Annotated in this window: 49 protein-coding genes, 1 tRNA gene and 4 pseudogenes (2 of these 54 running past the window's edge); 16 read left to right on the top strand and 38 right to left on the bottom strand. The window is 42.9% G+C overall.

Annotated elements, in window-relative coordinates:
- On the top strand, positions 1-489 hold the 3' portion of the coding sequence (phnF, locus tag AC6IZ0_RS05785; RefSeq protein WP_497725401.1) for a phosphonate metabolism transcriptional regulator PhnF. The gene continues 252 nt to the left of window position 1, outside the view; 489 of the gene's 741 nt are visible here — the last part of the coding sequence; the start codon falls outside the window, past its left edge; its stop codon occupies positions 487-489.
- Here phnF and phnE read toward each other — a convergent pair.
- The 8 genes and pseudogenes from phnE to AC6IZ0_RS05745 all read right to left on the bottom strand — a co-directional run.
- The gene (phnE, locus tag AC6IZ0_RS05780) at positions 486-1,307 is read right to left on the bottom strand and encodes a phosphonate ABC transporter, permease protein PhnE (protein ID WP_271733560.1); all 822 of its coding nucleotides are present in this window, start codon (positions 1,305-1,307) and stop codon (positions 486-488) included. The two genes, phnF and phnE, sit on opposite strands and share 4 nt — an antisense overlap.
- 33 nt (positions 1,308-1,340) lie before the next feature.
- Complete coding sequence (phnD, locus tag AC6IZ0_RS05775; RefSeq protein ID WP_497725400.1) at positions 1,341-2,342, bottom strand: phosphonate ABC transporter substrate-binding protein; 1,002 nt, start codon at positions 2,340-2,342, stop codon at positions 1,341-1,343.
- Between the two features lie 146 nt (positions 2,343-2,488).
- On the bottom strand, positions 2,489-3,496 hold the full coding sequence (phnD, locus tag AC6IZ0_RS05770) for a phosphonate ABC transporter substrate-binding protein (RefSeq protein WP_280793864.1): 1,008 nt from the start codon (positions 3,494-3,496) through the stop codon (positions 2,489-2,491).
- A 52-nt stretch (positions 3,497-3,548) separates the two neighbouring features.
- Complete coding sequence (phnC, locus tag AC6IZ0_RS05765; protein ID WP_271733579.1) at positions 3,549-4,346, bottom strand: phosphonate ABC transporter ATP-binding protein; 798 nt, start codon at positions 4,344-4,346, stop codon at positions 3,549-3,551.
- A gap of 254 nt (positions 4,347-4,600) precedes the next feature.
- Positions 4,601-7,477: a calcium-binding protein gene (locus AC6IZ0_RS05760; RefSeq protein WP_497725399.1), complete on the bottom strand. Its 2,877-nt coding sequence runs from the start codon at positions 7,475-7,477 to the stop codon at positions 4,601-4,603.
- Between the two features lie 117 nt (positions 7,478-7,594).
- A complete protein-coding gene (locus AC6IZ0_RS05755) occupies positions 7,595-10,114 on the bottom strand; it encodes a metallophosphoesterase (protein ID WP_497725398.1) in 2,520 nt (839 codons plus the stop codon).
- Between the two features lie 111 nt (positions 10,115-10,225).
- Complete coding sequence (locus AC6IZ0_RS05750; protein ID WP_497725397.1) at positions 10,226-13,849, bottom strand: choice-of-anchor I domain-containing protein; 3,624 nt, start codon at positions 13,847-13,849, stop codon at positions 10,226-10,228.
- 212 nt (positions 13,850-14,061) lie between these two features.
- Positions 14,062-14,310, bottom strand: a pseudogene (locus AC6IZ0_RS05745) (arginase family protein); the annotation flags it as partial.
- Positions 14,311-14,365: 55 nt separating this feature from the next.
- Here AC6IZ0_RS05745 and AC6IZ0_RS05740 point away from each other — a divergent pair.
- Complete coding sequence (locus AC6IZ0_RS05740) at positions 14,366-14,569, top strand: hypothetical protein (RefSeq protein ID WP_497725396.1); 204 nt, start codon at positions 14,366-14,368, stop codon at positions 14,567-14,569.
- A 269-nt stretch (positions 14,570-14,838) separates the two neighbouring features.
- On the opposite strand, the gene AC6IZ0_RS05735 is transcribed toward AC6IZ0_RS05740, so the two are convergent.
- A complete protein-coding gene (locus tag AC6IZ0_RS05735; RefSeq protein WP_497726005.1) occupies positions 14,839-15,864 on the bottom strand; it encodes an agmatinase family protein in 1,026 nt (341 codons plus the stop codon).
- A gap of 111 nt (positions 15,865-15,975) precedes the next feature.
- Positions 15,976-17,121, bottom strand: coding sequence for a carboxylate-amine ligase (locus AC6IZ0_RS05730; protein WP_497725395.1), 1,146 nt, complete (start codon positions 17,119-17,121; stop codon positions 15,976-15,978).
- Positions 17,122-17,523: 402 nt separating this feature from the next.
- Between AC6IZ0_RS05730 and AC6IZ0_RS05725 the strand changes: the two genes are divergently transcribed.
- Positions 17,524-18,480 carry a ribonuclease Z gene (locus tag AC6IZ0_RS05725; protein ID WP_497725394.1) on the top strand — a complete coding sequence of 319 codons (957 nt, stop codon included), beginning with the start codon at positions 17,524-17,526 and terminating at the stop codon, positions 18,478-18,480.
- A 213-nt stretch (positions 18,481-18,693) separates the two neighbouring features.
- On the opposite strand, the gene AC6IZ0_RS05720 is transcribed toward AC6IZ0_RS05725, so the two are convergent.
- From AC6IZ0_RS05720 to psbD, 6 genes are all read right to left on the bottom strand, one after another.
- The gene (locus AC6IZ0_RS05720; protein WP_497725393.1) at positions 18,694-19,386 is read right to left on the bottom strand and encodes a J domain-containing protein; all 693 of its coding nucleotides are present in this window, start codon (positions 19,384-19,386) and stop codon (positions 18,694-18,696) included.
- A 16-nt stretch (positions 19,387-19,402) separates the two neighbouring features.
- Positions 19,403-20,365 carry a cysteine synthase A gene (cysK, locus tag AC6IZ0_RS05715; RefSeq protein ID WP_497725392.1) on the bottom strand — a complete coding sequence of 321 codons (963 nt, stop codon included), beginning with the start codon at positions 20,363-20,365 and terminating at the stop codon, positions 19,403-19,405.
- A 38-nt stretch (positions 20,366-20,403) separates the two neighbouring features.
- Positions 20,404-20,841: an RrF2 family transcriptional regulator gene (locus AC6IZ0_RS05710; RefSeq protein WP_271733573.1), complete on the bottom strand. Its 438-nt coding sequence runs from the start codon at positions 20,839-20,841 to the stop codon at positions 20,404-20,406.
- A gap of 182 nt (positions 20,842-21,023) precedes the next feature.
- A complete protein-coding gene (locus AC6IZ0_RS05705; protein ID WP_497725390.1) occupies positions 21,024-22,796 on the bottom strand; it encodes an iron uptake porin in 1,773 nt (590 codons plus the stop codon).
- A 359-nt stretch (positions 22,797-23,155) separates the two neighbouring features.
- Positions 23,156-23,437, bottom strand: a complete 282-nt coding sequence (locus AC6IZ0_RS05700) for a 4a-hydroxytetrahydrobiopterin dehydratase (protein ID WP_271733575.1) — start codon at positions 23,435-23,437, stop codon at positions 23,156-23,158.
- A 591-nt stretch (positions 23,438-24,028) separates the two neighbouring features.
- Positions 24,029-25,087 carry a photosystem II D2 protein (photosystem q(a) protein) gene (gene psbD, locus AC6IZ0_RS05695; RefSeq protein WP_497723984.1) on the bottom strand — a complete coding sequence of 353 codons (1,059 nt, stop codon included), beginning with the start codon at positions 25,085-25,087 and terminating at the stop codon, positions 24,029-24,031.
- 295 nt (positions 25,088-25,382) lie between these two features.
- On the opposite strand from psbD, the gene AC6IZ0_RS05690 reads away from it, so the two are divergent.
- From AC6IZ0_RS05690 to AC6IZ0_RS05675, 4 genes are all read left to right on the top strand, one after another.
- Positions 25,383-25,658: a UPF0367 protein family gene (locus tag AC6IZ0_RS05690; RefSeq protein ID WP_271730456.1), complete on the top strand. Its 276-nt coding sequence runs from the start codon at positions 25,383-25,385 to the stop codon at positions 25,656-25,658.
- A gap of 13 nt (positions 25,659-25,671) precedes the next feature.
- Positions 25,672-26,349 carry an ABC transporter ATP-binding protein gene (locus AC6IZ0_RS05685; protein ID WP_497725389.1) on the top strand — a complete coding sequence of 226 codons (678 nt, stop codon included), beginning with the start codon at positions 25,672-25,674 and terminating at the stop codon, positions 26,347-26,349.
- Positions 26,350-26,567: 218 nt separating this feature from the next.
- Positions 26,568-27,116, top strand: a complete 549-nt coding sequence (locus tag AC6IZ0_RS05680; RefSeq protein ID WP_497725388.1) for an NYN domain-containing protein — start codon at positions 26,568-26,570, stop codon at positions 27,114-27,116.
- A gap of 148 nt (positions 27,117-27,264) precedes the next feature.
- Positions 27,265-27,336 (top strand) — tRNA-Asn (locus AC6IZ0_RS05675).
- A 142-nt stretch (positions 27,337-27,478) separates the two neighbouring features.
- Here AC6IZ0_RS05675 and AC6IZ0_RS05670 read toward each other — a convergent pair.
- Complete coding sequence (locus AC6IZ0_RS05670; RefSeq protein ID WP_271730461.1) at positions 27,479-27,706, bottom strand: hypothetical protein; 228 nt, start codon at positions 27,704-27,706, stop codon at positions 27,479-27,481.
- Between the two features lie 65 nt (positions 27,707-27,771).
- On the opposite strand from AC6IZ0_RS05670, the pseudogene AC6IZ0_RS05665 reads away from it, so the two are divergent.
- Positions 27,772-29,323 (top strand): annotated as a pseudogene (locus AC6IZ0_RS05665) (ATP-binding protein).
- On the opposite strand, the gene AC6IZ0_RS05660 reads toward AC6IZ0_RS05665, so the two are convergent.
- From AC6IZ0_RS05660 to AC6IZ0_RS05645, 4 genes are all read right to left on the bottom strand, one after another.
- A complete protein-coding gene (locus AC6IZ0_RS05660; RefSeq protein WP_497725386.1) occupies positions 29,310-29,441 on the bottom strand; it encodes a hypothetical protein in 132 nt (43 codons plus the stop codon). The pseudogene AC6IZ0_RS05665 and the gene AC6IZ0_RS05660 sit on opposite strands and share 14 nt — an antisense overlap.
- A gap of 314 nt (positions 29,442-29,755) precedes the next feature.
- Entirely contained in the window at positions 29,756-31,828 is a 2,073-nt protein-coding gene (locus AC6IZ0_RS05655; RefSeq protein ID WP_497725385.1) for a peptidylprolyl isomerase, read from the bottom strand.
- Between the two features lie 305 nt (positions 31,829-32,133).
- On the bottom strand, positions 32,134-32,973 hold the full coding sequence (locus tag AC6IZ0_RS05650) for a M56 family metallopeptidase (protein ID WP_497725384.1): 840 nt from the start codon (positions 32,971-32,973) through the stop codon (positions 32,134-32,136).
- Positions 32,974-32,975: 2 nt separating this feature from the next.
- On the bottom strand, positions 32,976-33,395 hold the full coding sequence (locus AC6IZ0_RS05645) for a BlaI/MecI/CopY family transcriptional regulator (RefSeq protein WP_271734328.1): 420 nt from the start codon (positions 33,393-33,395) through the stop codon (positions 32,976-32,978).
- Positions 33,396-33,654: 259 nt separating this feature from the next.
- Here AC6IZ0_RS05645 and AC6IZ0_RS05640 point away from each other — a divergent pair.
- A pseudogene (locus AC6IZ0_RS05640) lies at positions 33,655-34,390 on the top strand (2-phosphosulfolactate phosphatase family protein).
- Between the two features lie 144 nt (positions 34,391-34,534).
- Here the strand turns inward: AC6IZ0_RS05640 and AC6IZ0_RS05635 are convergent.
- The 3 genes and pseudogenes from AC6IZ0_RS05635 to AC6IZ0_RS05625 form a co-directional block, all read right to left on the bottom strand.
- Positions 34,535-35,293 carry a DUF3226 domain-containing protein gene (locus AC6IZ0_RS05635; RefSeq protein WP_497725383.1) on the bottom strand — a complete coding sequence of 253 codons (759 nt, stop codon included), beginning with the start codon at positions 35,291-35,293 and terminating at the stop codon, positions 34,535-34,537.
- A complete protein-coding gene (locus AC6IZ0_RS05630) occupies positions 35,290-36,432 on the bottom strand; it encodes an AAA family ATPase (protein WP_280802085.1) in 1,143 nt (380 codons plus the stop codon). The genes AC6IZ0_RS05635 and AC6IZ0_RS05630 overlap by 4 nt, the downstream gene beginning before the upstream one ends.
- 155 nt (positions 36,433-36,587) lie before the next feature.
- Positions 36,588-39,042, bottom strand: a pseudogene (locus AC6IZ0_RS05625) (ATP-dependent Clp protease ATP-binding subunit).
- A 233-nt stretch (positions 39,043-39,275) separates the two neighbouring features.
- On the opposite strand from AC6IZ0_RS05625, the gene AC6IZ0_RS05620 reads away from it, so the two are divergent.
- Positions 39,276-39,572: a DUF3288 family protein gene (locus tag AC6IZ0_RS05620; RefSeq protein WP_497725382.1), complete on the top strand. Its 297-nt coding sequence runs from the start codon at positions 39,276-39,278 to the stop codon at positions 39,570-39,572.
- Here AC6IZ0_RS05620 and AC6IZ0_RS05615 read toward each other — a convergent pair.
- The 5 genes from AC6IZ0_RS05615 to AC6IZ0_RS05595 all read right to left on the bottom strand — a co-directional run bounded on the left by AC6IZ0_RS05615 (position 39,569) and on the right by AC6IZ0_RS05595 (position 42,963).
- Positions 39,569-40,921: an MlaD family protein gene (locus tag AC6IZ0_RS05615; protein WP_497725381.1), complete on the bottom strand. Its 1,353-nt coding sequence runs from the start codon at positions 40,919-40,921 to the stop codon at positions 39,569-39,571. The two genes, AC6IZ0_RS05620 and AC6IZ0_RS05615, sit on opposite strands and share 4 nt — an antisense overlap.
- A gap of 17 nt (positions 40,922-40,938) precedes the next feature.
- Positions 40,939-41,721, bottom strand: a complete 783-nt coding sequence (locus AC6IZ0_RS05610; RefSeq protein ID WP_271734320.1) for an ABC transporter ATP-binding protein — start codon at positions 41,719-41,721, stop codon at positions 40,939-40,941.
- A gap of 159 nt (positions 41,722-41,880) precedes the next feature.
- Positions 41,881-42,045 carry a hypothetical protein gene (locus AC6IZ0_RS05605; protein ID WP_497725380.1) on the bottom strand — a complete coding sequence of 55 codons (165 nt, stop codon included), beginning with the start codon at positions 42,043-42,045 and terminating at the stop codon, positions 41,881-41,883.
- Between the two features lie 329 nt (positions 42,046-42,374).
- On the bottom strand, positions 42,375-42,812 hold the full coding sequence (locus AC6IZ0_RS05600) for a DUF3611 family protein (protein WP_497725379.1): 438 nt from the start codon (positions 42,810-42,812) through the stop codon (positions 42,375-42,377).
- On the bottom strand, positions 42,793-42,963 hold the full coding sequence (locus AC6IZ0_RS05595; RefSeq protein ID WP_497725378.1) for a DUF3611 family protein: 171 nt from the start codon (positions 42,961-42,963) through the stop codon (positions 42,793-42,795). Before AC6IZ0_RS05595 ends, AC6IZ0_RS05600 begins: the two co-directional genes overlap by 20 nt.
- A gap of 117 nt (positions 42,964-43,080) precedes the next feature.
- On the opposite strand from AC6IZ0_RS05595, the gene AC6IZ0_RS05590 reads away from it, so the two are divergent.
- Positions 43,081-43,554 carry a TspO/MBR family protein gene (locus AC6IZ0_RS05590; protein WP_271734317.1) on the top strand — a complete coding sequence of 158 codons (474 nt, stop codon included), beginning with the start codon at positions 43,081-43,083 and terminating at the stop codon, positions 43,552-43,554.
- Here the strand turns inward: AC6IZ0_RS05590 and AC6IZ0_RS05585 are convergent.
- Positions 43,535-44,176 (bottom strand): PAP/fibrillin family protein, encoded by a 642-nt coding sequence (locus tag AC6IZ0_RS05585; RefSeq protein ID WP_497725377.1) that lies wholly within the window; start codon positions 44,174-44,176, stop codon positions 43,535-43,537. The two genes, AC6IZ0_RS05590 and AC6IZ0_RS05585, sit on opposite strands and share 20 nt — an antisense overlap.
- Positions 44,173-44,889, bottom strand: coding sequence for a M15 family metallopeptidase (locus tag AC6IZ0_RS05580; RefSeq protein ID WP_497725376.1), 717 nt, complete (start codon positions 44,887-44,889; stop codon positions 44,173-44,175). The genes AC6IZ0_RS05585 and AC6IZ0_RS05580 overlap by 4 nt, the downstream gene beginning before the upstream one ends.
- 55 nt (positions 44,890-44,944) lie before the next feature.
- Here AC6IZ0_RS05580 and AC6IZ0_RS05575 point away from each other — a divergent pair, with 55 nt between their 5' ends.
- From AC6IZ0_RS05575 to AC6IZ0_RS05565, 3 genes are all read left to right on the top strand, one after another.
- Positions 44,945-45,121: a DUF2887 domain-containing protein gene (locus tag AC6IZ0_RS05575; protein WP_497725375.1), complete on the top strand. Its 177-nt coding sequence runs from the start codon at positions 44,945-44,947 to the stop codon at positions 45,119-45,121.
- A 246-nt stretch (positions 45,122-45,367) separates the two neighbouring features.
- Entirely contained in the window at positions 45,368-46,189 is an 822-nt protein-coding gene (locus tag AC6IZ0_RS05570; protein ID WP_497725373.1) for an Rpn family recombination-promoting nuclease/putative transposase, read from the top strand.
- 118 nt (positions 46,190-46,307) lie between these two features.
- The gene (locus tag AC6IZ0_RS05565) at positions 46,308-46,490 is read left to right on the top strand and encodes a hypothetical protein (RefSeq protein WP_497725371.1); all 183 of its coding nucleotides are present in this window, start codon (positions 46,308-46,310) and stop codon (positions 46,488-46,490) included.
- On the opposite strand, the gene AC6IZ0_RS05560 is transcribed toward AC6IZ0_RS05565, so the two are convergent.
- The 5 genes from AC6IZ0_RS05560 to AC6IZ0_RS05540 form a co-directional block, all read right to left on the bottom strand.
- The gene (locus AC6IZ0_RS05560) at positions 46,483-47,784 is read right to left on the bottom strand and encodes a DNA cytosine methyltransferase (RefSeq protein ID WP_497725370.1); all 1,302 of its coding nucleotides are present in this window, start codon (positions 47,782-47,784) and stop codon (positions 46,483-46,485) included. The two genes, AC6IZ0_RS05565 and AC6IZ0_RS05560, sit on opposite strands and share 8 nt — an antisense overlap.
- A 50-nt stretch (positions 47,785-47,834) precedes the next feature.
- Positions 47,835-48,278: a hypothetical protein gene (locus AC6IZ0_RS05555; RefSeq protein ID WP_497726004.1), complete on the bottom strand. Its 444-nt coding sequence runs from the start codon at positions 48,276-48,278 to the stop codon at positions 47,835-47,837.
- Between the two features lie 90 nt (positions 48,279-48,368).
- Positions 48,369-48,905, bottom strand: coding sequence for a hypothetical protein (locus tag AC6IZ0_RS05550; RefSeq protein ID WP_497725368.1), 537 nt, complete (start codon positions 48,903-48,905; stop codon positions 48,369-48,371).
- Between the two features lie 319 nt (positions 48,906-49,224).
- Positions 49,225-52,752, bottom strand: a complete 3,528-nt coding sequence (gene metH, locus AC6IZ0_RS05545; protein ID WP_497725367.1) for a methionine synthase — start codon at positions 52,750-52,752, stop codon at positions 49,225-49,227.
- A 150-nt stretch (positions 52,753-52,902) separates the two neighbouring features.
- Entirely contained in the window at positions 52,903-54,222 is a 1,320-nt protein-coding gene (locus AC6IZ0_RS05540; protein WP_497725365.1) for an ABC transporter substrate-binding protein, read from the bottom strand.
- A gap of 112 nt (positions 54,223-54,334) precedes the next feature.
- Here AC6IZ0_RS05540 and AC6IZ0_RS05535 point away from each other — a divergent pair, with 112 nt between their 5' ends.
- Positions 54,335-55,093: a YebC/PmpR family DNA-binding transcriptional regulator gene (locus tag AC6IZ0_RS05535; protein ID WP_497725363.1), complete on the top strand. Its 759-nt coding sequence runs from the start codon at positions 54,335-54,337 to the stop codon at positions 55,091-55,093.
- 75 nt (positions 55,094-55,168) lie between these two features.
- On the top strand, positions 55,169-55,978 hold the full coding sequence (locus AC6IZ0_RS05530; protein ID WP_497725362.1) for a Tab2/Atab2 family RNA-binding protein: 810 nt from the start codon (positions 55,169-55,171) through the stop codon (positions 55,976-55,978).
- A 26-nt stretch (positions 55,979-56,004) separates the two neighbouring features.
- Here AC6IZ0_RS05530 and AC6IZ0_RS05525 read toward each other — a convergent pair whose 3' ends face one another.
- On the bottom strand, positions 56,005-56,289 hold the full coding sequence (locus AC6IZ0_RS05525) for a DUF2470 domain-containing protein (protein ID WP_271734308.1): 285 nt from the start codon (positions 56,287-56,289) through the stop codon (positions 56,005-56,007).
- A gap of 48 nt (positions 56,290-56,337) precedes the next feature.
- Positions 56,338-57,671, bottom strand: partial view of a uroporphyrinogen-III C-methyltransferase gene (gene cobA, locus AC6IZ0_RS05520; protein ID WP_497725361.1) — the 3' portion only. Its footprint extends 235 nt past the window's final position; the window shows 1,334 of its 1,569 coding nt (coding positions 236-1,569); the start codon falls outside the window, past its right edge; it ends in the stop codon at positions 56,338-56,340.

Genomic DNA, 57,671 nt, shown 5'->3' with positions numbered 1-57,671 from the left:
TACAATCAAACCCTAAAAGCTCAAGGTTGGCAAGCTAGGTTTAAATTATTACGTGTTTTAGAAATACCCGCTGACCATGCCATTGCCAAAGGATTAGAAATTACCTATGGTGAGCCAGTAGCCTTAATTGAACGCTTAGGTTTAGCAAACGACGAACCCATCAGCGTCGGTACTGGATATTTCCCCTTAAAGCGGTTCCCGGACTTGTTAAATCCAGAAAACATCAAGATTTTGCAAGCACAGCAATCAATATCTCAGTTTTTACAGCAAGTATATGGATGTGACCATATCCGCCGCAGCACCTGTGTTTCGGCTCGTTTAGTCCAGCCTGAAGATGCAAAATGGTTACAGTTACCCCGAAATCAACCGATTTTATTAGCGGAGTCGGTGAATGTCGATGATACTGGTAACATAATTGAGTATGGTGTAACTCGGCTGCGGGGCGATCGCATGGAGTTATTCTTTGAGAATGACCTAGACATCAGCTAAACCAGCAACCTTCTCACCCTAGCAGACAACAAATCAATAACACTAGTAGCAATGACCAAAATAATTAAAATTGCGCAAACCTTCTGGTATTGAAAACTACCAAAACTTTGATATAGTGAAACACCAATACCACCTGCGCCCACAATTCCCAACACCGAAGCCGAACGGATATTAGACTCAAATCTATAGAGAGTAAAAGAAGTCCATAAAGGCATAACTTGGGGAATCACTCCAAATACAACCTCCTGAATGTAACTCGCCCCAGTAGCTCTAATTCCTTCCACCGGACCTGGTTCAATTGATTCTACAGCTTCCGAGAACAACTTACCTAAAGCCCCTGTTGTATTAACAAATAAAGCCAACACCCCAGCAAACGGACCCAAACCCACAGCCACAACAAATATTAACGCAAAGACTATTTCATTAATAGCACGCATAGCATCCAATAATCGCCGCGTAGGTTGTACAATCCATCCCGGACACATATTATTAGATGCCAAGATAGACAGGGGAACAGACGTTAAAGCAGCCATTAAAGTCCCCCAAACCCCCATAGATATAGTAATCACCGTCTCTGAGAAATAATAGTTCCAGTCTTCAAAGTCCGGCGGAAAATACCCCCCAACATATTCCACAATGTTGTCACCCCGTTGTAAAAGTACAGGGAAGTTTAACTCGCTTTGATAATAACCAAAAATCAATGCACCACCCATGATTACCAGAAACAAAACTCTTTTAGTAGTCAAAAATTTTGCTTCTTGTTCTAACATCTTGAGTACAGTGGGAGAGGCATTAGTAACTATCTGATTGCGTGACATAATTTTTTATTAACCAAAGGTAATTTTATTGATTTATTGTTGTTTTGGCAATTGCTTTTGTAGTTCTGCTATTTTTTGCTGTTTTTCTGACTCACTGATATTTTCTTTAGCTTGAATTTCTTGGATTTTTTTGGCAATCTCTAATTCTCTGATTGTGTGCCATTCTTTATCTTCAGCTTTAACAAAACCAGCAATTTCAAATGGTGCTAAAACTTCAGCATCTTTGTAGTTATAGAAGAAATTTTGTAATTTCTGTTTGATATCTGCTGGTAAATCGCTACGATAAACAATTGGGTCACCGGGAATTAAAGGTGATTGCCAAATAATTTCAATCTTTTGTCTAGCTGTGGGATTGGTTCTTTCTAAACGACTTAAGGCTTCATTGCTGACCGTAGCGACATCTACCTGGTTGTTAGCTACCGCCAGGGCGCAAGCTTCATGACTACCAGCAAAAATCAAACGTTTAAAAGCTTTTTTAGGGTCTACGTTATTTTGCGTAAAGATATAATAACTGGGGACTAAAAACCCAGATGTCGAATTAGGATCATTAAAAGCAAAGGTCAACTTAGCCGCATTTTCAATCACATATTTATCGCCACCAACTGCTTTTGCTGCTTCTGTGATGGGATTATTTTTATTAGCGATTAAATGAGAATAATACCCCTTAGTACCATCTGCGCTTACAACTTGAGCAAAAGCTTCTGCATCGGCAACTTTTGCCGCCTCAACATAAGTTTTACCACCCATCCAAGCTGCCTGAACTTTACCAAAGCGCATGGCTTCTATAACCGCTGCATACTGTGTAACGTAGAAGGGTTTAATGGGAATCCCAACTTCTTCAGACATAGCAGCAGCAAAGGGTTCCCATATAGGTTTTTGATTAGATTGGGATTCTGTAGATAGAACACCAAAGTTAATTTCTGTGATGGTTGCACTACTATTATCAGGAGTAGAACTACAGGCTGAAAGTACCTTGACAGTTGCCAAAGTGATAATAAATAAAGCAGCCCGTTGAATGAATAATTTTCTGTTCATCAGTTATTGTTTGTTGGATCTAGAAATTGAGGATTATACACAATGATTGTGATAGCGTACCGGTTGGTTACATAAAGTGTTATCTGTTGACTTTTACCTGTCAACAGACCATGAATTTCACAAATAATTATGGCTATTAACTACCTTTAATTACTTTGCAGTGCTCGTAGTTGGTTGTTCAAATCATTCAACTTTTTCTTATCGGCACTACTCAAATTAGGTTTAGATTCTAAGTCTAAAACTTGTTTAGCAATATCCAATTCCCGGATAGGATTCCATGTTTTATCATTGGCTGGAACTAAAGCCGACCACTGTAAAGGTTCTAGGATTTTCTTGTCTTTAAAATTGTAGAAGAAATTCCGTAATTTATTCTTAACATCCTGTGGTAAGTCTTTCCGATAAGCAATTGGGTCACTGGGTATGATGGGTGAAGTCCAAATAATTTCAATTTTTTGGCGTGCTGAGGGATTGGTTTTTCCTAATCTCTCTAAAGATTCATTATTATTGGTAGCTATATCTATCTGGTTATTGGCTATTGCTAAGGCTGTAGCTTCGTGACTACCAGAGAAAATTAACCGTTTAAAAATTTTCTTGGGGTCTACTTTATTTTTAGCAAATACATAGTAACTCGGTACTAAAAATCCTGAAGTAGAGTTAGGATCATTGAAAGCAAAAGTCAGTTTAGCAGCATTTTGCAGAACATACTTATCGCCGCCTTGTCTTTTAGCTGCTGCTGTGATGGGGTTATTTTTGTTGGCAATTAAATGAGAGTAGTAACCTTTACTACCATCAGTAGCTATAGTTTGAGCAAAGGCTTCTGCGTTGGCAATTCTAGCAGCTTCAATATAGGATTTACCACCATACCAAGCTATATGTACTTGACCAAAACGCATGGCTTCAATGACGCCTGCATACTGAGTAGCATAGAAGGCTTTAACGGGAATACCTATAGACTTGGATAAAGCGGCAATAAAAGGTTCCCAAAGAGGTTTTTGATTGGCTTGAGATTCTGTAGATATGACCCCAAAATTGAGTTCTTTAAGTTGTGCTTGGGCTGGTTCAATCCAGTTGTTGTTAAGAGTAGATATTATTTGAGTGCCTACTAAAGATGCACCAAATAAAGCGGAACTTTCAATAAATGATCTGCGTTTCATAGTTTATTTCTCGGTGAATTAAACATTTAGCATTTGTGGTTATTTATGAGGATTATATGAGTATTTCCCCATGTCCTCGCATTACCAGTTCTTCTACTGCTGCACCATAAATTTCATTCAGCTTCTGATCATCAAGTTCTACAGTTGCACCATCAAACATCACTTCTCCATCTTTGAGAGCGATAACTCTTTCAAAGTAACTCCGCACCATTTGAATTTGATGTAAAGAAGCGACTATACTAATTCCCCTGTGGCGATTTAACTGTACCAACAACTCCATGACTTTGCGCGCTGACTCAGGATCTAGGGAAGCGACGGGTTCGTCAGCCAGAATGATTTTCGCTCCCTGTACTAAACAACGAGCGATCGCTACTCGTTGCTGTTGTCCTCCAGAAAGCATAGATGCACGTTTATAAGCGTGTTCAATAATCCCTACTTGCTCTAGTGCTGCCAAAGCACTAATTTTTTCTTGTTTACTAAATAAATGTAATGTTGAGCGTAAGGGGGATAATCTTGCTAAGTTACCAACTAAAACATTCTCGATAACTGTGAGCCTATTAACTAAATTAAACTGTTGGAACACACAGCCTATTTGACTACGTAAAACCCTAATTTTAGAGTGTAATTTACCCTGACTTTGTAAGGTATTGCCAAAAACGTCAACTTGGCCTGCATCTCCAATTTGCAGACCATTAATGTGGCGTAAGAGTGTAGATTTACCTGAGCCGGACGCACCAATTAGGGCGACCATTTCCCCTCCATTAATTTGGCAGGATACGTGTTTGATTGCTGTCTTACCTTTAAAAGTTTTGGCAAGATTATTAATTGTGATAGTCACTGTAGTTGTTATTCTTTAACACCAACTCTGTCATGAGAATAAGGCAAATTAGTTAAGGAATAGTTAAGCAAAGGATAATTTTAAATTTAACTTTTGTCGCCAAATTCCCCCGTCTTATTTTTTTACAAAAGGCTGCCGTTAAAGCGCTCATATTGCCCTTATAAGCTGCTACCACCGTGGCGGAAACAATCAGAAACAGACTAATGAGATTAAGTGGTATAGAGGCGGTCAAACCGCCTCATCTGAATCTTGAAATACCCCAGGTATTAGACTAATTGTGGGAGAAATGGGCTAGACAGACCTACAGATGCCCGCCGCACAGAGGTTACATCGCCCGAATCTAAATTTCCGTTGCCTGTAGCGTCTCCTATAATCAGAGGATCAGTCACAGGGAAAGCCCCAAATCCTGTATCAAGTCCCACATTGACGCGAGAAATTAAGGACGCATCTGCAGCAAGATAGCTTTCAGTTCTGGTGGTGTCTCCCAATAATGCTACCAGTTGTACGGCACTGTCTCCTATTAAGCCAGCACCGGGAAGTATTTGCAGTACACCTTTAGCACCGTAGCTCGCAGTATCTCGAACCTGAGCATTCAAGGTGATTAAGTCGGTACTAGCATTGAGGGCAGGTCCACTGAGGGTAAACTGAGCTTGTCCTCGTGTATTGAAGTCAGACTCTAAATCCCAACCCGGTGCGGCTACATTTGCTCCGGTAATAGCCAGGAGGTCTGGGTCATATTGCAAGGTGAAGCTGATGTTTTCTAAGCCGCCGGGATTGCTGATGCGGATGGGTAGAGGATTGAATTGACCCCCCCCACGTATGTTTACCTCTTGATCTGGTCCACGGCTAAAGTCAGGTAAGGTGAGGACTGGTGCTGTGGGGCTATCCACGGTAAATTGGCGCACAAAGTTACCAGATAAACCATCTTCATTACCATCGAGTAGGCGATCGCCGCTGCTGACGAAACCATCACTACGGCTCTCCAGGGTGAGAGTGTAATTACCGGGTGCTAGAATATCACCTGTTTTGACAAAGGTGAGGGTGTTAGCATTGCCTTGGTCCCAAATCAGTGAACCATTGATGATATTTCCGGCACTATCGGTGAGGATGAGGTCTGGTGAATCAGTAACCGGGGCTCCTGTGTTGTTTGGATCTATTCCTCTGTACAGGTTAAGGACACTCAGATTTAGGTCATCATTGAATGTTAAGATAAAGCCACTGGGGTTCTGCTCCAAATTCGTGACTTTGAAGGTTTCCCCAACAAGATTAATAGGTTCTAAAAGAGTTTCTGTCTGAGAAAAGACATCACGACCTGCTACTAATGCAGAGGGTTGAATACCTTGGAGTAAAGCCAGGGAAACATCTGTGTCAGATAATACAGCAATAACAATAGTATCTGTATTTTCCCTAATTAGCTTGACGACTGTGAGGTCGGGTAGACCAGCAACTACTAAGCGATCGCCCCCGGGTTGAAAATCGGTAATAATAGCTAACTCAGATGGAATAGAGCCATTGGCGAGGTAAAAGGTATTTGCTCCCTCGTCCCCGGTGAGAATACCACCGTTACCGGCAAACAGGTGATCATCCCCTTCACCGCCAAACAGTTCATCGGTAGCCGCCCCTGCAATTAAACGGTCATCCCCTTCACCGCCAAACAGTTGATTATTTCCAGTACCGCTGGAGGCATCTAAAATATCGTCTCCTTCCTCGCCGTAGAGACGATTGAACCCACCACCGTCTGAGACTGTTAATCTGTCGTTACCAGCTCCCCCGTAGAGTTCATTGTCGCTGCCTTCCACAACAATTAGAAGATCATTACCTGCCTCGCCATATAATATATTCCGGCCTATACTGCCTGCGGCTGATAAGGTATCATCGCCATCACTCCCGTAGAGCGTATGGTTATTGCCAGCGATGAGGGTGTCATTACCTAGACCTGCATATAAGATGACCTGTTCTGGGGAAGGGGTAGAATCAAGGATGTCATTACCTTGTAGTCCAAATACCTGAGCATTGCCTGTATTGGGAGCAAAAAGTTCATCATCACCGTCGCTGCCAAATATCCGGGTAAAACCTGACTCATTGACTAGGGCTTGTGTAGTTGCTACACTGGTCAAATCCCCATCAATTAGGGTAGCGGTTAATACCTCTCCCCCTTGAGCAAAGATAACAATATCAGCCACGGCAATATCTACAGACCAAGTGCCGTCTTCTCCAACAATGCTTGTATTGTTTCCTGTCAAAGTTAGTCCGCTGGCAAAGCCTAAGATCAAGGTTGCTCCGGGTTTACCTGTACCACTGATGCGAAAACTGGTAGCTGATATGGCAGAATTGAGAATTACTGTATCAGTAATTAAATCAATGGTAGGGGGGGGGAGAGGTACCACCACGGGGGCACCAGGGTCAAAGATTACTCCGGGGGTGGGGTCTAGGTCTCCTGGTTGATTGTCTTGTAAAAATAGGGCGGCTCCATCAATGCGACCATTACCATCTCGGTCTTGTAGCACTGCGCCTAAGCCTGTATTGGGATTGAAGTTGAACAAAAAGAAATTACCGTCACTATCCCGCTTTACAAAGCTGTTGTAGTCTGGTAATCCTAATACTCTTTCATCAAAGGTGAGTTCTAGCTGGTGAATGGTATTAGAGAAGATATCTTCAGAACCAGGAATGGGCACAAGGTTGAAGGACAACAGTGGCGTATATAATTCGGCGCCTGGAATGTCATCGTTTAACTTGTTTACTTGATCGGGATTATTGAGAATATCAATTGAATTAATATTTCCGATTTCGACAACACTGTTATCTGCCCTATTTACATTGATACTGGGGGTGAGCGTCGTAGTGGTATTTACTCTAAATGTCCGAAAAACTTCCGAGAAGCTACTATTAAATGTCTGGGTAGCAGTAACCTCTTGTATTCCCTGACTAAAAGCCGCTACGTCCTCCGCTATAACTGGGACTGACCATTGACTATTTTGATTTACCACTGTGGTGTTACCACCTGCTAATTCTCGACCACTATCAAAAGTCAGGCGTACTGTTGCTCCGGATTGACCGCCGCCGGTGATATTAAAGCCAGTTTGAGCTTCTGCTGAACTGATAATGTTGTTATCAGTGATGGAGTTAATGAAAAGAGTGCTCATTTTAAAGATGTCCTGTTTTGAACTAACAACTGACTGATAGGGGCTAAGGGGAGACCCCGGACTTCTATAGGATTTGTGGTCACATGAAAAAATGTGGTCAGAAGTCCGGGTTCTGATTTAAGCAAAGACAAACTGACTGGAATCGTTAAGATTCAGTTGGGTTGAGTTCACCCCTTCGATGAGGGCGATATCTGTACCACCAATTTGAATGAGGGTGTTACTATTTTGACTGGATAGACTGACTTGGTTGACGGTAATACCACCCATACCGATGCGGTCTATACCTAGTTGAAAATCTTTGACGACATTGGGTGCATCGGGTAGGGAACCGCCAACTACTAACCAGAAGTTATCAGCACCAGCGCCGCCCCAGAGTAAATTATTACCACCCAGTCCGGCGTAGAGACTGTCATTACCATCGCCACCGAACAGGCGATCGCCTACGGTAGAATACAATTGGTCATCACCGGAACCACCATAGAGGCGATTATGACCATCGGGACTAGAGCGCAGCACATCCGGACTGGAACCACCAAACAGCATTTGTCCCCGTCCTTCGGCTACCTGTAAGGTGTCGTTGTCAGCACCACCTAGGAGGATGTTAGCGTCACTGGCTTCCACAACCCTCAAGGTATCTTGACCGCGACCGCCATCTAAAACGCTCGCACTACCAGGCCCTTGAGTACCAATCATTAAGGTATCATCCCCATCCGCACCACCGGCGAAAGATACACTTGCTACCATGATGGTGTCATTACCGTTCCCGCCTAAAACCTCTACATAGGAAACTTGGCTGGCATCAACAACATCATCACCATGACCAGAAAATACAGTTTTCAGGGGTTGGTTACGGTTTAAAAGAATGTCGTCAGATTCCGCAGTACCAAAAATTAAAGGATTAGGGTCTAAGGGGGCGGTGGCTATCCTACCTTGTGTATCTGCTAAGAACAAAATCTCATCACCATAAACCCGGCGTTCTGTGTTGATTAAGTTGTACTCAGCATCTAGGATAGGGAAAAGATAGACTGGAGTCATGAGGACTTTAGCACTGGCTCCCCCAGCAGGATTAAGGCGCTCTAGGTTTACTTCCAGGTGACCGTAGTGCTTACCACCATCAATAAGTTGTGGTACTCCGTCAATCTGTTGCCATAATTCCCCTTCTCTTTGGTCAGCTGTCCACTGGCTAAACTCGTTATAATTAAGTAGAGGTTTATCTAAACCGGAGCCATCCCGTTTTTGTCCCCTCAAGCCATCACCAGCTACCCCAACATCGTAATAGCTTACGCCAATCCCATCGCCATCCTCATCAACAAAGCTGCGCTCGAACATCTCACTATGACCAGACAAGACGGCAGCTACCCCATATTGCTCAAACATACTATGGTACTGGCGCATGGGTGTTCCTGCTTGTCCAGTGGACAGGACATGATTCATCGGTTGACCATGTTCCCCACTGCTGTAAGGTACATGATGAAACTGCGCAAAAATAATCTGTCCTTGGCTGCGAGCATCATCAAGTTGTTCCATGACCCAGTTCCACTGAGTGCTACCAGGATTGAAATCAGCTAAATCAGTTCCCCCAGCAGCTTCATACTGCTCACGGGTGTAGTTTTCCTGAGTGTCCGTTCCCGTCCCTGTATATTCCCTACCGCTGATTTTGGGGGGTTGTCCTTGTCCACCATAGTTAGATCGGCGGTCATCCGGCTCCCCATTAGAACTATCTAAGGTGAGGATAGTTACTGGACCGTAGTCAATGCGATAATAATTACTCCGATGCTCAGGAGTGCCGTTGTCAGGGGAATCAAAGTAAACATCATACTTATCCCGCCCAAACTTGGGACCAAATCGACCATCGGCATCTGTACCATAGCCGCCATTGAGAGCGCCAAAGTTCTCCCAGTTACCTAAAGCTGGTAATATAGGGTACTGAGATAAACCGCTATCATATTCCCCGGCGTTGTGTCTAAAAAATTCATCCCACGCGGGTTGATAGCCGCCTCCCTGTACTAAGTCCCCCGGCATGACCAAAAAGTCAGGGTGACGACTGTTAACTACGGCTAAGTTTTGCTGGTAGCCTTCTGTTTCCGTGAGGGCATAACGTAGGGTTTGGTTGGACCCAGAGCCAGATGTGCCAAAGGTGTCAGCCCACTGACTATTACTAAGTGCGGGGCGTTCTATAGAATTAGTTGCTAAAGCACCGGGTTGCCATTCCCGATTAGTAACCCTTCCCTGGGGTTCGGTTTCGCTGTCAGACATCGCTATAAAGCGAACGCTAGACCAATCTGTATTACTAGGGGCGGTTTTAAAGGTGGAGGTAAAAGTTTCACTCCCCTGGGTAACTGTGTAGTTATAGGTCTGACCTGGTAATAAACTTTGTATGTCTATACTGTGCTTATAGTTGTTGTCACTGATTAACCAAGAACCCGGCTCTAGTCCAGAGATATTTTGATTTTTCTCAGCTGTAGTATAAGCCAAGAGGGGTTGAAAGACGGGGGTACTAACCAAATCCAGGGGGTTATTTAAACCCGGTCCGGTTATGGTTAATCTCCCGGGTATATCTTGTTGGGTAAACCAGGTGATATCAATCCCTTGAGATGATGGATTTTGCAAATAGGGGTTAATTCTAAATTCAGACATGGTGTAAAACCTCCTTGGGTAGTGTTTTCACTTTTAGCTACGGGGAGATCCCGGACTTCTATAGGATTTGTGGTCACATGGGAAAATGTGGTGAGAAGTCCGGGATTTGATTTAAGCAAAGACGAACTGACTGGAATCGTTGAGATTGAATTGGGCTGAATTTACCCCTTCGATGAGGGCGACATCTGTACCACTCACCCGAATGAGGGTGTTACCATTTTCACTGAATAAACTAACTTGGTTGGCGGTAATACCACCCATACCAATCCGGTCTATACCTAATTCAAAATCTTTGACGACATTGGGTGCATCGGGTAGGGAACCGCCAACTACTAACCAGAAGTTATCTGCTCCAGCGCCTCCCCAGAGTAAATTATTACCACCCTGTCCCGCGTAGAGACTATCATTACCATCCCCACCAAACAGGCGATCGCCCACAGTAGAATACAATTGGTCATCACCGGAGCCGCCATAGAGGCGATTATGACCATCTGGACTAGAGCGCAGCACATCCGGACTGGAACCACCAAACAGCATTTGTCCCCGTCCTTCGGCTACCTGTAAGGTGTCGTTGTCAGCACCACCTAGGAGGATATTCCCGCCGTCGGCTTCTACAACTATTAAAGTATCTTGACCGCGATCGCCATTTAAAACGCTATCCCTACCAGGTTCTTGAGCACCAATCATTAAGGTGTCGTCACCATCTCCACTGCTGACATTGCTGTCACTACCCACCAAGATAGTATCGTTCCCCTTACCGCTATATATTGCATTACTAACAGCTTGACTCCCATCTACCTGGTCATCTCCATCCCCGGTAAAGACGGTAATACCTGATTGGTCGCTGGTTAATGTCAGGTCATCTGCACTAGGGGAACCACTAATCACAGTTACTGCCTCTTTGATTAGGTCAATATCTGTGATCACAGATACTACATCGTTACCTTCACTAGAAGCAATCACTCCCTGGAGTTTACCAGTGGGTGTGGTTAGAAAAGCTATTCCCTCAATGCGATTGGCACCGGGGAAAATGATGGGATCAACTGCTACCACGTTATATGGATCAGTGATATCAAAAACAGCCGCTACGCTGGTAGTGGTGCGTTCAAGGGCTACTAAGGCATGGGTGCGTCCATTAACAGTCACTACTTCCACCATCTCTGGCTCAGTACCCTTGTCATCATCACGATTAGAAGCCATGAGTCCTAGACTGTTGGCCAGTTCTTCGAGGGCATTACCGCTGTCAAATACAACATTACCCTTGTCATCGAATATGCGTAAAGAGCGCGAGCCGATAGTGTAAGCCTGGTCGATTAATCCATCACCTGTAATATCACCATAATTGTTGAGTAGATTTAGTCGGGTACGGACACCGGGGTCTGGATCATATGAGAGGTTTAGGAGTTCTACACCAGGATGGTTACGGAAGGAATTATTATTGATAGGAGTACTACTATTAGCCCTGGTAAGGTCATAAAAAATATTACCTTCATCTGGGGGATATTCCCGGGAGTCACCCTCTCCTGCTGCGAGGATGAAAGTGCGTCCCTGTGAGTCGGTATACGTAGCCAGTCCATCGGGCATGGTCAATCCGTAAACTTTTAATCCGGGGAGAGGCCTGTAGATGTTTGTGTCGTTTGGTCCATCGCGATCAGAACTATCCAACCCCATGGAGTTAAAGGTAACAACTGTGAAGCTGTTACCACTAGCACCCTCAGTACCAAAGTCATTGTCATAGTTAATTACTAAAGCCCCGTCATCCCGCAAAGCCAGACCTTCTGGTTTATCGTAGGCTAATGTACCGCCAATGGAGGGCAGGTTAAAAAGTTCTACTTTATGTGCTAGTCGAATACCAGCACCAGCCAGAGTGTCCGCAGTGGATATGCTGTAAACACCATCTACTAAGGTGCGGCGATTATCTAGGAGTTCGGGCTGGGCTACACCTATGAGGTTAGTCCAACCATCTGTTAAGGTGATTTCTAAGGTATTAGTGGCACCACGCAGATCTACCTCATAGATGTGTTTAAGTCCGTTGAGATTGCGACTACTGTCCCGTTCAATGACGTAGAATACACCTTTGACAGGATCGAACACTGCATCACCGAGTTTGTCCTGGGTGGGGCGGCCACTCAGGAGATAGAAATGCTCTGTTTGAGGAATCCCTGTTGCTGGATCAATAGCTAGGATGCGGATGAGTTCTGAGCGGCTGCGGGAAGCTCTACCGTCTTGATTAATATTGTCAAGGGGACTCTGCATGAAGGCATAGAGGAGTCCGTTGTTGGAGTTGAAGGACATGGCTTCAATTCCCCGGTTTGGCCAGCGATTACCGTAGATAGCTGGTAGAGTATCAATGGTTTCCGCACCGATTACTACACCGTGTTGCTGTTGGAGCAGCGCCTTTTGTCCGGCTGGAATATAGCGCTGAATTAAGTTACCGGTGGTAAAGTCAAATAGAGCAATCTGTCCACGGTACTCATCGCCCACTGCGAATACTTTACGTTCTACTCCCTCAATGGTAACGGTGAAGACTCCCACGGTTTCTGAGTCAATACCGAAGGGGTCATAGGGGAGGTCTTGGTTATTGCTATCGATGGGGATATCATCCTTGACAACCAGCTGAGGTAGTCCAGTCAGGGGTGTCCCATCTTGTCGATTTAAACCAATCTTGTCTAATTCTGTAATTTCTCCTGTTCCCCGATTCATCCCCAATTTGTAAATGGTGGGTTGGAAATCGGGGTCTAAGAATTGCCGCTTACCATCCACAAGGTCACCATTGGGACCGCGATCAGTGATGGAATAATAAACGTCAAGTGGTTGTTCATTAATGGTTTCTACCCGGTCAAACCAGAGTCCAGAGAGTCCACCCGCCAGAACTCCTTCAGGAAGGTTATTATCTCCCATGGCGTAACTCAGGGAGTAGTTAAAATTATCTGCACTGGGGCGACCTCGTTCCCAATCCTGAATACCTGCGGAGAAGATATTGGTGATTTGTGGGGTGTCTGTACTCAGGTCTAGTACTGCGATCGCGTTATTCTCTTGTAAGGAGATGTAAGCTGTGTTACCATCCGTAGTGATGGCGATCGCCTCTGGTTCCATGTCTTGAGCTAGGGTGGTGGTAACATCGGGGCGACCACCAATGCGAATACCACGGTTAATTAATTCTTCCTTGCGACCTTCCCATGGGCTAAAGTCGATGGTTTGAACATTGGCTTGGGTAGGTGCTTGGGGTGTGGAAGAAAGATAAGCGCTGGTATCGATAACTGAGATGGAACCTACGGGGTCAATTGCGTATTGATTGTCAGGCTCCCCTTCATTAGTCACCAGTAGCTTTGTACCGTCGTTGTTAAATTTCACCATATCTGGCAATGCACCCACTGTTACATCAGTGAGGAACACAGGTAGCACTGGATTAGTGAGGTCGTAGAACTGGACAAAGCCCGGTTCCGTCTTCACCGGATTTTGCACCGCCACGGCTAGCAACCGGCCAAACACTGCCACGCTTTGTAGGGTATTACTGTTGTCTGACGGGGTAGCCACAACCACTGCTCTGGGGTTAGAGGGGTCAGTCAGATCACTTACCACAATCGCTCCTGATCCACCACCGACTGTGTAGAGGATACCGCTTACAGGGTTGTAGGCAGATATCTCAGCGTTCGCTCCTAGTGAATCAAGGTTGAGAACGCCATTAATCCCTTCTAGGGGAGGGGTGATGTTGTTAAAAATGAGGTTAGACATAGTGGGTTGAGCAGAATTTAAACTTGCAGTAATGGGGTCTTGCAACTGATCAATGATCTGTGCGGGCTATGTTTTGCCCGTCAACTGTCAACCGGTATATTATGCAAGTTAAAAATTAAGCAGTTATTATTAAGTCGTTAAGAAGTCTTTAAGTCACCAAGTGGATAAGCATCGCGTAAATCTACGTGATCATCAATATGTAAAACGCCTTACTTGGGATACTTATTGGCTAATGCTGGGAAGTAACCTAAAGGTACACTATGATCACCACCAATAACTGCAACACGCTTACCCTGGTTCATTGCTGTTTGACACTGGGTGAATAACCATTGATTGAGTTGTTTCCCCGCTTGATTAATTTCTGTGAGTACGGGAGTTAAATCGGGTGTATTTGTCAATGGTTGACCTTGTGCTAGTCTTTTAATGATTTTAGCTGCAAAAGTACGATAATATACATTTTTTTTAAACATTACTCCATGTATACTGTATAATATAAACTTTTCTTGTGAGTTGGCTATGAAAAATACGACACCGCCCCAGCCCCCACCTTACAATTTTAACAATAATGATTTAAGGATTATTTGCAACGAGTTAATGGCGTTAAAAGCAGAATTAGCAGGTAAGATTTTTTGGACTGTTTTTTGGGCAAATATATTATCTGGGTTAGCCATTTTTATTGTTATATTGTTTATAGCAAATTTTATGGCAAATCTCGACTGAAAACTTATCAAACATCCTCTAAAAAGATGTTTGGAAACTAATGATTAGTCTATCAAATCTTGTTTCACCCCACCCTAACCCTCCCCTTATAAGGGGAGGGGACTGGATTTGATTGTTTTTTGTGTGTTGGGTGTGTTCCCTGTTCCCTGTTCGGTGTTCGCTGTTCGGTGTTCCCTTTTCCCTTTTCCCTAAGATAAAAATTACGGCTGAAAACTTCTCAAACAACCTCTAAGATTGGGAGAGGCTAACCCGACATTGAAATGCGCTCTCTAGTTTATTAAATTAGCCAGTTTGTAAACAATTCGCGCCCCCACGTTACCATCCCACTGCGCATTACCAACTTCGCAGACATCAAAACCAATAATTTGTCTACCGCTTTTGACTAATTCTCGGAATAAACAAAAGGTTTGCTCTAATTCTAATCCTCCGGGAACGGGTGTACCTGTATTTGGGCAAAGTTTGGGGTCAAGTCCGTCCACATCAAAGCTAATATAAACTTGTTCTGGTAAATGACTGATGATTTCTCGACATAAATCAAGCCAAGTGTTACCGGCGTACAGTTTTTGTTTAATAATGGGGTCGTAATAAGGGATAATCCGCTCATGAGATTGGTCAATTATGTTCACTTCCTCATGGCAAATGTCACGCAAACCTACCTGCACTAATTTAGATATCTGCGGTATTTTCAGGGCGTTAAACATGATAGAAGCATGGGAAAATTCAAACCCCTCATAAGCATCGCGTAAATCTGCGTGAGCATCAATATGTAAAATGCCGTAGTTGGGGTACTTGGTAGCTAATGCTTGGAAGTAACCTAAAGGTACACTATGATCACCACCAATAACTGCAACCCGCTTACCCTGGTTCATTGCTGTTTGACACTGGGTGAATAACCATTGATTGAGTTGTTTTCCTGCTTGATTAATTTCCGTGAGTACGGGAGTTAAATCGGGTGTATTTGTCAGTGGTTGACCTTGTGCTAGTCGTTCAATAATTTTAGCTGCCAAGGTACGATAATATTCATTTTTTTGGAAAATATCCGGAGAAATTTCCATCATGAAAATTCCTTGTTTCCACCCATGAGGACGATCTAAATCGAATAAATCTACTTGTACAGAAGCATCAAGAATCTGTTGTGGCCCTTTTGCCGTACCTGCACCATAGGATACAGTTACCTCCCAGGGTACAGCAATGATCATCAAGTTAGCAGACTCATAGTCCGATGGCAATCCAAAGATATTACCATTGATTTCACCTACTCCACTGGGATTGTAGTCTGGCTGTTGAATATTCATTGTCTTGGTTTTACACCCACGGGTAAACTGTGATATTGTACCGGAATATTGTAACTTAAAACTCACGGCTGAGTTACAGCGCATTTCATCTGTGTACCTACATATAAGCCTCTATGGGTATACATCTGTGGATGAGGTTGTTAATTCCTCTTCTAGTTCTTGCACCAAAGAAGCAACTACAGCTTTTAAAGAACCTGTATTTTCAAAGACTCGTCGCTGACGGGTATAACTAGCGCCGGTTTCTAATCTTTGCGCCAGTAGTTGCAAGTATGAACTTTCTCCCAAATTGTCAGCAGTGGGGGCGATCGCATCTAATATATCCCCAATTATATCGCCTATGGGTCTAGTGCCACCTTGCTCATTTTCGATGTAATTTGCATCTAAACCCCAGCGAGACGCTCGGAAAAAATTTTCTTTTTCCATTAACCAGGGGAGGGGGGATAACAAAAATCCTCTGTGTTTTTGGGGGTAGTGGTAGAGGTATAATACGAGGGAGTGGATAAAGGCTGCTAGGATGATGGACTCTTTTACCGTTGGTTGAGCATCCATGACTCTGACTTCTAAGGTTCCCAAATCTGGCTGAGGTCGTAAATCCCAGTGAATATCCCGGATAATTTGAAACATTCCGGCGTTTTGGGCGCTAATAAAGAATTTACAAAAATCTTTCCAGGTGGGAAAAAAGCCGGGAGTACCATAGGTTCGCGATGATGATAGGAACCGGTGACGATAAGATGCAAAACCAGTATCACGCCCCCACCAAAAAGGTGAACTAGCAGACAAGGCCAGTAAAATGGGGAGATAAGGTTGGAGCTTACCCATGATATCTACAGCTACATCACCGGATGGCATTCCCACATGAACTTGGAGAGCAAAGGTCATCATCATATCTGCGAGATAGCCCGATGCGGCTTGTTGGGCGAGATACCTGGGAGTGGGTGTAACATTGGTAAAGCGATCGCAAAATGGATGAGTACCAGATGCACAAATATTCATCCCCAGATTCTGGCATTGCAGCTTAAGGTGAGAAAGAATAGCCAAAATATCAGTTTCTAACTCATGGATATTGAGGCACACTCTGGAACTAATTTCAACAGAGGCTTGCTGAAACTCTGGCTGGATGCAAGAATTTTTGGGGATGTGTGCCAACAAAGGTAAAATCCCATCTACCAATTGCAGGGTTTGGGGATTGAGCAATTGTAACTCAATTTCCATACCGAGAGAGAATTCAGAAGAACTTTTAAATTCTAAATCTGTCATCCCATCTTCCTCTGACTAGTACATCTGGCGTGACCTACTAGTTTAATGACTTTTTGTGTTGGGTGACTTCTACTTTAAAGGTGTTGACACTTCCCCTGACGCTCTTTCTCCCCAAAGGATGTAAGCGGTATAAATTCAATGGGTGTGTGGTTCCCTGATCTTGCGATTACCCGAAACTGGGTTAAACTGGGTTTACCATCTTGGTAATTCAGTTCTTGAAGGGGAGGAATTTGGTCACTGGGCGCTGCAGTCGCACAGGGAACGGGTTTGAGTGCAACGCTGTTAATACCAATGGCTAGGGAATGAATTGGATATCATCATATACGCAGCTAAGTGTTTTTCTCAAAAACCGTGCCAAGATAGAAAGTAAACAGTTTAGTCAAAGGAAGGCTAAAAAACACAGTGCAGATTACTTTTTTAGGGACGAGTTCTGGTGTACCTACGCGATCGCGCAATGTTTCGAGCATAGCGCTAAGATTACCCCAAAGGGCAGAACTATGGTTGTTCGACTGTGGCGAAGGGACTCAGCATCAAATTTTGCGGAGTGACCTGAAAATGAGTCAAATATCCCGAATTTTTATCACCCATCTGCACGGTGATCATATTTTTGGCTTAATGGGACTTTTGGCTAGTTGCGGGTTAGGTGGGAATGTGCAACGAGTTGATATCTACGGACGACCGGGATTAAATGAATATATCCAAACTGCTACGCGTTACTCACATACACATTTTTCTTATCCTATCAAGGTTCATGTTGTGCGTCCGGGAATTATTTATGAAGATAATGATTTTACCGTCAGGTGTAGCCCTTTACATCACCGCATTACAGCATTTGGTTACCGGGTTTCGGAAAAAGACCGCCCAGGAACCTTTGATATAGACAAAGCCAAAGCCTTACAAATTCCCCCAGGTCCGGTTTACGGTCAACTCAAGCGCGGTGAAATAGTCACACTCAGCGACGGAAGAGTAATTAAGGGTACAGAATTATGTGGACCTACAGAAATCGGGCGCAAAATAGCTTATTGTACAGATACAATTTATGCTGATGGTGCGGTAGAATTAGCACAAGATGCAGATGTGTTGATTCATGAGGCTACCTTTGCCCATCAAGATGCAGATTTAGCTTTTGAGCGATTGCATTCTACCAGCACCATGGCGGCGCAGACAGCTTTAATGGGTGGGGCGCACCGGTTGATTATGACTCATTTTAGTCCCCGATATGCTCCCGGTAACAGCATTGAATTAAAAGATTTACTCAATGAAGCCAGGGCAATTTTTCCTAATACACATATGGCCTATGATTTCATGACTTACAGTGTACCCAGGAGAAGGGAGGCTGTTGATCTCTGCACGCTTTGAAAAAGGTGGATTCCGATAGCTGGCGGACCGTAGCCATACTGTTGTGTCCCAAAGGGGCTTTGACTGGTTCAAACAGTCCTACCCGCCTCCACCTATGATGAGGTTGTACGGCTACTTGAGGTCTTACTGGAAGATTTTACCTATTGAAGGCTGCTCAAGGCGATCGCCTTGAGCACTGTGTAAAGCCCAATCACCTTGTCAATTAGGACTTTCTCAACAGAAATCTTGTACCTCCTTGTGTAATCTAGCAGCTATACGGAATAATTCTTGTCCTGTGTGCAGATAACGCTCATCATAGCTTAAGGGAAAATACGCTAACTCTTCTATACCATCTGCTACTTGACCCAGACTGTGGTATAAATAAGCCGCCCTTTTAGCTAAACTGGGGGGATTTGGTAGGGAACGAAAAACAACTTGGGCTTGCTTCAGGTCTTCTCGACAGGTGTTTAAGTATTCTGCAAATTCCTCTAATAACTGATCATCAAAAGGATCCGCCGCTAGTTCCTCAACTTGATCTTCTAGAGAATAGAGAATCCGATCAAGCAGTTCATTGACTGGTTGATAAACCAAGCGTAGCCATTCCTCAACCTGTTCATCAGCATCTCGTCCCGTTGGTCTAGTGGTTTGGTAACGTTGTTGACCAGGGCGTTGTTGATACTGACCATTTAATTTTTCCGAATTGTCTTGCAGTTGTTGGTCATACTGACGGCGATTTTGACTGTCTCTTAAGACCTCATAGGCTGCATTGATGCGAATAATCTGCTCTTTATCTGCTGTTTCCTGATTACTGTCCGGATGAAACAACTTCACCAAGCGGCGATAAGATTGCTTAATCTCCGCTTGGGTAGCATTGGCATTTACTTTGAGAGTTTCGTAATGGTTATAAACTTGTTTGGAATCGACCATGAATTTAATGTAACATTTAGCTGATGCTAGTGGCTACTTTAGCTTCCAAGTCTTGGAACAAAGGTGTACTTAAATATCTTTCTCCAAAACTAGGCTGAATCATGACTATTAAGCGCCCTTGATTCTCTTTTCGTTGTGCTACCCGAATGGCTGCACATAAAGCTGCACCGGTAGATATACCCGACAGTAGCCCTTCTTCTCTGGCTAAACGGCGACCATAGGCGATCGCATCGTCATCAGTAACAGTAACTACCTCGTCAATCAGTTGTACTTTCAGAACTTGAGGGATAAACCCAGCACCAATTCCTTGGATTTTATGGGGGCCTGGTCTTCCTCCTGATAATACTGGGTTATTGGTTGGTTCCACGGCGATGGCCTGAAAACTGGGTTTTCGGGCTTTGAGAATTTCCGCCACACCGGTGATTGTACCACCTGTACCCACACCAGCCACAATCATATCTACCTGCCCATCGGTATCTGACCAGATTTCCTCAGCTGTAGTTTCCCGATGTATTTTGGCATTGGCGGGATTGCGGAACTGCTGCAACATATAAGTATGTGGGGTAGTATCAACTATTTCCTGGGCGCGGCGAATTGCGCCACTCATACCCTCAATTCCCGGTGTTAGTTCTAATTCTGCCCCATAAGCCCGCAACATCGCCCGCCGTTCTCCGCTCATGGTTTCTGGCATAGTTAAAATTAACCGATAACCCTTAGCTGCTGCGGCCATAGCTAGAGCAATACCTGTATTTCCTGATGTGGGTTCTACCAATAAGGTCTTTCCCGGAGTAATCAAGCCTTCTGCTTCGGCCGCGTTAATCATACTCACCCCAATGCGGTCTTTGACTGAGGATGAGGGGTTCATACTTTCGAGTTTCACCAATATTTGGGCGACACATCCCTCCGCTTGGGGGATACGGTTCAGCTGTACTAGGGGTGTGCGACCAACTAATTCTGTAATGTTACGGGCTATTTTCATAATTATTGCTAATTTTCCTATTTATTTATCTGTGAAAACTAAATGTAGTACATAATATCCAATTGCCGACGGGAATCCCTTTTTTCACAAAGATCCTGAATTGTGTAGTTTTGTAACACTAAGTTTGCCGCTTGACAAGCTTCCTGCCAGATGTCTTTAATCACAGCAGTATCTATACTTTTAGGATTGCTGTCTTCTTCACAAGTCCGTATATCTAACCCTTCCAAACATTGTAAAACATCGAAAACTGTAATTTTCCAAGGTTCCCGCGTCAGAAAATAGCCACCTTTGGAACCACGTTGACTCTTGACTATACCCCCCCGTCTCAAAGTCGCCAGTAACTGCTCCAAATAGCGGTCGGGTATGCTCTGTTGGGCGGCGATTTGGCGAATTTGCATCGGTTCACCGCTTTGATAATGAGTTGCCATCTCGATGAGGGCGAGAATGGCGTATTCAGATTTACATGATAGTTCCACAAGCAGTAATTATGAGTAAGGGGTCAAGAAAAAGTTAAATAGAGTAATGACTCTTAACTTTTTCTAGTATACTCCGGTTCTCCACTGGGGTTTGCTCTTTAATTTCAGGGACAAGAAAAAGCCCCGGGTGATGGCGGGGCGCAATTAATTAAGGAGGAAATTTTGAGCAGATTTACCAGTTTCTAGAAATTGAAGGTGGTTCTGACAGTACCGATAAATACATCCTCGTTGTTACCGTTCTGTCCAGAGTTGGTCATCCAAATCACTCCGGGAGTGACTGAGATGTGATCAGAAATGCGATGCTTGTAGAAGCCCTCAACTTGGTATGGAATTTTGTCTAAGCCTTGCACTCTATCAAATGCGTGGGGTTGAGCACCGGCGAAGATCCCCAAAACGTTACCTCTTCTCCCGAAGTCAGGTAAGGCTATCCCAGCTCCATAACTCCAAATTTCGCTGTTGTCGTTATCACCAGAGCCTTCGACATCAGTATAGGACACAAAACCACTGATGGATAACTTTTCACTGGGTCTGAAGGCGGCGGAAGCACCGTAAGACTGAGTGGAAAAGGGGCTGCGATCGCCTGTTTGGTTGTTAATACCACCATAGTTTGCTACAGTAGTACCAACAATGGGTCGAGGCGAAGGACTCGCACCAAAAGGATCAAGTTTGGCATTAGACCCACTATCGAAGATAGCCGAACCTGTTCCGTGATACCCACGTACATAGGTAGCTGCTAGTGCCACGCGATCGCCAAGGTTGATGTTAAACTGTCCCAAAGCGCCATAGTTACCCTGGAAGATACCGGAACCGAGACTGGGATCATTAGGTTCTGATCCCAAGTAACCTACAGTTACGGAGCTATTGCTAAGGCCACCTTCACCCAAGGGTAAGGTATAAGCAAGACCTGCACCACCACCAATGCGATAAATAGGACTTTGAGCAGCAAAAGTAGTTAAAGCACCATTACCTCCGTCTGTACCATCAGCAAAGTAAGGGTTATTAACAGGTGCATAGTGGCTATGTTTACCACCATGAGCCGCAAGGTAAACTTGACCGCGACCGAGGGGAGCTTGATAGGTGAGTCTATCTATCTCAACATTGTTAGCACCGGTATTACCAATGTTAAATGTTTGCATACCTTCACCGCTTTTGGCGATGGCCGGTAAACCATCTGCACCCGCTGGGAGTTGTCCATCGTTACCTAGGTCAAAGTTATTAGAATTACCAGATACTAAACTGGTAGTCAAAACATCCCGACCAGTGAAGCTGCTATGTAAGCCTAAACGGACTCTGTTTTGAAAAACACCGTTGTTATTATCGCCAACTCGATCACCAAAGGCATCGGTAACAGCAAAAATTGCTTCACCAGTTAGCTTGGTAGTAGTGGAAAACTGATTAGCTTCCAACTCACTGGTGCGCCATTCTAGGGAATCTACACGACCGCGTATAGTTGCCAACTCGGCGGAAAATTCCTCTTGCAACCGCTCTAAGACAGCTAAGTCTTGTCTGGTCGCCATGTCAACGGTGGCTGTGGCGATCAACTTGTTAACCCTATCCAAACAGGCGTTTAAACCAGCCGCAAATTCGTAACGAGTTAAAACCCGGTTACCGCGATAAGTCCCATCTGGGTAACCTGTAATACAACCGTAGCGCTCAACTAAGGACTGCAACGCTTGAAATGCCCAATCTGTCGGTTTTACTTCATGAAAATCGGAAACCGATGTTACTTGGGAGAGAATTGTATTTTCTCCACCTTCATTGCTGTAGTTATTAACTTGGTTAATAACACCACTGTCCTGAGTTACGGGAGAAAACTCAGTAGCCGCTGGTTGTGGAATTGTAGAGAATTCAGTCGTAGTAATTGGGGCGGCGATTCCTGTTCCTGAAACTAATAAACTTGCGCCCAAAACTGCCGGACCAACCACCAGGGACTTCCGCAATATCATATTAGACATTTTAGCTTTTAACTCACACCTTGTATAGATAATTGTTGCTACATTTACCTCATGAATTAAACAATTTTTGTATTCATGAGATACAGTTGCTATTATCAAAAGTTTAGTTTTTACCTAGCTAATAACCTATTAATTCAAAACTTAAATTAATCTTAAATTAATGTGATTAACTAAGGCAAATACAAAACTCTATAGCGTACCATTATAATGCACCTGAAGTATATGAGAAGATATTAGCCCATAGCCTCATGAACTCTCACCAATATCTAAAAAAATGAGACGATCCGAGAAATTATATGTTCCCCGTTAGTCTCAATTATTGATATTACCTATAATTAGATCTGGTGAGCAAAAAACTTTTAACTGATTTGAGAAATTACCTCAGCTAAATCAAAATCCTTTTGTGTCAAGCCACCTGCATCATGTGTTGTCAAGGTGATATTGACTTTGTTATAGGAGATTCCTATGTCTGGATGATGTCCGGAAGATTCAGCAGGTTCTACCAGCTTGTTTACAAATTCCATCGCCGCAATGAAATCTTTAAATTTGCGGGTAGTCTGCAATTGAGAACCTGTAACTGTCCAACCTGACAAACGGCTGGACTGTGACTGAATTTCTACCTCAGTTAGTAATTGTGCCATATGAACAAATCCTGTTTACATTTTGCCTACAACTTGCACTAAATTATCTTTTGCTGATACTTTACCCTTTGATTCCTAAAACACAATTATCTAGGAATGATCAACAGGTTTAGTTGCTATGAATGTGCAAACTAACTGTAACGTAATTTTTATATTCAATTGAGCCAAAAACCATTGATAAATTTGAGAATACCCATAAAAAACTATCCGCTCTGATTTAGATCAGTTGATCTAATATCAGAGCGGTCTAGTGGGTCTTCAGATTGCAACCAGACTGCCGGAAGGAACTCCGATCTTTAGCCTAGTGACTTGAGCTAACTTAGTCTCTCAAGGTGACTAAGGCTAACTTTTAGAGAACAGCCCCGGCGCACAGCCGGCTAACTGCAACCTGATGACCCATGGTTATACTACTTTCGATCATGGGCATCACCTCCTTGTTGCCTAAGCGGTCTTAGTATCAAAAGGGCAGAGCATATGGCTCTGGGTTGTTAACCTCCACCCAATATAACACAGAATTTTAGTTAGACCAAAAAAAAATACCCCCGCTTGTGAGCGGAGGCCGAATGAAAAATCGAGAATGAGATTTTTATTTTAGAGTGCGTTACCGCGAGGTAGAACTTCCTCAGGGAATACAAATTGTTTGTGAGGCTGATCTTGAGGAGCCATCCAAGCGCGGATACCCTCGTTCAGCAAAATGTTTTTGGTATAGAAAGTTTCAAACTCTGGGTCTTCTGCTGCCCGCAATTCTTGGGAAACGAAGTCATAAGCCCGCAGGTTCAATGCTAAACCTACAATGCCGATGGATGACATCCATAACCCGGTGACTGGCACAAACAGCATGAAGAAATGTAACCAACGTTTGTTAGCAAAAGCAATCCCGAAAATCTGTGACCAGAACCGGTTTGCTGTCACCATTGAGTAGGTTTCTTCCGCTTGGGTGGGGTTGAAGGCGCGGAAGGTGTTAGAACCTTCGCCGTCTTCAAACAGGGTGTTTTCTACTGTGGCTCCGTGAATAGCACACAATAGCGCACCGCCTAATATTCCCGCTACACCCATCATGTGGAAGGGGTTGAGTGTCCAGTTGTGGAAACCTTGGAGGAATAGAAGGAAACGGAAGATAGCGGCTACACCAAAGCTGGGTGCAAAGAACCAGCTAGACTGTCCCAAGGGGTACATCAAGAATACACTGACGAATACCGCGATGGGTCCTGAGAATGCCAGGGCGTTGTAGGGACGGATGCCTACTAGACGGGCAATTTCAAACTGCCGTAACATGAAGCCGATTAAGCCAAAGGCTCCGTGTAGGGCAACGAATGGCCACAGTCCACCTAGTTGGAACCAACGGGTGAGGTCTCCTTGGGCTTCTGGTCCCCACAGGAACAACAGGGAGTGGCCCATGCTGTCTGCTGGTGAGGAAACTGCAACTGTGAGGAAGTTACAGCCTTCTAGGTAAGATGAGGCTAATCCGTGGGTGTACCAGGAGGTGACGAAGGTTGTACCGGTGAGCCAACCGCCTAGTGCTAGGTAAGCGCAGGGGAATAATAATATCCCTGACCAGCCTACGAATACGAAGCGATCGCGCTTTAACCAGTCGTCTAAAGCGTCAAACCACCCTCTTGTACTGGGGGCACGTCCAACTGCGATGGTCATTAGAACGAATCTCCAAATGTTTATAAGTACAGGTCTGCTTATAGATCAGCTTTTGACAGCCATCTTTATGCAGATAGTTTACCAGATTGTCAATCTAGTTTACAAATTTTTACTGACTCTCATAATTATAAGTGCAAATGATGACTTTTTCTAGTTAATTCTGGATTAAATTTTATTTTTTGCCAAAAAAGCCCTCAGAGGGTTGAGGGTTGACCACAGCGACTAATTCGCCATTCCCAATTCCCCATGTGCTAACGCTAAAATGAGTCCTACAGTTACGTTGGACTAATCCTAAATGTTTACCATTGACCTAAGCATCAGAAATACAGCCTTCCCCATATCTGTACAACGTAAGACACAAGAGGATGCTGAAGCTATCTATCAGCTAATTTTGGCCGCTATGCGCTCTGGTAACCCTGACATCGTGGAACTTAAATGTGAGGGTAAGACAGAGAAGAAAATTGCTGTCCGTGCCAGTGAAATTTCTGGAGTTCAGATTGTCGAGAAAGATGGTACAACTACTAGCAGTGGTAGACCACCGGGCTTTTTTGCCCTCACTGCTTCTGAATAACTAGGGTATGAAAATGTCAGAATTTGGCATTGAGGTCAAGAATTTACATTTTAGTTGGCCTAATGGCGCGAAGGCAATCCAATCTTGTTCTCTGGAAGTACCTATAGGTGAATTTTGGATGCTTTTGGGTACAAATGGCAGCGGTAAATCTACATTACTCCGACTACTGGCGGGGCTATTGGCTCCTCAGTCCGGTGAGATTAAGGTTCTAGAACCCGTTGGCTTTGTGTTTCAAAATCCTGATCATCAATTGGTAATGCCAACTGTGGGTGCTGATGTGGCTTTTGGACTGGTAGAAGAAAAGTTACCCCCTGCGACGGTGAGGACAAGGGTTGAGGAGGCGTTGAAGTCGGTGAATTTGTCTACCCTACAACTACGCCCTATTTATGCTTTGAGCGGAGGACAAAAACAACGAGTGGCGATCGCCGGCGCGATCGCGCGGCGTTGTGAAATCTTACTCTTAGATGAACCGACAGCCCTCTTAGACCCAGATAGCCAATTAGAGTTAGTGGCTAGTGTGAGTCGTTTAGTCAAAAGTCGGGGAATGACGGCTCTGTGGGTAACTCATCGCCTAGATGAGTTGAACTACTGTGACGGTGCTTTTCTACTAGAAAATGGCTGTTTAATAGATCAAGGTGATCCTCAGCGTCTGAAGCAAAGGTTGATGACAATGGATAATGGATCAATTTAAATACCCATTTGCTCCCATGCCTTTTTCTGAATAGTTACTAACAATTGAGACGCGCCTTGATCCGGCGCGTTTCTGTTTGGCCAAGCCTTTTGCAGTGAAATCCTATCATCTGATGCAATTTTTTAATGGTTTGTAACATAGAGTTACAAGTAATATTTCAATTACCATGAAATTTATGAATGAATTTTGTTAACTCTAGATAACTGTGATTAAATACCATGCATCGTTCCTTACTACCCGCTGTCTTGTTAGTAGACGGCTACAATATAATTGGCGCTTGGCCTTGCCTGAAAAAAACCCGTGATCGTTCAGGACTAGAGGCTGCACGCTGGGAACTAGTCGAAGTAATGACTAGTTACAGCTCGTTTCTAGGTTATAACACTCAAATAATTTTTGATGCCCAACATCATAAAGCTCCTACTAATCAAGAAACGATTACGGAACTGTTATCAGTTCATTACACTGACTTTGGACAAACCGCAGACACTTATATTGAAAAATCCTGTGCATCTCTACGGGAGCAAAAAGCGCAGTCTCTGATTAATCGGGTAATTGTGGCCACATCTGACCGCGCCCAACAGTTGATAGTTCAGGGCTATGGGGCTGAATTGTTGTCTGCACAACAGCTTTGTAGTGACGTGCAAGGTACAATTTCTCGGATGCGAGATAAATATCAAAAACCCAAACAACCCAAAGGTCGGTTTTTAGCCAATTCCATTGATGCCAAAGCACGCCAACGATTAGCTCAGTTGAGAATGGGGTTATAGTAGCCCATGGAATCTAAAGGGCGATAACCCTGTACTGGCAAGGGTTTGGGCTGCAGTGTGATCATAATTAAATATCTACAAAAAAAAAGTTTGGTAAAACACTTGCCAAATTCTATATGTTGGGTTTAAGATTATTACTTGTGAGCGTTCCTCAGTAGCTCAGCGGTAGAGCGATCGACTGTTAATCGATTGGTCGCTGGTTCGAATCCAGCCTGGGGAGTTAAAGTAAATAGTTTTGAGTAGAGACAATACTAGAATACCGAACTTATTAGAGAAGTCAGCCAGGGGTATATAATATATTTGCCTTATCGCCAGCAAAGGCTTTATATTGCCAAATCAGTGATACTATTGGGGTAATTATGTCATCTATCTATAGATATTTGAGAAGATAAATCGTATTCACATCCAATCAAGGCGAGCGCCTTTAATATCCAAACTTTTCTCAGAAATCGCGGATATTTTACCCAGTGTCCACAGTAGGTGTTATCCGTGGGCGATCGCACCAGCGCTGCTGCTAAAGCTTGCACTCGGCTTGAGCCGAAGTGCAGATCGCTGTTGACTATTAATACTTCTGACCTGTCAACGGTCAACCGTCAACAGTTAACAGTCAACAATCATGGAAGTTATAATCAAATCAAGCTATACATAAACTATTATGACTAAATGGTTTAATACTGCTGGCCCTTGTAAGCCAAATATCCACTATACCTTACCCACCAGTCAGCGGTTACCAGAGTTAAAACGCCTGATTGAGCAAGAGAATTACTTTGTTATCCATGCACCCAGACAAACCGGTAAAACCACTGCCATGCTCACCCTAGCACAGGAATTAACAGCCAGTGGTAAATATACCGCCGTCTTACTATCCTTAGAAGTGGGCGCAGTATTTCCCCATGAAACCGGGAACTGCTGAACGAGCAATTTTAGATGAGTGGAAACAGTCGGTTAAATTTCACCTACCAGCCAATCTACAGCCCACTACATGGACAGAAGTGGGTACTGGCTCCCAAATTGGCACATTTTTAAGCACTTGGGCAACTGATTCACCCTTACCCCTGGTGGTATTCTTAGATGAAATTGACGCTTTAAGTGATGAAACTTTAATTTCTGTACTGCGACAATTACGCTCCGGTTATCCCCGTCGCCCCCAAGGTTTCCCCCAATGTGTGGCGTTAATCGGGATGCGGGATGTACGTGATTATAAGGTAGCCTCTGGTGGTAGCGATAGATTAAATACCTCTAGCCCCTTTAATATTAAGGTAGAGTCTTTAACTTTAAATAATTTTACTTTGGAAGATGTAAGGAATCTATACGCACAACACACCCAAGCCACGGGGCAAATTTTCACCCCCGAAGCCATTAATCACGCCTACTATTTAACCCAGGGTCAACCTTGGTTAGTTAATGCGATCGCCCGTCAAGTTACAGAATATTTAGCAGAAGATACCAACATTCCCATCACGGTAGATTTAATTAATCAAGCTAAAGATATCTTAATTCAAAGGCAAGACACCCATTTAGATAGTCTCGCCGAGCGATTACGAGAGGATAGGGTTAAGGCGATTATTCAACCCATGTTAGCCGGGGAAGAATTACCAGATGTGCCTAATGATGATATTCGTTTTCTCCTAGATTTAGGATTGTGTCGCTATCATCCTATTAGAGGTTTAGAAATTGCTAACCCGATTTATAGAGAAGTTTTACCTAAAGTTTTAGCCTATACCCCCATTATGTCTTTAGGGGTGATTGAACCTGAATGGTTGAGTCCCAGTGGTGAATTAATCCCAGAAAAATTATTAGACTTATTCTTAGACTTTTGGCGACAACATGGGGAACCATTATTTAAAAGCACTCCTTACCCAGAAATTGCTCCTCACTTAGTATTAATGGCATTTTTACACCGGGTTGTTAATGGTGGTGGTAGCTTAGAGCGGGAATACGCCATCGGTTCCGGGAGGATGGATATATGTTTAAGGTATGGGGATGTAGTCTTAGGGATGGAATTAAAGGTATGGAAACAGGGTAAAGCCGACCCCTTACCCAAAGGATTGATACAGTTAGATAAATACTTATCAGGATTGAATTTAGATACAGGATGGTTAGTAATATTTGACCGTCGCCCTGATTTACCCCCCATTAGCGATCGCACTACCACCGAAATAGCCGTGAGTCCTCAAGGTAGAAATATTACAGTTATTCGGGGGTAGGTTTGGATTGGTTGACGGTGGTCGGTGAGCGGAGTCGAACCGTTGACTGTTGACTGTTGACGGTTGACTGTTGACTGTTGACTGTTGACTGGGAGGAGGTGTGACTATCAATAATCATTAGATTAGCCTGGGAATGAATTCCCCGGCTAATAGCGAAAGTCCACTAAAAGTGGACTGTTATTAGGTTACATATAATACTCTAGGCAATGATTGTTAACCCTATTTATAAAGTTATATTCAACACCGAGTCGGATTCATCCGACTTTAGCTTATGGCTAACGCCACGCTATCGCTATCAGACAGGGGTTTTTAACCCCTGGCGGGGTGGGTGTTGACTGTGCTGGGTAATATCCCCGACTTCTACCAAAATTTATCACTACCGGACAAGATCATAGTCAGAAGTCGGGGATATGAGTAACGGTCAACAGTCATCTATATTACGGTGCTGAACTGAGTTAAATGTGCTTGTATCTGGGTTAAATCCCTGGTAGCATCAGGGGCGATCGCACCTTCAATTAATTTCTCACCGGGGAAAGTACCAAACAGATGGCGTACTATCATAATGCCATCGGAAAGGGCTTTGATTTCTCCATTCCCGTCAATATCTAGGTATTTGTTATCTACTCCTTGTTGTAAGTAGGCTTGAATTTCTGCTAGGTTGCGGGTAGCGTTAGGGGCGATCGCACCTTCAGTTAATCTCTCACCGGGGAAAGTACCAAACAGATGGCGCACTATCATAATCCCATCGGAAAGGGCTTTGATTTCTCCATTCCCGTCAATATCAAAATTCCACTCCTGCTTACTGACTAAAATCGGGTCTGCTTCTAGGCTATAACCAGGGGCTAAATTATCGGAAGTCAGATTAAGTTGAGTTCCCGCAAAGTTACCAGTGGTGGTAAAGTTGAAATCTCCTAACTTTAACGGTAGGGTTTGGTTAGGCCAGTTACCAGCAAACTCAGTATAGCCAAATTGGATAAACTTGTCAGTATTCGGGTTGTTGTCAAAGTCCCCACTATCAGCTAGGTTGTCTACGTTGACAAATAGATCCTTATCAAAGAGGTTTTCTACATCTTGGAAGGTTAGTTCATTAGAGTTATAATGCAGCCGTAAACTAATACCAGTGAGGGTATTATCACCTGTGGAGGTGTTGTAGAATAAGGGAATAGATACATTACCACCAGGGCTAACAGTTAAATTGTCTAATGATGTGATTTGTTGGCGATCGCTCTCCACTGGTGGTGTATCATCATTTTGAATTGTCCCCGTAGTTGTGTCGGTGGTAATTATCCCGTTGCTAGGGTTAGAGAGGCTAACGGTAAAGGTCTCATCCTGTTCTACTTCCGTATCACCTTGGACATTCACTGTAATTACTTGAGATGTTTCCCCAGCAGCAAAGGTGACTGTACCTGTGGGGAGGGTTCCGCCAAAGTCTTCTGTATTAGCAGGGTTTTCACCTGTACCTGTAACCGCCCAGATGGCAGTACTGGTGTTAGATGTATCCCCTGTGCGGGTGACTGTGAAGGTAAAGGGGGTGAGTCCTTCGTTCCCTTCTGGTTGTAAGGCGTTGGTGGGGGCGATCGCTAGAGTTACGCTTTGAGAATTGGGTAACACTGTGACAGAAAATTCATATTCTACAAACTCACCAAACAAGTTAGTCCCACGAAGGGAAATATCTGCTTTCCCAGTTTGCTCTGGAAGATAATCGAGTAAAAGTTGCTGTCCGTTAATGTTAGCAGTGACTAAATCGGGTCGGGAGTTGCTAACTATGGTATACTCTATTTCTTCTTCTTGTAGAATTGTAATGTTACTATAACGGATAAAATTATCGTCCCTGTTAATCTCAGGTTGTGCAGGGTCATCTACAATGAGAGGAAGATCACTCCAGGCAGGGTGAATTCCACTAGCGTTATAAATTGGCACTGCTGCGATCGCATCAATTGTATTTAAGTCATTGCTAGAAGAGACTTGACCAAAGACTGTAAAACCACCATTTTGATTGTTAAGATTACTGGAATTATCCTCTAAGTTGAAAAACCATTGACTGGTGGCGCTGTTGGGGTTACTACCTAGTTTAGCCATAGCGATGGTTCCCCGCACATTAGACCGCTGTGGACTAAACTCATTTTCCACCGGTGTATTGGTGGGAACTATTCCCAGATTTAAATTATCGACAGTAAACCCACCACCCTGGATGACGAAGTTAGGATTAGAACGATGAATGATAGTATTTTCATAACTGCCACTGTTGACATAGTTCTGGAAGTTTTGCACTGTTTTGGGTGCGCCTAGTCCTTCTTGGTCAAACAGGACTACTTTGATAACTCCATTACCTATGGATGGGTTAGATAACTGAAAATTAGCTACTAGACCAGTTGTATAAGGGTCATCAAAGTAATTACTTAAATCTAGAGTTGTATCTAAAGCATTGACTCCCACAAAAATATCATTGATGGGTGTGGTGAGAATGGGAAAAGAGAGGTTTGTTAAAGCTTGAGCAGTGGTCATAGAAGACTTGTTACGGATTGAGTATATAGTATAATAAGATGCAATTTATCGGGTTACTAACTTCGGAGGTTAACCCAGATTTTTTTTAATATTTGTAGGTGGGGGTTGGTAAAGGCTGCTAATTAATCATTATTGATATAGTCATCCTATTTGAGTTGAGAAATTATCAGTGAGGAAAGGGAACACCGGATCAGGGAACACCGGAACAGAAATTGTTCATGAATCATTTAGAATTGCTATATCTATTTAGCAGCCTGTACAACTTGAGTAGGTTTTAGCTTCGCTGTTGGAGTGTGTCGGCGATTTTACGTATGAAATAGCACTGTTAATAATGGGATCAATGCTAAAATGAACCCATTCCAGGAGTGGTAATTGATTTCTGGTGTGGGTGTTGGTGGTGATAATAAAGCCTCTATTCTTTGTTCTAAGCGATTGCCTGTATTAGCTCCTAAAGCTGCACAGCAAATGGGTGAGGATACACTGGTGCTACTTACTACCATTAGTAATGACTCTGCCAAAAGCAAAGGGTCTACCTGGGAGGCTGCGTAACTATCAGCCCGTAATTCCCGTAGGGCTAAGAGTTCCTCCCATAACACATCTGTATTAGGTAACCAACTTGTACAAGCGCGTATGCAACCCAGCCAGAAAAACGAAAATGTGTCGCGGTAATGGTAATGTCCTTGTTCGTGTGCTAAAACACTATCTACATGGGCGGGGGTGAGGGTTTGCAGTAATCCTTGACTAACTACTAATTCTGGATGCCAAAAGCCAATTTGACCAGCAAAGGGCGCGTCTGTATTCAATAATCTAACTTGTTTACCCTGCAAATTAATTAAGGGAGATTTTCGGGCGGACTCCACAGATTGCCAACCTTGGAAACCTAGGGTAATGCATACAATGGCAAAAAAAGCCAGATAAATTAATGCTAGTTCATAACTTAACCAGCCAGTATGTGCGCCCCCCATTTTGCCTTGGGGTCCCATGAATAAGACAGCGATCGCCGTCATAAAAATTAACAATGGGGGAAAAAGAAACAAAAACAGCGATCGCCGCCACCGGAGATCCCAGCTACCTTGGAGATGATTGCCAAAGACTCTTAAACTCCAAGCAACTGTGAAAGCAGTCAAAATCATCAACAGATGCATGATTATTGTTCCTCCCTGGCTTGGCGTGCGGCTTGAATGCGTTTAGCGATGGCTTGTAGTTGGTCGCTAGCGGCTTCATCCAGACTATCAGCAAAGGCGGCGATGACATCGGGATTACCGACAGCCAGAAATCGCTGTAACTGCTCGTGAGCCTTAATTACCTGTGCTTGCTGCTTGGTCAGCTGGGGTTGCCAATAAAACGCCCGCCCTTGTTTGTTGCATATGAGCCATCCCTTATCAGTTAGGCGACGTAAAACTGTAGTGACAGAAGTGTAAGCTAATTCACGGTTAGGATCCAAGAGAATGCGATCGTGTACATCCTTAACTGTAGCTGAACCCAGTTCCCAAATAATATTCAAAATTTCGGCTTCTAAGGGTCCTAAAGATAATTGTTTAGGGCGGTAATCGGGTAAAGGTGCCATATTGATTTACTCACGAATTTGAGAGGTGGGACTAGTGGATGACAAAGATTCCCTCTCTATGTTGCCAAGTCAGGAAGGGGGTTGATTATGTTTTTAGATTACCCTGATTTGTGTTTCTTGGCATCAAGTTGGCAATCACATATCACAAATATTCTGGCCTGACGATAAAAAATTCCCAGATTTTTACTGTGATCATGGTAAATGACACCCATTAGAATGTAATCTCGGCAATAGTATTGAGAGCAGGTTTATCCACCGCGTGAAGCTATTCATATACCACACTCCTGAATTGACTCCTACCGACAAAACTCCCGACTGCGCGATCGTCGTCGATGTTTTGCGAGCTACTAGTACAATAGCAACTGTTTTGGCTTCTGGAGGCGAAGCTGTGCAAGCCTTCAGTAATTTAGATCAACTAATTGCGGTCAGCGAAAACTGGCCCCCAGAAAAAACGACTCCGAGCCGGAGAACGCGGCGGCGCGAAAGTAACTGGTTTTGAATTAGGTAACTCCCCTCTTGATTGCACACCGGAAGTAGTTAAAGGACGGCGTTTATTTATCAGTACCACTAATGGAACTCGGGCTTTACAACGTGTACAAGATTCTCCGATTGTACTTGCTGCCGCTTTGATTAATCGGGCGACTGTGGTAAAGTTCCTATTGGAAAAACAACCTGAGATTGTGTGGATTGTCGGCTCTGGTTGGGAAGGCAGTTTTTCTTTAGAAGATACAGTTTGTGCTGGGGCGATCGCTCACAGTCTTTTAGCACAGTCCCAAATTTCACCAGCCGAATTAGCTGGGAATGATGAAGTCATTAGTGCGATCGCTCTTTATGCACAATGGCAAAATGACTTATTAGGATTATTCCACTACGCTAGTCATGGTCAAAGGTTGTTACGTCTAGAGTCACATGAAGATTTAAAATATTGCGCTCAAACGGATATTTTAGATGTTTTACCCATACAGCAAGAGCCGGGAGTTTTGAAAAGCCAATAGCAGATTATTGTTTCTGCTTGCAATGCCCCTTTCTAGATTACAATCTTGAGAGGGGTATATTTTTTTCTATAGGTTTACCCTGTCTTAATCTTGACTCATAGATGTATGATCACATCTGAGTCAGTATGCAAATTATCTTAATATTTATATATCTAACAGTTGTTTGATAAACTCTACAAATTTTTCCAGAGCCGGAACCTGACTACAAGTGTCTTCACTAATCCAGTTATTATCTTTAATACTCACTGTATTAGTTTTCCCTGGTTTAAGGACACTGACAACTGTAGCTATTAAAGCTTTTTGATGATCAAATGGTTTCCAATCCAGCTTATGTTCTGCATCAAACTCAGCTAAATATGACTCAGCTTTCTCCATGTGGACAGGATAAGCAGAATGGCCACAACTATGAAGGATATTTTCTAATACACCTTGTTTTATGTTATCTGGCAGTACATAAATACCTGTGCGTGGGTAATCTGTATCTACTTTTCCTCCTACTGTGGGAAATTGCGGAAAATATACTTGGAATTTTCCACTATATTCTTGAGCAATCTTATTTGGCGAATCTTGATCAGCATCGGCAATAATTCCAAATGCTACAATTTCTTGTTTATATGGGGTATGATTTGCCAAAATAGCTAATAGAAGTTTCGCTAGGTTACTTCCACCACCTGCATATATAGCAACTGAGAGATTATCTGTATAATAAATTGCTGGCATATCTAACCTTTCATACAAATTCCCCCCTTTTTTAGGATAAGTTGGTTTAAATTTTGCCCAGAAAGGGTCTAAATTAGATTCTTTTCCATCAAATGCTTGGAATTTTAGTAGCTTGAGAACCTTGCTAACAAATGCTAAATCATGAGGTCCCTCAACGCCGATCAGAGCATATTTCCGACTCACCAGCGAACCTCCTGTCCTAATTCCTCTCGAAGTGTTTTGAGTATAGTTTTATTCAACCTAACTGCATGAGTCTCTGAATTATTGGGTTCTATTCTATATACTACTAATTGATCATCGTCAGTATTTGCTACTAAAAGCGCATCAATCACTTCAAGGCTGTGAGTAGTCGCGAAAATTTGTACTTTCATTTTCCGAGACCAATTAACCAACCACTTAAAGAAAAACTGTAGTGCTTCAGTATGAATGGCGGTTCCTAATTCATCAATTAACAAAATTCCTTCCTTGACCTTGACCAGCATTAAAGCCATGGTTAGCAACCGAGACACACCATCACCAAAAACACTAATTGGTGAAATACCTGTTTGTTTATGGTTAATGTATATACTGGGACGAGGTATTCTTTGACCTGGAGGAACTAAAAGCTCAAGGTCAATAATTCCCGAGTCCATATACTGAAGTAATTTAATTACCTCTGACTTGAAATCTTGAAAGATAGCATCTGAAAGCAGCCGCATTTGAAACCGTTCTGCACGATGAGAAAATGGTGTAATGGTAGCAACAGGTAATGCTAAATTTTTTTGCCCTCCTTTAGGAATAAATCTATCATTGTCCCATATTTGAAACTTTGCGGTAATTGCATCTTGATTCTGACACGAGTCTGTTTGACAACTAGCAGGAGTAACCATTAGTTCCAGCTCTGCACCTTGTCGATTGCTAAAATCATCTTCTATACTTTCATCTCTATCATTTATTTCGTCATCACCAAGTGTTTGTTTGGATATCCATGTTACTTCAAGTTCCTGGTAGGTTGCTTCTAATTTAGTGACTGGGAAATCACCGGTACTAGAGATTAATATTTTTCCTTGGTAATTCTGAGTATGGTTTGTGTATCTCTGCTGGGGAAATAACCATTTGAGAGCTTCCAACCTGGAACTACTACGATATATTTCTCGCCGCGATGCTGTTGACAGCCACTCAGATAAATTTAGAGGACGACAATAAGTTGAGATTGCCTCTAGTACACTAGTTTTACCGGCGTTGTTAACTCCCACAAGGATATTGATTTGTCCTGTATCCTGTAATTCCAGGTTCTGTAAACCTCGAAATTGGTGGATGGTTAAGCTTTCAAGATTTTTCATACCAAACTAAACCGAGGTTGTAGCCATCCAATTTTATCTGACTTATGCTTTGATTGTTGAGTTTGATTCAAAAGTTTGCTAGATCAATGTAAATAAAAAAATCCCCTGGTATAATTACCGGGGGAAATCCTGAATTAAAATATTCCTTTGAGGTCTTAACCAGCATTAGCCAAGAGTAACTCTCGCTTTTCTGAGCCTTGTATGGTTACATGATTGTCATCGTCAATATCGGCGATCGCTGTAACTCCATCGGTAATTTCGCCAGAAAGCATAGCTTCGAACCAGAGGGTCTTCTAATAAGCGCATAATTGCTCGGCGTAAGGGTCTAGCGCCATAACTGGGGCTATAGCCTTCTTGGACTACACGCTCTTTAAAGCGGTCTGTGACTTGTAAAGTAATGCCTTTTTCAGTCAAGCGGGTAGCAACATCCCGGAGCATGATGTCCGCAATTTGCTTGACTTCATCTTTAGCCAGTTGGGTGAAGACGATAATATCATCCAAGCGGTTGAGAAATTCAGGACGGAAGTAAGCCTTTAGTTCCTCATTAACTAAGGTACGAATGCGGTTATAGTTAGCATCCTGTTCAGTCTCAAAGTCAAAGCCTAAACCACCGCCACCTTTTTCAATCACCTTAGAGCCAATGTTGGAAGTAAGAATAATTAGGGTATTCTTGAAGTCCACTTTCCGACCTTTAGCGTCTGTGAGGTGTCCGTCATCCAAGATTTGCAGCAGCATATTGAATACATCGGGGTGCGCTTTTTCGATTTCGTCGAATAGTAGCACTGAGTAAGATCTGCGGCGCACGGCTTCTGTGAGTTGACCGCCTTCGTTGTATCCCACGTAACCTGGAGGTGAGCCGATGAGCTTGGAAACAGTATGACTCTCCATGTATTCGGACATATCTAGGCGAATCAAAGATTCTTCCGCCCCGAAGAAGTAGGAGGCCAAGGATTTGGCTAACTCTGTTTTACCCACTCCTGTCGGTCCAGAGAAAATAAAACTCGCAATGGGACGATGGGGATTTTTTAACCCTACTCTGGCGCGACGAATAGCACGGGATACGGCGGTAACTGCTTGTTCTTGACCAATTAACCGCTCGTGGAGTGTGTCTTCTAGGTGTAAGAGTAACTCCGACTCCGATTCGGTGAGTTTGTTCACTGGTACGCCCGTCCAAGAGGCGACAATTTGAGCAATGTCTTCCTCATCTACTACGGGGGACTTGATAAATTGCTCAGTTTGTGATATGTCGTGCAGTTCGGCTTCGAGTTTGATTTCCTCGTCGCGCAGTTGTGATGCTCTGTCAAAATTTTGCAGTCTAACTGCTTCCTCTTTGGCTTTGGTGACACCGACTAATTGCTGCTTGAGTTCTTTATTTGTAGAGGTGCGAGAGTGACGCAACCGCACGCGGGAACCTGCTTCATCAATTAAGTCAATGGCTTTGTCTGGTAAAAAGCGATCGCTGATGTAACGGTCTGATAACTCAGCGGCGGACACCACAGCTTGATCAGATATATGTACTTTATGGTGCTGCTCGTAAGCTCCCCGCAATCCGTAGATAATCTCAATAGTTTCTTGTACTGAGGGTTCCCCTACTAACACTGATTGGAAACGACGCTCTAAGGCTGCATCACGCTCAATATGCTGACGATACTCATTGAGAGTAGTTGCACCAATGCACTGGAGTTCACCCCGTGCTAAGGCTGGTTTAAGGATATTGGCTGCATCTAAGCCGCCTTCTGTACCACCAGCACCAACTAAGGTGTGAACCTCGTCAATTACCAGAATGATATTCCCTGCGGAGCGGACTTCTGCAACAATCTTCTTGATGCGTTCTTCAAAGTCACCCCTAAAACGGGTTCCAGAGACTAAAAGCCCCATATCGAGACTAATTACTTGCTTGTCTAGCAGAATTTCGGGAGCATCCTGATGGGCGATGCGTTGAGCTAGACCTTCGGCGATCGCCGTTTTACCAACTCCAGGTTCACCGATCAACACAGGATTATTCTTAGTACGGCGACCGAGAATTTGGATAGTACGCTCAATTTCTTTTTCTCGACCAACTACGGGGTCAAGCTTACCCTCATGGGCTAATTTAGTCAGGTTTCTGCCAAATTCTTCCAAGCTGAGGTTTTGGCTGCGGGGGGAAGTACCGCCTGTGCTAGCGAACACAGTTCCACCTTCACCCAAACGCCGGATCACCTTTGTGCGGATATTTCTCAGATCAACCCCGATATTTTGTAGGACTTTGGCGGCGACACCTTCCCCAGCCTCCGTTAATCCCAAGAGTAAGTGTTCAGTATTAATGTAGTTATGTCCCAGGTTATTGGCTTCTCGAAAGGATTGCTCGAATAAGCTTTTTACCTTGGGGGTAAAAGGAATTTCTGGCGGTACAAAACCAGAACCTCTCCCGATAATTTTTTCGACTTCCCGACGTGCTTCCTTGAGAGTCACACCCAATTCGGCTAATACTTTAGCAGCAACCCCAGTCCCTTCTCCCACTAGACCCAGGAGAATTTGTTCAGTTCCTACGAAATTGTGCCCCAGGCGACGTGCTTCCTCCTGGGATAACATAATTACTTTAATGGCTTCGGAAGTGAAGTGTTCAAACATAATGGGTTTTTGCTCCCTTGCTGCTTTGGGCGTTGGGTGAGCTATATATTCACCCTCATTTAAACTTTTTTGTATTTTCTTAAAGATAATGTATCTTTATTTAAACTTGCATGGCAGTAGTGAGACCCGTATGAGGTGAGGTGTGGTTGCCGTCATGATTAATTATGGGGGAATATAACAACTTTTAACTCTAGAATTGGTATCAAGTAGTTACTCCATCAAAGGTATAAATCATGTCAGAATCCCACGGTGAGAAAGAACAACAACATCCCCTCTATAACCGCGATCGCCCCTCTATTAACATTTTACTCGCTCAAGGGGCAACAGACTACAATTTAGCAGAATTAGCCAGATTAAGAATTCGTTATCAAGGCTTTCCCGGGGCGCGAGACATTCAAAAAGACCTGGATCAAATCATGCAGCAGTGGGGTTTGACAGAGGCGGAACTTTTTGATAAAACTCGCAAAATTCATGATTTGGGGGGAATTTATCAAAGTCGCGGCAAAAAAGCAGAGGAAGATTGGAATTAGTCCTCTCCATTTCTTTGTTCTCCATACTTCCGCAGCTGCTTTAATAGCTTTTCTGGGGATGATGCGGGAATGGCTGAATTAACAATGGGTGGGGGAGAAACTTCAAAATTAGGTGTGCTGGCGGCTGTTTTGAGGGAGTCTAAGGTAGTAGCTACTTGAACTTGTTGCTGCACCTGTTGTGTAGAAGACACTAACCCGCTTAAACCATTGACTAACCGCAGGAGATTCTGCCGGAAAGCCGGATCACCTGTCAACTCGTCTAAGTCTGATGTAATTTTTTGGGTATTTTCAAAAGTTACCCGTGCTGAGTCTAAGGTTTGCTGGATGAGCAGAAGGTTTTGAGGGTCATTAAGCTTTCGAGAAGCATCGCGTAAATTAGCTGAGGTTTCGGCTGCATTGGCCGAAAGGGTTTCTAAGTTTTTGAGTAATTCACCTTCAGCTAATTGATTAACCGCTGGTGATAGGGTATTGGCTGTAACTAGGAGTTGGTTGCTAGTTTCAGTAATATTATTTAAAGCACCAACTAAAGAACTGCGGTTGCTTGTGACTAGCTCATCTAGGTTATTTAATAACCGATTAGCTTGATTAGCTGTAGAACTAAATTCACTTGCTGTCACACCTAATTGATCTACTGTTTTAGTAGCGGATGCAGTCAGTTGATTTGTGGCTTGTTGTACTGAGTTGGCAGTATCCGAAAACGTACTTATTTGTCCCTCAAAAGTTTTAGTTAATTTTCGCACATCCTCACTTAGGGCTGCGATACTAGTAGCTGCTGCTGTTGAGCTTTCTAAAAGTTGATTGAGTCTTTGATAAAATTGCGGGTCATTGTATGTGGTGGCTAAGTTGGTTGAGCTACGAATTAGTTCATCAATACTGATACCAATATCACCTGGTAAGCGTGAACCATTACAAATTATTAGGGTCTGATCACAGTTATCATCTAGGGGTTTAGCGATCGCCACGCCAGTAGGTAGAGATTTTGTGGGTGTAATATCAATAATACTTTCACTAATTAACCCGCTCTGATTGGCTTCAATAACCACATCACGGGAAATCATCAAGTCAGCGGGAGCAATTTCAATTTCTACCTCTACAGCATTTGACCCTGCTTGAACTTGGGAAATATTACCGACTTTCACACCCCGATAACGGACTGGTGCGCCTCTTTGCATACCGCCAGCATTAGCAAATTCCACTATGAATTTATATGAATTTTTTCCAGGTGTGAGTCTATTCAACCAGAGGACAATCATCACAAATGCTCCCAAACCCATGAGGATGAGCAACCCTACCGAGCCTTCTCGTAATGTGCGCTTAGACGCAAAGCTGTTAGTTCTGATATCTCGCATAATTTTCCTCCATGCACCTACCCAGCCACCTGAATAGGTCCTTGTACACTCCCACTGATAAATTGTCTAATTAATGGGTTGTCTGTGGTATCTATATCACTAACTGTACCTTGCCACTGCACCTTACCTTGATAAAGGAATACCAATCTATCAGTTGTGCGGCGAATCGTACTATCTTGGTGGGTAACAATCACATAGGTACTACACACACCCTGTGTTAATTGTAACTGACGAATTAAATCTTCGATGACTGTGGAAGCAATGGGGTCAAGTCCGGCGGTGGGTTCATCGTATAGTAAAACTTGTGGCCCGTCGGTGGGATGATCGGGATGAGAAATAATGGCTCGCGCAAAACTGACCCGTTTTCGCATTCCCCCCGATAATTCAGAGGGGTAGAGATGGCCGATTCCCGATAAACCCACCATTTCTAATTTTTCCTTAACCAGTTTTTGAATGCGCGATCGCGGTATCTTGGAATGTTGATACAGTAAAAAGCCGACATTTTCATCTACTGTCAAGGAATCAAATAAAGCCGCCTGTTGAAACACCATCCCAATACCAATAGGATCAGTACTGTCCTCAATTAACCCATCTCGCCGTACCCCTTGAATGTAAATTTCTCCACTATCGGGAGCCATTAATCCCGCAATAATTCTTAAAACCGTTGATTTACCAGTTCCTGAAGGCCCAATAATCCCTACGGCTTCCCCCCGATAAATTGTCAAATCCACATTATCTAAGACTTTATTGCTACCAAAGGACTTAGAAATACCCTTGAGTTCAATTAATGGTTCATTCATTGGTCACTAATTAGGGGGTAGTTAGAGAATATAAGTGGAAACTTGGTATTTAATCACTCAACGATAGGCTTGATGTTTATAGAGAGGATACTCTAAAATAGCTGGTAATTGGTTTATCAGATTGCCAATGGGTATAGCAAAGCAGCATATCCGGGAAACTCAAGCCGCACCCTCAAAAACTGCTTCTTCTGAAATAGCCTTTTCCACGCGCACTAAATATTCACGTGGTAGCATGGTCCTGTGTTCTACCCCTTGCAATTCTTCCATGGTCGCTAGTAACACCAATCTACCCCCTGCAGCCAGTTTGATGTCAGAGAATGGCATAAATCTGACAGTAGTTTGATTATTTCTGGAGTGGAGAATGGGTACTATAACCTATCCATAAGCAATTTACACCAATATTTTACCATTTAGAGTATCATTAATTCTGAACTATATACAGCGGATTTCATCTAGGTGAGGTACACTCTTAGCTGGCAGGATGCCCACCCCACAATAGTTTTATAATTAATATCTGTATTTTATCTAGGTAGAAAGTGCTGTATTCAGTAACTAATATAGCTTGGTTATTGAGATCAAACTTGAGGATATTTTCCCCTTTGTTCAAGTCCTAATTGTACTAAGTAGTTGTTCTGACAGGACGGGCCGCCATACTAATGTTGATGGACTTTTTCCAGTAGCCATATGGAAGCAACTGTACCAACAAAATGAGCAGCAATACCATTAATGTTAGCGACTACTATAAACACATCCAGGGCGCGAATGATTTTGTTAGGGTCAGTAATCGCTACTCCTGGGGGTTGGGATACAGCTTTTGCTACTAGGACACTCACGCTTGTAGTAGCGCCTAAAATGCTCAGGAGTATTCCCACCAAACCCACCATTACACCCATGCGGATGGCTCTGGTGGTATCTGCTTTACTGGGGTGGAGAGTGGGGTTAGGATTGTCTAAGCGTCTACCTATGCGGGTGTAACGAAAATCCCAAAATATGCTGAATAATAAGAATAAAATTGAGGTGACGACCCAGAATACACCAATTCCTAAACCGGGGTTCGGTTGTTGAGCAAATTCAGGCCCCAGGAGAAGCAAATAACAGCAATAAGGTACAAACTAGGGCTAATGCTAATTGTACCCATAGGGTAATCCACCCTGTGAGGCGAATTTGAGTGGCGATTTTATGCTGTCTATTTCTATTGTGGTGTGATGGTGCTAGCGATCGCACTTCTGTATTTGGTTCCATATTTTTCACCCTACCCCCATCCTAGATGATAATTTGCTGCTGTAGTGAATGTAATCATCCAGAGGCAGAATTGCAGTTAATATTTATCAATATTGAATATCCTAAAGGATAAAAGAGATGATCAGATCCTGGATGGTTATAGGGGGTGTAGCTTTGTTAATAGCTTTAGGATCTAACTTAATTACACCCAGCGACGTACAATGGTTTAGGCGCTTACGTAGACCGCGATGGTTAACCTTTGAGAGAGCAATTCCAGTAATTTGGACTTTAATATTTATTTGTGGTGGTTGGTCAGCTTATATAGTCTGGGAAAGTAATCCAGGTACGGGACGAACTTGGTTACTCATGGGTTTATACTTACTATTAGAAATTGTCACCATCGCCTATACACCGGTAATGTTTTGGCTGCGTAGTCTGCGGGTGGGTACGATTATTGGTGGTACAGGTTTTGTCATCTGTCTGATTTTGACAGTAGCAATTTTACCTGTTTACAGAGTTGCAGCAGTATTATTGATACCCTATTTGTTGTGGAGTCCCATTGGTACATATACCACGTGGAAAATGATTAACCTTAATCCTCAAGATGCTTGAGAATTCGACTTAGATCCTCAGCCTTACTTAAAATAAATAAACTACCATCTCCTCCCCGTCCAATGCGGAAACTTTCATCTAAATAAGTAATATCTAAAGTAGGGACTCTCCCTTGAGGATTGTTAGCAGGAACTACTTTAAACGGGTTAAGTTGGGGAGTATCAAAGCCCAAAATCTTCTCAATGGATAGATAGCGTTGATCAAAATCTACATTGATGCGTTGCTCTGTTGCTGGTGCAAAACTAGCTGTTACTTTCACATATCCAGAAACTAACCCCAAAGAATGTTTCACAAAAGCTAAGTTAAAAAATCGTTTGTTGGTAACATCAATTACCTGATAAACTTGACCTAACTGTAATCCTAGGGGGAGGGAATCTAAAGAACGGATTTCTCTAGCTGTGGAGTACAGCAACTTCCACCCCCCATTCAGCACAGAAGTAGCATTGAGGAGAGGTTGGGGATGGGGATTATAACTTTCTAGTTCCGTAGCTAATTGAGCAATTTCTGCAGCTAAGGTTTCACCTAACTGTAAATCAGTCAGAGGAGAACTGAGATTACGTTTAGTTTGTATCTCCTCTAGGGAAGTTTGGAGTTTTTGCTGTAATAAAAGTCGATTATTCAAGGGTCAAATATTTTCCGGCCATAACGCGCTGTGAAAGAATCAGCCGGATTACTTTGATTATACAACCAAGCCCACATCTGGTCACCTAAGCAAAAATGCCACCATTCCCTAGGGTTGCGTTGAAATCCAGCTTTTAACATCACATTATACAATAATTGCCGATGGGCGTGATATGTTGCGGCTTGTGGGTGGTGACTATGAAGATAGTAGTCCGGGTGCGATCGCTCTGACAACTCATCAATAGGGGAACCCATATCGACTATTTCCCCCCTATCATCCACCAGTGTTATATCTACAGCAGCACCCGTACTGTGGGGAGGGGGAGTTTTTTCATCCCAACTGGGTATCGCCCAAATTTCATAAACCGAGTCCCAAACTGCTTGTAGTTGTGGTGGTGATAACTCAACCTCAGTCAATCCCTGCTGTTGTAAAGCTTGAGCAAAACTGTAATCTACCATAAATTGTTGCACAGCCACAGGGCGATAAGCATCAAAAATCTGGATATACCAACCGGGATGAATTTCTTGTAAATAATTTTGGGCTTGAATTAAATTTTTTACCACACTTTGGCGCAAATAATAAGGAGAATATCCCCCATAGGGTGCGCCCAATTTTTCATAAGGATGGGGAGATTCCACTGCAAATAATTGCAAAGGAATTGCCACAAGTGGTTCACCGCATTCTAATATAGGGATTTGGTGATAAGGTCTCATCAGTTTTTCTACTCAGTGTCAAAGATTATAACCATCCTAGTATGTAAATATTTTCATGAAACGGGACTCGATTTATTACCAAATTTTTAAGCGATTTCCATCGGTTATTTTTGAACTGATTGATTACCGTCCTGAACAAGCACAGAACTATAGATTTGAGTCAGTAATCTTGTGGGGTGGGCATCCTGCCTGCCCTAGTTTACCTCACTCAGATGGCTGTATTTCCAGTTGACGAGTATTGTTACCAGTTACCTGAAGGTAGTTGGGATGCGATCGCTTGTGACAATTCATCAATAAGGGAAACCATATCGACTATTTTCCCAGCAGCACCCGTACTGTGGGAAGGGGGAGTTTTTTTCATCTCAACTGGATAGCGACCAAATTTTATCAACCAAGTCTTAAATTGCTTGTCAAGGTTATCATTGGTTTTGATGCTCAGTGTGAAAGATTATAACCATCCTAGTATGTAAATATTGTCATGAAACGGGACTCGATTTATTACCAAATTTTTAAGCGATTTCCATCGGTTATTTTTGAACTGATTGATTACCGTCCTGAACAAGCACAGAATTATCGATTTGAGTCAGTTGAAGTCAAAGAAACCTCTTTTCGTATAGATGGGGTGTTTTTACCACCAGAGGATGCAAAACCCCGGATTATCTTGTTTGCAGAAGTGCAATTTCAACGAGATGAAGGTCTTTACCATCGCTTCTTTACTGAGTTGCTGATGTATTTAAACCGCAACCAGTGCGAATACGATGACTGGTATTGTGTGGTAATTTTCCCAGACCGCAGTTTAGAACCAAGGGATACAAACACTCATCGTCTGTTTTTCCACAGCAACCAAGTACAGCGAGTTTATCTAGATGAATTAGGTAATCCCAATCAGCAGCGTATAGGTATTAATTTAATGCAGTTGACCATCGCATCAGAGCAAACGATGGCAGACCAAGCAAAAAAATTAATTGAACGAGTACAATTAGAGTCAGAGGATGCACGGCTAAAAACAGAAATTATTGATATTATTACCACAATTGCTGTTTACAAGTTTTCTTCGTTAAGTAGAGAGGAAGTGGAAGCTATGCTCGGACTGACTTTAGAGCAAACCAGAGTCTATCAAGAAGCTAAAGCTGAAGGTCGCCAAGAAGGTCGCCAAGAAGGTCGCCAAGAAGGTCGTCAACAAATACTGAAAGTAGCTGTACCACTGTTACTAAAAACAGGGATGAGTCTAGAACAGATTGCTCAACAGCTTAATGTTGACCTAGAAGCTGTCCGCCTTGCTGCACAGCATAACACCTAAGCAATTTTACTTACAGCAGTTTTCAAGTAAATAAAGTACACACCTTAATATCATAAATCTTGTGGGGTGGGCATCCTGCCTGCCCTAGTTTACCTCACTCAGATGGCTGTATTTCCAGTTGACGAGTATTGTTACCAGTTACCTGAAGGTAGTTGGGATGCGATCGCTGGCGACAATTCATCAATATGGTTTAATATCAGAAGGTGGTTTAGTAAATAAGTTGATTGTAGCCATCTTTACAGATGCAGATGTTGCTCTAGCCGCCAAGAGGAAATTCATCCTTCTAAAATTATTTATCTAACTAATTCCTGAGTCTTTTCTATTTTTAGTTGAGAATCACAAAACATTTTTACCAATAGTTCTTGTGCGACAGCCTTAACTACATTAATGCTTACCGAATTGCCCAATTGATAGTAAGCTTTATCATCATTGGGATGAAGTAAAAAATTATCTGGAAAACCCTGTAAACGTGCTGCTTCACGGGGAGTTATTCGTCGGACTCGCTGATTATGATAAACGCCTAATCTATTAGCATCACTAGCAACCAATGTCACAGAAATTTTCCTAGGATCTAAAAATTTATAAACTTCAAATGAAAAATTACCAGATAAAGGTTTATATTTACCATTAATCAGTTTCAAATATTTCTTAGTAACTAGTGAATTCAGAACATCTGCCAAATTAGGATAATCACAGAAACTGGCTATTTGTTCTTGACTCAGTAGTTTACCGTCTTGTAGGTCACCAAATTCTTTGTTGCGTCTTTTTAAGATAAAACGGTTCATCAATGCAATTTCTTCTACAGTACATTCACCACGCAATCCTAATTCCCAAGAATGAATAGATTTACCACCTCTATAATCAATTAGCCTTACACCATGAAGTCGATTTAAATCATTGTTAAATATCCGTTTTAAGGCATTAATAAACTCTGGAGAACAGTCATATTTACTGTTAGGATTATCTTCTAAAATATCACAAACACTCACATTTTTTTTTGTTTTATCAAATAAAGATAACTGATTATCATTATAACTATGAGAATCTTTTGGACCAACATCCGACATCAAATCAAATACAGGATTAGCATTTAAAATGCCAATTAAATAAATCCGCACTCGATTTTGGGGTAAGCCGAAATTTGCACTGTTGAGTAAAAAAGCATCAAAGCTGTAACCTCTTTTTTGTATTTCGTGTTTGATCGTTGCCAAAGTTTTACCTTGCTCATGACTATAAATACCTCTAACATTTTCAAAAATAAAAGCTTGTGGTTTATATGTATCAAGCAATCTAATGATTTCAAAAAATAGTGTACCTCGTGTGTCACCAAACCCTTCTTTTTTGCCAGCATAAGAAAATGATTGACAGGGAAAACCGGCTAATAATATTTCATGTTCTGGTAGTTTATCTATAATTCGGATATCACCTAAAGACTGGTGATTGAAATTTCTTGCATATACTAGTTGAGCATCTGTATTGATTTCGCTACTTAAAACACATTCGGTTTCTATATTTAATCCATGAGCAGCTTGTTCAAAGGCTAATCTAATTCCTCCTATCCCTGAAAATAAATCCACGAATCTAATTTTTTGCATATTTTGAAAACCTCTGTTATTAAAATTCACTACTTGAAACTTAGAGCCATTTATATGTCTACAAAGTATTCCTGCAGAAAACTACAAAGTACATCAAGTTCCTCACCAGAAAAGGCGACTGTGCAGTGACTATAAGAACAAAGTATCTTGAGAGCATTTTCTCTTTCAAAGTTACCAGCACCATCTAGGACGTAAGCTATTTTATATCCAAGTGTTTGAATTTGATCAAACCTCGATTTTGCTTGTCCAGCTTTGCGCTCAATCACACTATTTGTAGTTACTTGAAAGCTGACTTCAATAGCTACATACCTATTATTTTTATAAACTATAATATCAAATGCTGTCGGTTTATTGTCCTCAGTATGGCTTACACCTGGTATCTGTCCATTTGCTTTGATATTAATACTTGGAATATCAAGGTTATCTTCTAAATATTTTTTTACAAAAGTTTGGGTAATTTGTCCTAAGTTATTTGATTGAGAACCAGCAGTAATCCGACTAACCCAAATATATCTTTGTCTAATAAATTGCTGTAATTTATCTGTTATACCTATATAGTTACCTATTTCACATTTGAATAGGATTTATGCCGCTTTTTCAGTTATGGAATTACCACCAAATAAAAGCAAAGCTATTATGTCTTTGTGAAGTAGAGATAGAGGTGACTTTTCCAGTACTTTTTTGTCTTTATCATTTATACTCTCTAGTATTTTTTTTGCATTTATACCCAGTTTAGTGTTGCTGAGTCGACCCTGTACAGGTAAAACTTGAAAACTATAAGAGTAACTTTTTGTATTCCATAAATAATCCAACCTTCTCTCAGGAAAAATTGAGTCAAACTGAGTATTTAATCGCTGAATCATTTCGCCCCCAAAGTCAGCTAGAACAAGTAAATGTTTTAAAAATAAATTTGCTGGAAGGCTGCAAGATTCAATAATTTGGAATAGCCCATCTAAATGAGATACACGAACACTCAAAATTGCGATAAACTGATCTTGCGTTTCTATGAGTTTGGGAATTAAACTTAGTTCTGCTTCTTGTTTTGATAATTCTGAAGGCCAAAACATACAGGCTAACTTACGTAAATCATCAACATTTCTCTGATAAATTTGATTGCACATAATTAATGATTTCGCTAATAGACTCATGTACTAATGTAATGTATTTTCAAGGCCAATTCCTGAATTACCCCCCTCCCATTGGGCTATCCATTACCCGGATCTTTCTTAACATTCGTGAGAGCGATCGCTCACAAACCCCCAAACCTTAATCCTCCGTTGATGATTCTCAATAAAATAAGGGTTTTATCAAGAAGAATAAGGTACATTTTGTCAAGAGTAGGGAAATTTTCAATCGTTGAAACCGTTGCCACATAAATGTTTCAAGATTGTTAAGAAAAATGTGGGTAATGAATAGCCCATTGGGAAGGGGGGAGTATAACTAGGCGCTGAAATACTTAGCTACAGGGTGATAAGCAATAATCGCCGTCGTAGACTGTTCTGGATAAATTTGCTCACTTTCATCCATATACAGATTAATTCTGTCGGTCTCCAACAACTCCAGCTGCTTATACTGATCCTGCATATTCGGACAAGCGGGATAACCGAAACTATACCGCGAACCGTGATAACGCTGTGCCAAAATATCCCGAATATTATCCGGTTCATTAGCACCAAAACCCAACTCCCGGCGAATTCTGGCGTGAGTCCATTCCGCCAACGCCTCAGCCACCTGCACAGCTAAACCGTGAAAATACAGATAATCTGTGTATTGATTGTCGGCAAATAACTTTTGGGCGAACTCCGTGGCTATCTCTCCCACAGTTACCGCCTGCATGGGGAAGACATCAATTACCCCCGACTCTTTGGGTGCAAAGAAATCAGCAATACACAACCGCCTTAAAGACTTCTGTCTGGGGAACTCAAAACAGGCTCTTACCTGTGACTCTGGATGGTGAGAATCATAAATATACAAAGTATTCCCCTGAGACTGACAGGGAAAATACCCATAAATTACCTGGGGATGTAGCAACTTCTCAGTAATGATCCTTTCCTTCCAACCCTCCAAAATCGGAGAAACCTTATGTTGTAAAAACTCCTGATACTCCTCCTTAGACTGTTCCTTTGGCTTGCGGAATTGCCATTGTCCAGCAATCAAAGCTTGTAAATCTAAATACCACAAAACTTCTTCAATGGGAATATCAGCAGGTTGTAATAACTGAGTTCCCCAAAAAGGCGGTGTGGGGCGGGGAATATCTACCGCCACAGCTTCAGATGGGTGGGTATCTATAGTTACAGGTTGGGCATCACTGGGTGCGGGAGACTGGGTACTAGGTGCTGGGGAGGTGGTGATTTTTGGTTCTGCTTCTACCTCATCCAAAAATCCTTGGAAATCATCCCAATTATTAGCAGCTTTAGCTGGCATTAATTTATCCATGAAATGCAAATCAGCAAAAGCATCCTTACCATAAATTACCTTACCGTTATAGGTATTTTGGCAATCCTGATACACAAACTTGGGAGTTAGGGCTGCACCACCTAAAATTACAGGAACAGTAATCCCCTTTTCGTTGAACGCCTCCAAGTTGTCCTTCATAAAAGCGGTAGACTTGACTAACAACCCACTCATAGCAATACAATCAGCTTTGTGTTGTTGGTAAGCCTCGATGATATTTTCCACCGGTTGCTTAATACCCAGGTTAATGACCTTGTAGCCATTGTTAGATAAGATAATATCTACCAAGTTTTTACCAATATCATGGACATCACCTTTGACGGTGGCAATGATAAAGGTGCCCTTAGCATTATTACCAGATTCTGACTTTTCCATGAAGGGTTCTAGATATGCAACCGCAGCTTTCATGGTTTCCGCTGACTGCAAAACAAAAGGTAATTGCATTTGTCCGGAACCAAACAACTCACCCACAACTTTCATCCCATCTAGAAGAAAGGTGTTGATAATTTCCAGAGGCGGATATTGTTCTAAAGCCTTTGTGAGCTGTGCTTCTAAACCAATGCGTTCGCCGTCGATGATATGACGTTTGAGGCGTTCTTCTATGGGGAGACTTTCATCTACACCTTTTTCGCGCTTTGTGGTTACCCCTTCAAATAAGGTGGTAAGTTCTCCTAAAGGATCATAAACGCAGACATCACCCTCAAATTTACGCCGGTCATAAATTAAGTCCTGACAAACTTGTTGATGGTTGTCTGCAATTTTAGACAAAGGTAAAATCTTGTTAGGGCTGACAATGGCTGCATCCATACCGGCGGTCATTGCTTCATGTAAAAACATGGAGTTGAGTACAACTCTGGCTGCTGGGTTTAAACCAAAGGAAATATTAGATACACCTAAAATTACATGACAGCCGGGTAATTCTTGGCGAATCCGTCGAATTGATTCAATGGTAGCCCTACCGTTGGCTCGGTCTTCTTCAATCCCGGTAGAAATAGGTAAAGCTAAAGTATCAAAGAATATCTCTGTGGGAGGGATACCATATTCTAGAGCTTGACGATAGGCACGTTGGGCAATTTGAAACTTTTTCTGGGCTGTCCGCGCCATCCCATCTTCATCGATAGTACCAATAACTACCCCAGCGCCGTACTTTTTAGCTAACTCCAGCACTTTTAAAAAACGTGGTTCGCCATCTTCGTAGTTGGTGGAGTTGAGTAAACACTTACCACCGGCTACCTTTAACCCCGCCTCCATTTTTTCCCATTCTGTGGAGTCGAGCATTAAGGGCAATGTAACATTATTGACAATGCGCGATACCAATTCGTGCATATCTCGCACACCGTCACGTCCTACATAATCGACGTTGACATCAAGGATGTGTGCCCCCTCTTTGACTTGGGCCCTAGCCATAGATACTAGTCCATCCCAGTCCTCTGTATTGAGCAAATCACGGCATTTTTTGGAACCACTGGCGTTGAGACGTTCACCGACAATCAAGAAGGAATTATCTTGGTCGTAAGGCTGAGTGGAATAAATTGATGCTGCGGCTGGTTCTAGGCTATGCTGTCTGACTTTTGGCTTCAGGTTTTGGGCAATTTCTGCTAATTGTTGAATGTGTTCTGGACGTGTCCCACAGCAACCCCCAATCACTTGGACACCCAAATCTTCAACAAAGTGCATTAATGCCATGCGTAATTCCAACGGTGTGAGGCGGTAGTGTGCTTTACCACCAATATTCTCAGGTAAACCGGCATTGGGTATACAGGAGACGATAAAAGGTGAATGTTCTGAGAGATACTTGATATGTGGTTTCATCAGGTCTGGCCCTGTGGCACAGTTCAAACCCAGAATATCTATGGGATATGGTGCTAATATGGTCAGCACAGCACTGATTTCTGAACCTACTAGCATTGTACCCATGCTTTCCATGGTAACGGATACCATGAGCGGGCGACGTTCACCTTTTTTGCTAAAAACTTCTTCAATACCATTGAGTGCTGCTTTAATTTGCAGTACGTCTTGACAGGTTTCTACCAGAAATAAATCAACTCCACCATCAAAGAGGGCTTCGGTTTGTTCGGCGAAGTTAGCTTTGAGGGTGTCAAAGTCAATATGTCCCAAGGTGGGGAGTTTGGTTGTGGGTCCCATGGAACCGGCGACAAATCTCGGTTTGTCTGGGGTGGAAAATTCAGCGGCGACCCTCTTGGCTATTTCTACGGCTGTTTTATTTAAGTCATAGGTCTTGTGTGCTAAGTCATATTCTGCTAGTACAATGGATGTGGCTCCAAAGGTGTCTGTTTCAATGACATCAGCGCCAGCGGCGAGAAAGTCTCGGTGTACTTTGGCGACGGCTTCGGGGTTGGTGTAAACTAAGTATTCGTTACAACCTTCATATTCTGAACCGCCGAAATCTTCCGCAGTCAGGTTTTGACTTTGCAGGTTGGTTCCCATTGCACCGTCAAAGACGATAACTGGGCGGTTGGGACTATGCAGATGTTCTAGGAACGGATGAGTCATATTTTCCTACAGGAAATTACTTCAGTCTTGTAGTGTTCTATTTTATTATTTTCCCAAATTGTCGGCGTTTTATGCGGTTCGGTCTTGGTAGAATTTTGTTGCATATACTAGGCGCACAGTCCAAACCACAGATGTTGACGCTTGGTGGTTTCAGTTAAAGATCAGGTCTAGGCGCTGTTGGGCGGTTTTTAGGGCTTGTTGTGGCGAGGTTTGACCCAGTAGTACTGATTCTATTGCTCGTCCTAGGCTATCGGATATCCGATTGTAGCCGGGAAATATGGGACGCGATCGCCCATGTCGGGCCTGATCTAAAAATACCTGCACAGATGGGTTAGTTTGGAGGAATGCTTGATATTCTGGTTGTTGGCGAGATTTCAGGTTAATTGGTAAATAACCGGTTCCCAAAGCTAATTCTGTTTGAAATTCTGCACTCATGGCATACTCAGCAAAGATGAAAGCTGCTTTTTGCCTTTCTGGTGTGGTTTTAAATAAGAATAGGTTTTCACCCCCGATGCTGGTAGCAGGTTTTTGATTTATAGGTATGGGAAAAACGGCAAAATCAACACCGCTCTGAGTAAATTCTTTTAGACTCCAGGGACCAGTTACCTGCATGGCTACCTTACCAGAAATTAAGTTACCTGTTTCATAGCCTCTTTCTGGGGGGGATAACATGGCAGAACCATCTTCAACCAGATGACGCCAAAATTGCAAGGCGGCGATCGCCCCTGGATTATCTTGTAACATTACTGCTGCTGGTTTTTGCACGTCTGGCGGTACTAATTCGCCGCCACTACTCCACATAAATGGTAACCAGGTGAAGACCGTAAACTCACCTTTTCCTAATGGCAACAATACCCCATACTGGTCTATGCGTCCATCGCCATTAGTATCACGGGTTAATTTTTGTGCCACTTGGCGAAACTCTTCCCAAGTTCTGGGTAATTCGGTAATTCCGGCGGCTGTAAACAAACTGGGACGGTAATATACAGCCACATTATTAGTTGCAAAGGGCACAGACCAGATTTTACCCTGGTATTCCATGGATTCAAACAAGGCCGGGTCAATTTCCCCTTTGACTGGGGAATTATTCAGCTGGTCATCTAAAGGAATTAAGGAACCTGCTAGTTCCACTAATTGACCGGCAATAGTGGGGTTGTACCATAATAGGTCTGGGGGAGCATTCCCCACCACTGCTGCTAAAATTTTGGGGATTTGCTGGTCTTGTTGTCCTGCATAGACAGATTCTACGTGAATATAGGGATGAGTTTGATTAAATTTATCTACAAGTCTTTGTAAAACATCTCGATTAGGCGGGGGATTTACACCTTGCCATAAGGTAAGATGAACTACATCTGTTTTTCTGAGGTTTTGGCATCCACTCAAAGCCAGTATGCCGACCAGCAGTAACAGTAGTAAACTTCTAATGTAGTATTTTAATTTCTTTCTTTGTCTTCTGAATTTATTGGGCATGGGAAAAATGCGCGCAAAACTTATCATCAGGTATCGCACAATTGATATTAGATACTTCAATTGGCATTTGATATATCCTAAACTTTCAAGAAAGGGTTAATCATTTAACATTATGGCAGGACATAGTAAATGGGCAAATATTAAGCGTCAAAAGGCAGTAGTAGATGCCAAGAAGGGTAAGACCTTCGCCCAGTTATCTAGAGCAATTATTATTGCTGCGAGGACTGGTTTACCAGACCCCAGCGCTAATTTTCAGCTACGTACAGCCATCGATAAGGCTAAGGCTGCGGATATACCTAATGATAATATTGAACGGGCGATCGCTAAGGGTGCAGGAACCTTTGGCGGGGATAGTAGTAATTTTGAGGCTATTCGCTACGAAGGTTATGGACCGGGTGGTGTCGCAATTTTAATTGAAGCCCTCACAGATAATCGTAACCGCACAGCGGCTGATTTACGTGCCGCTTTTAGTAAGCGCGGTGGTAACCTTGGTGAAACAGGTTGCGTCAGCTGGATGTTTCATCAAAAAGGTGTGTGTACTGTTCAGGGGGTAAAAAATGAAGACCAGCTTTTAGAAGCATCCCTAGAAGGTGAAGCCCAGTCTTATGAAATGATTGACCATGACATAGCCGAGGTATTTACCGAGGTGATCAACTTAGAACTGCTCACCCAGACACTCAAGGACCAAGGCTTTGAGATCAGGGATGTAGAATTACGCTGGATACCCACTAATTATATTGAGATTGCTGATCCTGAGCAAGGGCGATCGCTGCTCAAGTTAATTGATACTCTCGAAGGTTTAGATGATGTCCAGAATGTGACTGCTAACTTTGAAATAGCCGACAGTCTTTTAGATGTAATCATGGTTTAAGAACAACTAACCGCACAGACACCCATCAATTTATCTGTGGATCTGTGGTTCATAAATCTCTTTTTCCCAAAAATTATGAAAATTTGGCAACTTGACTTTTATCCCAGTCCAGTACAGGAGACATCCGGACAAACCCTATGGGAATTGTTGATTTGTGACCCAACACATACCTTTGAATATACAGCCTCCTGTCCCCAGACAGCCGCCACCGCCCATTGGCTTGCTACTCAAATTCAGCTAGCCGCTAGTAACAACTTACCAGATATCATTCAGGTATTTCGTCCCCAGACCTTAAGTTTAATTCAAGTCGCCGCCAAAAACTTAAATATTCGCGTCGAACCCACCCGCCATACTTTAGCCTTAAAACGGTGGTTACAAGCAAAGCAATATCCCTTAACCCTAGATCAACCACCCCCAACACCATTACCAGAAAACCTCTGGGGGGAACAGTGGCGCTTTGCTACGCTCCCAGCGGGTGAACTTGTGGATGTATTTGCAGAACGCCCCATACCTATTTTGTCTATACCAGAATCTTTACAACCCATTAATTTGGGTTTACCATCCACAGCGCCTATTCCGGGGGTAGTTATCTATGGTGGTAGAAAGTCAATGGCTTTGGCTCTGTGGTTAGATACGGCACAGCCAGCATCGTTAAATTACATAGCAGGTGAACCCCATGGTTTAATATTAGAGGCTGGTTTAGTAGATAGGTGGATTCTCGCCACTTTTACAGATGCAGATGTGGTTGCGGGGGCCAAAACCTATCAACAGCGTCAACAACAAAGCCGAGGATTGCACTTTTTGTTAGTGCAACCCGATGATTCTGGGATGACCTATAGTGGCTTCTGGTTACTATGCTTAGATGTAAATTCTAAGTATATTTAACCAAGGTAACCTACTTAAGCTAGTGACTATTTTCCCTGAAGTCGTGCTTGCTTCACCATGGCAATCAAAGTTTGGTGAGCATCTTCTGAGTCTACCAAAATATGATCGAATTGAATCCGCACTGGCACAGTTTGTTGATTTACCTCTGCTGTCAAATTCATCCCTTGAGAGTCAATGGAGAGCATTTTTGCACTTGTGACATCTGTCACACCCCCAAAAGCCTGGGCATAAAGAACTACAGCATTAGCATGGTCATCATTCATATGAGTGCAAATGCGTGAGCTAATTTCAGGGGAGAAGTAATCAGACATGATGGATTAGGAAGTTAATAATACAGTGATGATCTCAGATTTTACCAGTTAACGACTTTTTACCCATTTAACTACTGCTTGGGTTAAACCATCTAAAGTATATTCCTCAGCCTCAACATCCACACGCCCTAATAAGGATTGGCAGGTTTTGGAAGTTTCCGGACCTATAGAAGCAATACAAACATCTGCTAAAATATGGCTGATGTCACGGTTATCGGCAAATACCTCTTGTAAGAGTTGACAGAAGAACTTGACAGTTTTAGAACTAGCAAAGGTAATTATATCTACAGTCCGATTTTGCAAGGCTAATTTTGCTGACTCTGGTATATTTCTGGGACAGCGAGATTGATATGCAGCTACTTCCACAACTACCGCACCTTGAGCAGTTAATTCTGCAACTAAAACATCCCTTCCGCCGCTTTCTACTCTGGGAAATAACACCTTTTGACCCTGTAGTGATTCGGGGAAATGAGCCACCAAAGCATCAGCGACAAAATTAGGGGGAATCAAATCTGGTTTAAGTCCCCGTTGTTGCAGACTTTGGGCTGTTTTTTCACCCACCACAGCAATTTTAATGCTACTTAGAGCACGAACATCTTGACCTTGGGCGAATAATCTGGTAAAAAAGTAATCTACCCCATTGGTAGAAGTAAGAATTAACCAGTGAAAATCTGTCAAATTAGCGATCGCCCGGTCTAAACCTGACCAACTGGAAGGGGGGACAATTTCTAAAGTAGGCATGGAAATCACAGTCGCACCCAATGCCGAGAGGCCATCGCTAAATTGGCTCGATTGCCCAGCGGAACGAGTCACCAGAATAGTTTTACCTGTGAGGGGGGAATTATTTAACATAGGTGGAGAGTCAAAAGCTTGATATTTTAAGGATATTCTCTGAGTTTGTAAGTAATTACGTAATTTTACAACTTCCCCAATCACAATTACCACCGGGGAGAGATAAACGCCCAGGGTTTGCGTGAGAATATTTTTCAGTTCTCCTACCCAAACTTGTTGATCAGGAGTTCCCGCCCAACGAATAATAGCAATAGGGGTATATGGTGATCGACCTTGCCTGATGAGTTGATGTATAATCTCAGCTAGATGAGTTCCCCCCATCAATATTACCAGAGTGTCCAATCTAGATAAAGCTTCCCAATCTAAAACATCTGGTTCATGGGCTGTGAGGACAGCAAAACAACGACTAAGTACAGCATCAGTCAAAGGAATCCCAGCCATTAAAGGAGCAGCTAAGGCCGAAGAAATTCCTGGTATGACTTCAAACTCACAATACTGAGCTTGCAAAGCTGTAATTTCCGGGGTACAGCGACCAAAAATCAACGGATCCCCAGATTTTAATCGTACCACCTGTTTACCTTGCAAACAAT

Source organism: Anabaenopsis sp. NIES-4685, from assembly GCF_059725405.1.
This window is presented reverse-complemented; position numbering and strand designations above follow the sequence as displayed.

Excerpts from the sequence above, each read along its gene's own strand:
- phnE (WP_271733560.1), bottom strand. The coding sequence starts at position 1,307 with ATGTCACGCAATCAGATAGTTACTAATGCCTCTCCCACTGTACTCAAG.
- phnD (WP_497725400.1), bottom strand. The coding sequence starts at position 2,342 with ATGAACAGAAAATTATTCATTCAACGGGCTGCTTTATTTATTATCACT.
- phnD (WP_280793864.1), bottom strand. The coding sequence starts at position 3,496 with ATGAAACGCAGATCATTTATTGAAAGTTCCGCTTTATTTGGTGCATCT.
- AC6IZ0_RS05760 (WP_497725399.1), bottom strand. The coding sequence starts at position 7,477 with ATGAGCACTCTTTTCATTAACTCCATCACTGATAACAACATTATCAGT.
- AC6IZ0_RS05755 (WP_497725398.1), bottom strand. The coding sequence starts at position 10,114 with ATGTCTGAATTTAGAATTAACCCCTATTTGCAAAATCCATCATCTCAA.
- AC6IZ0_RS05750 (WP_497725397.1), bottom strand. The coding sequence starts at position 13,849 with ATGTCTAACCTCATTTTTAACAACATCACCCCTCCCCTAGAAGGGATT.
- AC6IZ0_RS05740 (WP_497725396.1), top strand. The coding sequence starts at position 14,366 with ATGAAAAATACGACACCGCCCCAGCCCCCACCTTACAATTTTAACAAT.
- AC6IZ0_RS05735 (WP_497726005.1), bottom strand. The coding sequence starts at position 15,864 with ATGAATATTCAACAGCCAGACTACAATCCCAGTGGAGTAGGTGAAATC.
- AC6IZ0_RS05730 (WP_497725395.1), bottom strand. The coding sequence starts at position 17,121 with ATGACAGATTTAGAATTTAAAAGTTCTTCTGAATTCTCTCTCGGTATG.
- AC6IZ0_RS05720 (WP_497725393.1), bottom strand. The coding sequence starts at position 19,386 with ATGGTCGATTCCAAACAAGTTTATAACCATTACGAAACTCTCAAAGTA.
- cysK (WP_497725392.1), bottom strand. The coding sequence starts at position 20,365 with ATGAAAATAGCCCGTAACATTACAGAATTAGTTGGTCGCACACCCCTA.
- AC6IZ0_RS05705 (WP_497725390.1), bottom strand. The coding sequence starts at position 22,796 with ATGTCTAATATGATATTGCGGAAGTCCCTGGTGGTTGGTCCGGCAGTT.
- AC6IZ0_RS05700 (WP_271733575.1), bottom strand. The coding sequence starts at position 23,437 with ATGGCACAATTACTAACTGAGGTAGAAATTCAGTCACAGTCCAGCCGT.
- psbD (WP_497723984.1), bottom strand. The coding sequence starts at position 25,087 with ATGACCATCGCAGTTGGACGTGCCCCCAGTACAAGAGGGTGGTTTGAC.
- AC6IZ0_RS05690 (WP_271730456.1), top strand. The coding sequence starts at position 25,383 with ATGTTTACCATTGACCTAAGCATCAGAAATACAGCCTTCCCCATATCT.
- AC6IZ0_RS05685 (WP_497725389.1), top strand. The coding sequence starts at position 25,672 with ATGTCAGAATTTGGCATTGAGGTCAAGAATTTACATTTTAGTTGGCCT.
- AC6IZ0_RS05680 (WP_497725388.1), top strand. The coding sequence starts at position 26,568 with ATGCATCGTTCCTTACTACCCGCTGTCTTGTTAGTAGACGGCTACAAT.
- AC6IZ0_RS05660 (WP_497725386.1), bottom strand. The coding sequence starts at position 29,441 with ATGATTATTGATAGTCACACCTCCTCCCAGTCAACAGTCAACAGTCAA.
- AC6IZ0_RS05655 (WP_497725385.1), bottom strand. The coding sequence starts at position 31,828 with ATGACCACTGCTCAAGCTTTAACAAACCTCTCTTTTCCCATTCTCACC.
- AC6IZ0_RS05650 (WP_497725384.1), bottom strand. The coding sequence starts at position 32,973 with ATGCATCTGTTGATGATTTTGACTGCTTTCACAGTTGCTTGGAGTTTA.
- AC6IZ0_RS05645 (WP_271734328.1), bottom strand. The coding sequence starts at position 33,395 with ATGGCACCTTTACCCGATTACCGCCCTAAACAATTATCTTTAGGACCC.
- AC6IZ0_RS05630 (WP_280802085.1), bottom strand. The coding sequence starts at position 36,432 with ATGAAAAATCTTGAAAGCTTAACCATCCACCAATTTCGAGGTTTACAG.
- AC6IZ0_RS05620 (WP_497725382.1), top strand. The coding sequence starts at position 39,276 with ATGTCAGAATCCCACGGTGAGAAAGAACAACAACATCCCCTCTATAAC.
- AC6IZ0_RS05615 (WP_497725381.1), bottom strand. The coding sequence starts at position 40,921 with ATGCGAGATATCAGAACTAACAGCTTTGCGTCTAAGCGCACATTACGA.
- AC6IZ0_RS05610 (WP_271734320.1), bottom strand. The coding sequence starts at position 41,721 with ATGAATGAACCATTAATTGAACTCAAGGGTATTTCTAAGTCCTTTGGT.
- AC6IZ0_RS05605 (WP_497725380.1), bottom strand. The coding sequence starts at position 42,045 with ATGCCATTCTCTGACATCAAACTGGCTGCAGGGGGTAGATTGGTGTTA.
- AC6IZ0_RS05595 (WP_497725378.1), bottom strand. The coding sequence starts at position 42,963 with ATGGAACCAAATACAGAAGTGCGATCGCTAGCACCATCACACCACAAT.
- AC6IZ0_RS05590 (WP_271734317.1), top strand. The coding sequence starts at position 43,081 with ATGATCAGATCCTGGATGGTTATAGGGGGTGTAGCTTTGTTAATAGCT.
- AC6IZ0_RS05580 (WP_497725376.1), bottom strand. The coding sequence starts at position 44,889 with ATGAGACCTTATCACCAAATCCCTATATTAGAATGCGGTGAACCACTT.
- AC6IZ0_RS05575 (WP_497725375.1), top strand. The coding sequence starts at position 44,945 with ATGAAACGGGACTCGATTTATTACCAAATTTTTAAGCGATTTCCATCG.
- AC6IZ0_RS05570 (WP_497725373.1), top strand. The coding sequence starts at position 45,368 with ATGAAACGGGACTCGATTTATTACCAAATTTTTAAGCGATTTCCATCG.
- AC6IZ0_RS05560 (WP_497725370.1), bottom strand. The coding sequence starts at position 47,784 with ATGCAAAAAATTAGATTCGTGGATTTATTTTCAGGGATAGGAGGAATT.
- AC6IZ0_RS05550 (WP_497725368.1), bottom strand. The coding sequence starts at position 48,905 with ATGTGCAATCAAATTTATCAGAGAAATGTTGATGATTTACGTAAGTTA.
- metH (WP_497725367.1), bottom strand. The coding sequence starts at position 52,752 with ATGACTCATCCGTTCCTAGAACATCTGCATAGTCCCAACCGCCCAGTT.
- AC6IZ0_RS05540 (WP_497725365.1), bottom strand. The coding sequence starts at position 54,222 with ATGCCCAATAAATTCAGAAGACAAAGAAAGAAATTAAAATACTACATT.
- AC6IZ0_RS05535 (WP_497725363.1), top strand. The coding sequence starts at position 54,335 with ATGGCAGGACATAGTAAATGGGCAAATATTAAGCGTCAAAAGGCAGTA.
- AC6IZ0_RS05530 (WP_497725362.1), top strand. The coding sequence starts at position 55,169 with ATGAAAATTTGGCAACTTGACTTTTATCCCAGTCCAGTACAGGAGACA.
- AC6IZ0_RS05525 (WP_271734308.1), bottom strand. The coding sequence starts at position 56,289 with ATGTCTGATTACTTCTCCCCTGAAATTAGCTCACGCATTTGCACTCAT.